Genomic DNA, 57,671 nt, shown 5'->3' with positions numbered 1-57,671 from the left:
TTTTCATAGTATGATTTTGAGAGTCCTTCTAATTTACCATCTTTATAATTCTCTTCAGTTAATAAATTTCCATTTTCATAGTATGATTTTGAGAGTCCTTCATTTTTATCATCTTTAAAATTAATTTCTATTCTTATGTTTCCATTTTCATAATATTCTTTAGAGAGTCCTTCTAATTTACCATCTTTATAATTCTCTTCAGTTAATAAATTTCCATTTTCATAATATGATTTTGAGAGTCCTTCCTCTTTACCATCTTTAAAATTACCTTCCCTTTCTAAATTTCCATTCTCATAATATCCTTTAAAGAGTCCTTCCTTTTTACCATCTTTAAAATTACCTTCAATTTTTAAATTTCCATTTTCATAGTATGATTTTGAGAGTCCTTCTAATTTACCATCTTTAGATAAAATTTCACTTTCTAAATTTCCATTAGGATAGTATCCTTTTACAATACCATTTTCTTTACCATCTTTATAAGGAATATCTTCTTTTAAAGCTCCATTGTCATAATATGATTTTATTATTCCAGTAAATGCTTTTGTTTCTCCTTTAACATAAATTATTCCTTCTCTCTTCTCTATATCTTCATACTTTACTTCTCTAGGCTTACCACAACTAGCAAATAACAGCACAAAAATAAGTATAAATAAAACTTTAATCTTTTTCATAAAATTTCTCTCCCTTTAAATTAAATGATTTTTTATAAATTAATATTTTTTTGTAACCTATTTTTATGTAGCTGATACATTTAGTAATATCTTTAAATAGCTATTTTTTTTCTTTTCTTTTTTTTAATAAAATTTTATATAATTCTGAATATCTTTTGTAGTCAGATTCTGAAATATTAAACTCACTTAATATTTCTAATTTATTTTTCATATCTTTTTCTTTTTTTATGAAATATAAATTTTATTTTTTATTTAGAAATATCTTCTACTATAAATTCTTCTTTATCTCCTAGTTTTAAACATAATACTAATTTTGTTGGGTAATTTATATCTTTAATTTTCCAACCTTGTCCAATTCTACCTCCTCCAAAAAGTTGAAGTTCCCCTTCATCAAAATAAACATTATCTGATGGATATATTGATATAGTTTTCAATTCATTAGGTGCTAAAATTTCATTTAATTGAGGTTTTCCAGCATCAATATATTTTCCTTTTAAAAAGCAACCTGAATCACCTATCTTACTTTTATCCCATACTATTTCTATTGTATCTTTTTCAGATTTATTCTTAATAGTAAGCATTACATTATTAGTCCATGAATAAGTTGAAAATGCAACTATTTCTTTTATATCCTTGCTACAACCAATAAATAATAATGTAAAAATAACCATAAATAAAACTTTAATTTTTTTCATAAACTCCTCCCTAATTTTTCCTCTATTCAGAATATAAATTATTTTTTCTTATATCCCATTTTTATTAGAAGTTAATTTGATTTCTTTTTCTGATAAAGGATATTTTTTATTTATATTCCTTATATAATTTGAAACTTTCTAAAAATGAGAATAAACTTTTAGTATCTTCTTTGATTACATATCTTTTGTTTAAAAACTTTAATTTATTCTATATTTTATAAAAAATGAAAGTCTTTCTAATTTTAACACATTATACCCCCCCCCCCGAACATTTTGTCAACTATTTTTTTGATTTAAGTGATTTTTTCAATAAAAAAACTGCACCTCCAATCTTGTATCCAGGATTATGGGTGCAGTACATTATTAGAATTTTTTATTCTTAAAAACCTAATTTACTATCAACAAATTATCAACAAAAAAAGTATAGGAATACAAAAAAGCCCTCAACTTTTTTCAAGTTCGGGCTTTTTTGTAGAAATTAAACTATAAAGTATATATCAATACTTTTTAGTATTATAAAAATAAAAACCCCAGTAATAACTAGAGTTTCTATTAAAATTATTATTATATTTTTTAAGCTTTTTAAAGATAGAGATTTGCCCCTTTATATTATTGTTCATTCTTTATTAAACAAATTATAAAACAAACTTTTAAATTCTCCATTTTTTATTTGAATAATCTCGATTTCTTCATTAAAAGATAAAATTGAGCTTTTTGAGTTATTAATAATGAGAAAATTTATATATTTTATAAACAAATTTTCTTTTATTTCATCTAGTATAAAAATGTTTGTTTCTAATTTTTTATTATATTTATAAGATGTACAATGCAAGGAGTTAGAGGAAAAAGCAAAAAATTTGAATCAAGTATGCAAACAGGATTATCAGTTGTACAAAATAAAGGTGAAGATATTTTAAAGATTATACAATCACTTTTTAAAATCTTAGGAATTTCTAACCTTATAAATTCTTTGTAACTTTTTACTTTTCTAATTTTTTCAATAATTTTTAAGCTGTTTTTTTGAAGCCTAAAATATTGTATTGCAATATATTTTATCAGTTCATACTTAGTATTTTCATCTATCTGACTTTTTGAAGATATAATATTTATAAAATTACTGACAGTATTTTCATAATCTGCAAGAATATTTTCTAAAAATGTCTTCTCTATTTTTTTACACTTTTTGTACTCTTTTTCTACCAACTCTAATAAAATATCTATAAAATTTGTGGATATTTTATTTAAACCATCATAATTTAAAATTGAAAGCCTACCACAAATTTCTTATTGGAAAGTTGTTAATTTAAATGGAAGTTTTTCATTTTTTAAATTTTCTAATCTATTTTTTAGTTTGTTTATTTCATCTACTATCTCTTTTATTATGGAATTAAAAGAACTAATAGAGTTTTTTAATATATCTAAATTTTCATTTTTTTTAGAAAAAGTTTTATTCAATTTTTCAATTTTTAAATTAAGATTATTAAAAGTATTAGTATAAATATTTAAATAAAGTTTTTTTACTTCTAGCATAGCAGAATTAACTGATTGTTTCCCATATTCATTTAAAAAGGTTGTATACTAAATGGTGTTGATAGAAAAAATTTCTATTAATGCCATTTTTTAATAAAAAAAAAATTGAGACAATGAAATTTTCCTGTTAAAATTAAATCGCTCAAAATAACCATAAAGGAAGTGATTTCATTGTCTCCATCTGATTTTATCAAAAATATCTTAAATATTCAAGATAATAATATTTCTTTTCCAGAAGAAAACTATTTTCAAATTATTAAAAAAAACGATTTCTTTATTAAAGTTTTTAAAGGATTTCTTAAATCTAATCACTGTGCTTGTCCACATTGTAACTCTAAAAATATTGTTAAAAATGGTTCAAGAATTCGTAAAGTTAGGTATATTCCTTACCAGAATTACAATATTGAACTTGAGCTTACTATACAAAGGTATATTTGTAAGGATTGTAAAAAAACTTTTTCACCTTCCACTAATGTTGTTAGTAATAATTCTAGTATATCTAATAATCTTAAATATACTATCGCGCTTGAACTTCAAAAAAATATTTCTCTTACATCTATTGCTAAGAGATATAATATTTCCGTCTCTTCTGTGCAAAGAATTATGGATACCTGCTATTCTAATTTTAAAGTTAATAGAGAACATTTACCAGAAACTATTTGTATTGATGAATTTAAATCTGTTAAAAATATTGATGGCGCTATGTCTTTTGTTTTTGCTGACTTTCAAAGTAAGAGCATTATCGATATAGTGGAAGATAGAAGACTTCCTTCTCTTACAGAATATTTTTCTAGATTTTCTTTAAAATCTAAAAATAATGTGAAATATATTTGTATGGATATGTATGCTCCATATATTAGCTTAGTTAAATCTATCTTTCCTAATGGAGAAATAGTTTTAGATAAATTTCATATTGTTAACCTTATTAACAGAGCATTTAATCAAACTAGAATATATATTATGAACTCTATTCAAGATCCTTCTTTAAAAAGAAAATTAAAGAGATTTTGGAAGTTATTATTAAAATATTACCCTGACCTTTGCGAAATAAAATACTACTGTCAAAGTTTTAAGTACAAATTAAGTAGTAAAGATAAAGTAGATTATATTCTTGATAAAATACCTGAATTAGAAATTAATTTTAATATATATCAAGATATTATCCAAGCAATTAAACATAATAATTTTAAAAAATTTGAAGGAATAGTAGAAAAATATCTTGGAAGTAAAGAAAAAATTTCTGAGAAAATGAGAGTTGCTTTAAAAACTCTTAAAAAATATATGGAATATATTAAAAATATGTTTGAAACTAATATTACTAATGGAGTAATAGAAGGTTTAAATAATAAAATTAAATCAATAAAAAGAACTGCATTTGGATATTCAAAATTTAGCAATTTTAAAAAGCGTATATTAATTCAAGAAGGAATTGTTTCAATTAATGCCTAATTTTTTTATGCAATAATGAATTTTAGTAACAATAAAAAAAGAGAATTTTCAAGTTTTTATTCTCAAAAATTCTCTTAATTATGCTAAGTCATAGTCTAAACTTTTTCATCAACACTATTTGACAAATAGCCTTTAAAAAATCATAAATATTTCCATTATATATAATTTTTATGAAATCTTTAGAACAAAAGTCACTATGAAGATTTATAGCAGTTCCAGGAGAAACATTTTTAAGTTCTTTTCTAAAAAAATTTTCTCGTTCTTCTCTTATTCCAACATTACAGGAGTTAAAAATTTCTTTATATTGAGAATAAGATAAGGATTTAAAATAAGATGTTAACTTATTTTTATAACAATTTACATTTGAATTAAAAGATATTTTTAGTAATTCTAAAATTGTTGAATATTCATCTAAAGTTATATAAATATAATTTTCATAGCATATATTTTCTATAAAATTTTTATCTTCCATTTTTAATTTAGAAAAAGATATAATATTTTCTTTCATTAAAAAATATATTTCAGCCTCTTCTTTTTTATTATTAAAATTAAAAGAAAAATTTCTTAAATACATTTGAGGAATAAAATGCTGATTTTTGGTTAGTTTTGGAGAATAAGCTTTTATCATAATAAACTCCTTTAAATTTATAGTATATAAAATGTAATAATTCTATATTATTATAGGATTAAAATAGATAAAAAATAATATTTTTTATGAATTTATATTTTAAGTTAAATAAAAAGTAGTAAAGATTATTATTGACAGTACTTTAGTTAAAGATATAGAATAAAATATGGGGAGGGAGAATATTATTATGAAAACATTTGAGCGTTTAACAAAAAATAGACAAGATTTTTTAGAAGCATTAGTAAGAGTTGTTAATAAAAGCTTTGAAGAACAAAAAGAATTTAAAGATTGGGGAAATGAGGATATTAGACCAGTGCAAAGAATTTTTATTAATGCTCCATGGGGGATGGGAAAAACTTTATTTGCTGATGCAATAAAAGAGTATCTTTCTGAAAAGTATAAAGAAATAAATACATTATATGTCAATTCTTGGAGAATGGATTTTTATGATGAACCTATGAAAGCACTTATCGCAGAAATGAGTGAAGGTAATATTATAAAACCTGAAAGTACTGAAAAAGCTAAAAAATTTTTAAAAAATTGTGGAAAAATATTTTTTGGTAAAATATTAAAAAATTTTCTATTAAAAAGATTCAATTTAAATGATAAAGATATAGAAGAAATGAAATCTTTTTTTAATGGATTAAATACTTCAGAACTTGAAGATTATAAAAATTATAAAAAATTATTAGAAGAATTTAAAGATACACTTTCAAAGGAAAAAAGCCCTAAAATAATTATTATAGATGAATTAGATAGATGTAGACCTGATTATGCTATCCAATTATTAGAAATAATAAAACATATTTTTGATGTTAAAAATATCATTTTTTTATTTTTAATTAATAGAGAGCAACTTGAAAGTATAGTGTCTACAATTTATATGAATTCTAATTTAAGTAATAAATATTTTGAAAAATTTTATGATGTAGAGTTAAATTTACCAAAAGCCAATTATGAGGAATTAAATGAGCCTGAATTTGAAATAGTTAATTATTTTGAAGAATATAGGGTGGATGGAAATAATTTTTCAGAAAACAGGGATCTAATAATACAAAAAATCTTTTTAGATATAGCATTTGTAATAAATAGATCTTTTTCAAAAATTTCTATAAGAAATATAAAAAAATTATTAAAGAAATTCAATATCTTAAAGAATAGTTTAATTGAGGAAGAAAAAAAACAGTATATTCTAATATTATCACTTATTGAATATTTTTTTAATATCGAATTAGATTTAAAACTACCCAAAGGAAAAATAATAGAAGAATATTTAGAGAAAGTAGATTCTCTTTTAGATATAATTAAAAAAAAAATTATTATTGGAATAAAAAATAATAGTATCATAGGTGAAAAACATGTTGAAAATATTGATATAAATAATATTATGAATGTTCAAAATAACTATCTATATAAAAATATAATTGATGCCAAAATGATGGAAAATAATTATATAGAAAAAATTTCAGAAAAAGACATATCTTTTAATAATTTGAAAATAAGAACTTATAAAATTGAAAAGGATGATAAAAAGAATATTGAAATATTTTTATCAATTAATATTAAAGAAGCAACTATTTCATCATGGCTTGAAAAAAAGTATAACTTTATAGAATGAAATATACTAAATTTTACTAATATTCTAGTTAATAGTGAGGGGGATTAATGATAATGGAAGTATTTGAAAGCTTTATTAAAGGATTATATCTACTTTTTTCAGAAACAAGTATCTTGATTTTTATTATTCTTTCAATAGTTATTTTAATAAAAGAAAGGATAATAATTGATAATTTTAAGTTTATAACTTTTATTCTTTCCCTAACTTTTCCTTTTATTCTTTTATTTTTAGTAAAACTTTTCTCAACTAATTTTTCTTTGGATGATTGGTTAGGGTTTCTGGGAAGTTATTTAGGAATAATTGGAACTTTTGGAGCATTGTATTGGAAATCTAATTTAGAAAAAAATGAAAAAAATAAGCAAATAGACAGTTACATTTCCTATATTATTAAAAAAAACAAAGAAAATTTTGATAAAAATTTTAAAAATCTAAATAAATATTTATATGAGATTTCTTCAATTTATACAGATAATGATAATAAGATAAAAAAATATTCTTTTGATTTACCAAATTTTCATAAGAATTTTATTGAAAATAATTTTGAATATATATTAACTTTGCCAAGAGGAAATGATTTTATTACACTGTATAACATATTAACTAAAATTAACTCCTTAACTTCTAATTTTATAGAATATTTAGAAAGAGAAAGAGAAGCACTTACAAAATATGATAACCATAATAATACATACTCTTTCTATAAAGAATATGAATTTGCTTTAGATAATCCTTATAGTGATGATGTTAAAGAGTATATGGTAAATAATTTTCATAGAAGTGCTGAAGATGAAATTGATTATTATTCTTTTTATTTTCAAGGTTTTATAATATTTAAATTACAAATGACTTCTTTGATAATAGAAAATTACAATAATGACAAAATTCTTGAAAATATATTAAAACAAATAGAAATCATTCCACAAATGAAAAATTATAATGAACAAGAATTTGATTTTTTCAAGCCTTTTCAAAATTTAACTTCAGAATATGTAAAAACTTTAACTGAAATAAATGAAGAAAATAAAATGTTAAAAGCGCTAACTTTTGATTTACTATTTAGAAAATATCAGCTAAATTTAATATTATTATTTTCTAATTTAGTAGGGAAGGTAGCACAATACTTTATTTGTTCCCCTTTTTATAGAGAAGTTATGAAAACAAATCAAGAATTAAAATATTGTGATTTTTGGATAAAAGAATTTATTGAAACATTTATGGAATACTGTAAAATTTTAAATAAATTTAATGAATAATTTTATAAAATATTTAAGAAGGAATTAAAGATGGAAAAGAAAAAATCTGATAATAAAACGATAGAAAACGAAATACTAAAAAATATAAAAATAGCAGTAGAAAAAATCGAAAAAAAGTTTTATAGTATAATTTCTATTAATGGTGAAGAAAGAATTAGAGAAAGAGTATTTTGTTATGAATTGTATCATCAGTTAAGATTGATTGAATTTAATTATAAATTTGATATTCATGGTGAATTAGTTAAAGCAGGATTTTATAATATTAATATAATCCCAGATTTTTTATTTCATAAACAAGGTTCTGATGACAATTATTGTATTATGGAAGTAAAAGGGGAACTTGATAGTAATGGAATTTATAAGGATTTTAAGACACTTAGCAAATTTTTAGGTAAACAGAAAGAAATTAAAGCTTATAAATTAGCTATATTTTTACTTTTTAATCAATCATTAGAAGCTTTTATAAATTTTTTAAAGAGAAATGGAAAAGTTACAAATTTAGATAAATATTCAGAAAAAATCATTATTCTATGTAAGAAGGATAAAAACTCTGAAATAGAAACATGTACTTTAGGAGAGATAAAAAATCAACTATAAACTTTATTTTTTAATTTATTTAAAATAACTATCAACAAATTATCAACAAAAAAAGTATAAGAATACAAAAAAGCCCTCAACTTTTTTCAAGTTCGGGCTTTTTTGTAGAAATTAAACTATAATTAAGGAAACGATACAAGATAATAATATCATTACTTATTTCTTTTGTCAAGTTTTTTTTAAAATATTTTTTTATCAAATTTTATTCTTAAAAAATATTTTGATTATATTAGAAAAAATTAACTATGTTTTTATTAAGAAAAATTTTAATTTCATAAATATTCTTTTTTAAAACCATTTTTTCTTCTTAAAATAAATAAGCATACCAACAACAAGTATCCCCATAAGAACTAATGTTAAAAAATACCCATAATGCCATTCTAATTCTGGCATATATTTAAAGTTCATTCCATATAATCCAACAATAAAACTTAATGGCATGAAAATGGTAGAAATAATTGCCAGTATTTTCATAACTTCATTCATTGTATTACTAATCATAGAATGATACAGTTGAATAAGTTCTGTAGCTCTATTGTTAAGCATATCTATAGTATCAAAAACTATTATTCCATGGTCATTTAAGTCCCCTAAATAATATTTCATATCCTCATGGAAATAAACAAGCATACTTCTTGTTTGAAGTTTTGATATTAATTCTCTAACTGGAGAAATAAATCTCTTTAAAACTAAAATATTTTGCTTTAAAGCAAGTATATTCTCAAGATCGTCTTTATCTGCACTTTCAATAAGTTGATTTTCTATAAGATCAACTTCATTTTCAACTTCATCAAGTATCAAAAAATAATTATCAACAATGATATCTATTAAAATATAAGCAAGATAACTAACATCTTTTGAAGCAAGTTTTGTCGTAGGATTTTCAAGCCTATTTCTTGCCGATTCAAACATATCGTAAGGTGTTTCTTGAAAAGTTATAAGTACATTATCTTTTATTATCAATGAAAGTTGCTCATACTGAATTTCCTTTGTAATAACTTCTAGCTGTAGCATCTTTAAAATAATAAGAATATAAGAATCCCTGTCATCAATTTTAACCCGTTGCTCCGGATTAACAATATCTTCTAAAGAAAGGGAATCTATTTGAAATATCTGTCCTATTTTTTTTACAATTTCTATATCATTAATTCCATCAATATTTATCCAAATATTCCCTTCAAATTCTAAATCAATATAAATTTCTTCTTCTGAAGAGAAAATGTCTTTTTTATAAAAACTTTTAGAGTAATAAATTACAGTAATTGTTATATTATTATTGGTATTTTCTCCTGTATAAATAACACTTCCAGGAAGAAGCCCTAATTTTCTATTTGAGTTTGGCAAAATACACCTCCCAATATTTTTTTATAATTATAACATACTTAAAAAAATATAAAAAATTTTTCTTGAAATAAGGGGAACAAATTTTATACTTTTCTATGAGTTAAAAAAGTCTCTGACGTCCGTATTAGTTCGAAGAGCCTGTGTTCATTGAGCTCGTAGAACTCATACGGCTGTCAAAAGACTAATTTTGGTTATTTAATTTATACTTTCTTTATAAATGAAAAATGGAATTTTAAAAAAATTTATGCTATAATAAGATATCAATAGAGGAAGGAAGTGGTTTTATGAAATTATCAATTTATGGAAGAAAAATTACTTTAACAGAGGCTATTAAAAAATATGCTCAAGAAAAAATCTCAAGAGTAGAAAAATTTAATGATTCTATCATTAAGATAGACGCTACTTTAACTGCATCAAAGTTAAAAACTGGGAATACCCATATTACAGAAATTTTAGCTTACTTAAGTGGAACTACAATAAAAGTAAGCTCAAAAGAAACAGATTTATATGCTTCTATAGATAAAGCTATCGATATCTTAGAAACTCAATTAAAAAAACATAAAGAAAAACATAGTAGAGCTAAACTTCAAGATAATAGTATGAAAAAAACTTATAGTTTTGATTATATAGCAGATGAAGAAGAAAAAAATTCTGATGAAAAAAAATTAGTAAAAGTTTTTTTACCTATTAAACCAATGGAAATATCAGAAGCTTTATTACAATTGGAAGCTCTTAATAAAGTCTTTTTTGCTTTTACAAATGTTGAAACTGGAAAAATGACAGTTGTTTATAAAAGAAAAGATGGAGACTATGGAGTTATTGAAGAATAGCGAACAACATAGTAAGCAAAAGCTATTTCTCTAATATTTTAATTAATAAAGTCCCTTGATAAATATGTTAGTTGCATGAGTTTAACTACAACTCTAAACTGGCATAAATATCAGGGACTATTTTTATTAGCTTTTAAATTTATATTCTAATATAAAGAAAGTCTCTTGATAGCTATATGAGCTCTTACTAGCTCAATAAACACAGGCTCTTCAAACTAATACGAACATCAGAGACTAATTTTGACTTTTAACTTTCCTATAAAAGAAAAAAAGGAGAAAAATCTCCTTTTTTTTACTCACCATCGTATTGTACTAAATTATTTTTTGTTATTATTTGTGTTAGTCTTTTTGAATATAGCCCTTTAACTTCAGAGTAATTTCCTAAATGTTGTATTAAACCTAAAGTAGTTTCCCCTTTATTTATAGCTTTTCTTAAATTAGAATAACTAGTATGTCTTGATAAAGTCATTATATAATCCATTAAAGAGTCCTCTAAACTTTCATATTTTTTATAAAAAGAATTTGGACCTGTTTGGACTGTTTTTTCTGGATCTCTCAAAGTAGTTCTTATAGCGAATAAGTTATTTCCTTCTTTAGCAATTTTAGCACTACCCCAACCACTTTCTAAGGAACTTTGTCCTAGTATAAAAGCTGTGGGTGGAACTATCATTTTATGCGCTAATTCATCTAAATCTTTCGATTTCACGTTATACTTAGAAAACATTTCTTCTACATATTCTTGTTCTTTTTGACTAAGAGTAACTTTTTTAGAAAGTTCCTTTACATATTCTTTATCTTTCGTTATCTTATCTCTAACTTTTTCAATTGCTGGAATAAGAGTATCAATAAAAATTTGTTTTTTTGATTTTCCTTTTATTTTTTCAAAATCCTTAGCCTGTGTAACCATTCCAGTACTAGCATCTTGATCCAAAACTATAGTTTCTTCAGCATATGAAAAAAATGATAAGCATAGAAAAATACAAGCAATAATATACTTTTTCATATATCCTCCTTCTATAACTTCGAGTATTATATCATATTTAAGATAAAAATACAAATTTTTATTTTTTTGATACATTTATTACATTTTTTAAACTTTTATTTCTGTTTAAAAACTATTTATTATATTAGAAACTTCTAAATTTTCACTATTTGAACTTAAATCTTTTTCAATAACTTTTCCATCTTCTGTCTTTATAAAGATTACTGAACTTATTCCTTTATAAACAATTCTAGCTTTCTTATTTGTATCTAAAACCTTATAAGGTTCTCCATCTACACTATATTTTACTGCTGATGTATAATTATTTTCTATTATAGCTTCGTGTTTCTTCCCTGTTATGTATAGAAATGTGGAAATTACAACAAAGATTATAATAATTATAAATATTTTTAATATATTTTTCATATTAAGCAACCTCCAATTTAAAATCCTATTGTTTTTTCCCTTTCTTTTTCTTTTTCTCTTTTTCTTCTCCATTCATACATAATTAAAACTAAAGCTATTATTCCATAAGATATGAAAACTCTAAAATATTCCCCTATTTGAGCAGAATCCATTAAAGTTTTTCCAGCTCTTGGTGCAACAACAAACATTGTGTGGAACAATATTACTCCTCCTATTGCATTCGGTATTGTAGCTCTTGCAACAGAAGCTCCCCCTATAAGTAGAGCTGCAACAGAAAACATTCCTATTTGTTCGTGTGAGTTGTATGTATTAATTGTACCTAAATTTTGAAGATATATCACTTGTCCAAAACCTGCAAGTACAGTTGATATCATAATTGCATAAATTCTAACTTTATTTATTTCAATACCTGCTGCTTTAGATACTTCCATATCTTGTCCTACTGCTCTCATATCTTGCCCTAATTTTGTTTTTCTAAACCAAATTATAAAGAAGCATAATAACACTATTAAAATTATAGTTAAAGTTGGTATTTGGAATCCAAAAATTTCAAAAGAGAAAGTCTTATCTAAACTTCCAGCTATATCTGTTAAATCAACAGTATTTTTTATTCCTCTTCCAGATGTTAAAAGCATAGTTTTATCTTGAACCGGAATTAAAGTACCCATTGAATAAAGAACAACTAATTGATAAACTCCGTTTATAAAATATCCTAGTATCATAGAAGTTATCATTTCTCTTCCTTTAGCTCTGTTTAATACCACACCTCCGACATAACCTAAAAGCATTGAAAAAGGTATTGATAAAATCATTGCTAAAAATATTCCTTGCAATCCTGCAATATGCCAATCAGTGACAAGTATTAGAGCTAATTGACCTCCCATTGCTCCCAAAACTATACCAAAATTTAATCCCATTCCTGCAACTATTGGAATTAAAAGAGACATTATCAAAAACAGATTTCTTGAAATTCTTAAAATCATTTCATGCAACAAATAACTAGCACTCAAACCAGAAAGCGGAAACATAATAAGTACCATTGCTAAAATTAAAATAGGCACACTATTATTTAAAAGAAAATTTTTCAATTTATTATCCACGAGCTCCGCCTCCTTTTCTTGTTAAAGCATATAGTATCATTCCATTAGATACTATTATTCTTATAGTTTCAGACATATCTGTTTTAATTATAGCATTTACAACTGTTGGAGTCATTGTAAGTATTCCTTGGAATAAAAACGTTCCTATCACAACATGCCATACAGTTACCTTATTTACAGAAGCTCCTCCTATTAATATTGCAGCTATTGCTGGGAAAGCCATATTAAATGGAGCTAAGTACAATTGAATGAAACCAAAACTTTGTTGATAAACAACAATTCCTATTGCTGCAAGTACAGTTGATATTATAACTGATTTCTTTCTACCTCTATCTGCATCAATTCCTGTTGCTTGAGCAAATTTTTCATTTTTTCCAACAGCACTCATTGAAAGTCCTGCTCTAGTTCTAAAAAATATCCACATTATAAAAGTTAAAATTATAAAAAATATTATTTCTCCTACTGGTATAAAATTAGAAATTGAACCAAAAATATTATTTAAAACATCTTTCCAATAACTTTCAACACTGATTGTTGTTCTAAGACCAGAACCACCATAAGCCCAAATCATATCTGCTTTTGTAAATGGTAAAACTAGCCACATAATACACATAAAGGCAACCGAAGAGAATCCTATATAAGTAGCTATCATCATTTCTCCACCTTTTACCTTATTTAATACAGTACCATAAGCCCAACCAAATATACAAGCAAATACTATACCAATCAAAATTGCAACAGTAAATCCTAAAAATCCTGTAAGTTCCAATTGTAAACTTATTAAAGAACCTAAAAGTCCAGCTTCAACACCTAAAGGCATACCAAAGTTCAAGCCTGCTCCAGACTCTATCATAGGCATTAAAGATAAAACTAATATTGCATTCATTCCAAATCTTACCATAGTATCTGACAATGCTGCCTTTATTGAGATTCCAACGAAAGGAGCAATTATATAAGTAGAAAGAAGAAATATTAAGATTATCAATCTTGGTAATCCAAATTTTTTAACTAAATTACTCATTCGTTTCCTCCTTTATTCCAGACATTAATTTACCAAATTCTAAAATACTAGCATTTGGAGATAAAATTCCTGCAATTTTACCTTCGTTCACTATGGCAATTCTATCACAAATACTTCTTAATTCCTCTATTTCAGATGAAGTAACAACTATAGTAGTTCCTCTTTCTTTGTTATATTCTTTCAAAGTATCCAAAACTAATTTTTTTGCTCCTACATCTATACCTCTTGTTGGTTCAGAGACAAATAAAAGGTCTGGCTCCATTGTGAAAGCTTTAGCCATACAAACTTTTTGTTGATTTCCCCCACTAAGTTCTACTACATTTTGTTTTTCGCTCATACATCTTATTTCAAGACTTTCTATGTATTTTTTTGCATTTTCAGTTACTTTTTTATCGTCAACTAAATCTAAAACTCCCAAAAATTTCTTAAAAAATTGATGTTTTATTTCCATAGCAGGGAAAGCTATATTTTTTTCAATACTTTCTTCAAGAAGTAATCCTACTCCTTTTCTATCTTCAGAAACAAAGAAAATTCCGTCTTTTAAAGGTACTAATGGATTATTTAATGCTAAATCCTTATCTTTATATGTCACTTTTCCTTTAGCTCTAAAAAGTCCCATTATTCCATTAGCAACAGCTATCTTACCTTGTCCCGCCATTCCTCCAAGTCCTAAGATTTCACCTTGTTTTATTTCTAAGTTTAAACCTTTTACCATTTCTCCTGGCATATCTACCCAAAGATCATCTATTTCCATTAAGTTTTTTGCATTTGATTCTATCTGAGAACTTTCAGTTGAAGAAAACTCAACTTTTCTTCCTATCATCCATTCAGTTATTTGGTTAACATTTGTATCTTTTGTTGAAATTGTATTTATAAGTTGTCCGTCCCTTAAAACAGTCACTTTATCTGATACAGACATTATTTCATTTAGTCTATGTGTTATGAAAATTATTGCTATTCCTTTTTCTGCAAGATTTTTCATTGTTGACAATAATATTTCTGCTTCATCTTCTGTAAGAACTGCTGTAGGCTCATCTAAAACTAAAAGTTTAGTATGTTCTCTTTCTATCTCACGGGCAATTTCTGTAAACTGTTTATAGGCAACAGCCATTTCATTGATTTCCTCTTTACCAGTCATACCAACACCTAATTTTGATATGGCTCCTTGAGCTCTTTCCATATTTTTATTTTTATCTATTTTATTGATAGATTCTCCAAATAAATATTCCATAATATTCTTTTTTGTAGATTCTCTATTTAAAACTATATTTTCACTAACTCTAAATCCAGGTATTAAAGAAAATTCTTGGTGTACCATACCTATTCCAGCATTTAGTGCATCAAATGGAGATGAAAAATTAACTTCTTTACCATCAAAAGATATTTTACCCTTATATCCTCCAGTTTCTTTTATAACATCCATTCCGAATATTATTTTCATTAATGTTGATTTTCCTGCACCATTTTCTCCAACTAAACCAAGTATCTCTCCGGGTTTTAACTCCAAATTGATATCTTTTAAAACTACATTTTCTCCAAAAGACTTAGAGAGATTTTCAATTTTCAGTAAGCTATCCGTCATTATAATCCCCCTTTAAACAAATAAAGTCTCTAACGTCCGTATTAGTTCGAAGAGCCTGTGTTTATTGAGCTCGCAGAACTCATACGGCTGTCAAGAGACTAATTTTTACTATTTAATTTTATACTTTCCTATAGAAAAATAAAGGAGGGAGATTATCCCTCCTTATTACTTATCACACTATACTATTTTAAATATTTTTCTGGTATTTTTTGAGAACTCATTCCTAAGTATCCTTTTCCAAAAACATATGTATCTTGGTATACAAAGAATGCATTCGAAACTTCTACTCCACTATTATCTTTCATTATACTTCCATTCCATTTTGATCCTGGAGTATAAGCATCAATAGCAGCTAATACATCTTCTAATGTAAATTCTGTTTGGTTATTTTGAACAGCTTTAACAGCTAAATTAGTTAATCCTTCAACAGTTGAGAATCCATATGAATAAGCCCATGTTCCCATTCTTCCTGAACCACCAGCAGCAACAACAGCTTTTTCTACTTTTTCAAGTATTTTTGGCCAGTTACCTTTTTCATCATCACTAAATTGAACTCCTAGAGCTCCAGGATATCCCATTGTTGGAGATGGTAAGTCAGCTTCTACAAAGTATCCTCCATGAGCAGCTATTTGTTTTAATAAAGGTTCTGTTTGAGCATCATTTGTTGCAAAGAATGCTGTATCTTTTCCATATTTTGCTATCCAGTTTGGAACTTGTTCTAATATAAATTGTTGTGCTCCTGGTACTCCAACATCACTTAATGGATCTGGAGCTGACATTTCTATATATTCCATTCCTAAATCTTTTGCTGTTTGTTCCATTATAGCTCTTCTTCTAGAAATAATTTCATAACTTAAATGTCTTGGGAAAGAAATGTGCATAAATTTCTTTGCTCCTAAGTCATGAGCTGCTTTTACGATTAAGTATCCTCTTGAAACTGAATCAGGATTTACAACAACATTTGCAACTTTACTCATTTGAACTGGATCTTCATGAGTATTATTTGCTATTAACAAAATATCAGGTCTTTTTTCTCTAATTGCTTTAAATGCTGAATAAGTTCCTGGTACTGATTCGGCAATAACAATAGCTTTCATTTTAGGATCATCAGCTAGTGATGTAATTAAAGATATTGTTGTTTCTTGTTCTTGCATAAAGTTATCTGGAAGAGTTATTACTGTAACTTTTCCCCCATCTTGTACATTTCCATATTCTTTAGCTGCCGCTTCAGCACCACGTGAATTATCTTCTGATTGAGATACAGAAGGAGTAACTATCCCTATATGGAAATCTTGATTTGCCTCTCCTGCAACTGCTTGTTGTGCTGCATCATCAGTTGGAGCTTTTTTACCACAAGCCACAAATAACATTGTGAAAACAGCTAAAAATACGAATAAAATTTTTTTCATCTTCATACTAACCCTCCATTTTTTCGAAATTATTTCTAATTTCTTTTCTTTGTTCTATTTTAAAATTTTTTGTTATTATATATCTAATCGAAACATAAGTCAATAGTTTTTTTTTACTTTTATAACATCAGAAAATACCGACAGTATAAAAATGAGAGTTTATCTTTTTAGACATTCTTTTCTAAAAAAATATACAGTATTAATTCTAAACATTTATAAGATAAATAAAGTCTCTTGACAGCCGTATGAGTTCTACGAGCTCAATAAACATAGGCTCTTCGAACTAATACGGACGTCAGAGACTAATTTTGCTATTTATTTTTATACTTTTCTATAAAAGAACAAAACAAAAAGTGAGTATTTTATTTTAGACTGTCAAAAAATCTTGAACATAAGATTATAGATCCCTCATACTCACTTATTTATTTTTTATTATACATTATATTTTTATTTAAAATATTTTTCTGGTATTTTTTGAGAACTCATTCCTAAATATCCTTTTCCAAGTATATATGTATCTTGATATACAAAGAAAGAATTTGAAACTTCTACTCCATGAGTATCTCTCATTAAACTTCCATTCCATTTTGACCCATTTGTAGAACTATCTAAAGCTTCTAATATATCTGTTAAAGTAAATTCTTTTTGATTATTTTCAACTGCTTTTATCGCTAATTCTGTCAATGCTTCAGCTGTTGAAAAACTGTATGAATAAGCCCATGTTCCCATTCTTCCAGCTCCACCATTAGCAGTTATTTCTTTCTCTACTTTTTCAAGTATTTTTGTCCAATTTCCTTTTTCTTCGTCAGCAAATTGAATTCCAAAGGCTCCAGGATATCCCATTGTTGGAGATGGTAAATCTGCTTCTATAAAATATCCTCCATTTTTTGCAATTTGTCTTAGTAAAGGCTCTGTTTGAGCATCATTTGTTGCAAAGAATGCTGTATCTTTTCCATATTTTGCTATCCAGTTTGGAACTTGTTCTAATATAAATTGTTGTGCCCCTGGTACTCCAACATCACTTACTGGATCCGGAGCTGACATTTCTATATATTCCATTCCTAAATCTTTTGCTGTTTGTTCCATAACATCTCTTCTTTTTGCAATAACTTCATAACTTAGATGTCTTGGGAAAGAAATATGCATAAATTTCTTTGCTCCTAAATCATGAGCTGCTTTTACGATTAAGTATCCTCTAGCAATAGAGTCTGGATTTATTACAACATCAGCAACTTTACTAACTTGAACCGGATCTTCATGTGAGCTACTTGAAAATAATAATATATCGGGTCTTTTTTCTCTAATTGTTTTAAAAGCTGAATATGTTCCTGGTACTGATTCATTTATGACAATAGCTTTCATTTTAGGATCATCGGCTAACGATGTTATTAAAGATATTGTTGTTTCTTGTTCTTGCATAAAATTATCAGGTATAGTTACAACGTTAATTCTCCCACCATCTTGTACATTTCCATATTTTTTAGCAATTGCTTCTGCTCCACGAAAACTATCTTCTGCTTGTGAAACCGAAACAGTAACAACTCCTACATGAAAATCTTCAACTGCTTTGCTTAGTTCAGTTTGTTGTGTGTTAGCATCTTCAGTTGGAGCTTCTTTTTTACCACAAGCTATGAATAGCAATGTAAAAATAGCTAAAATACTAAATAAAATTTTATTAAATCTCATAAATCCCTCCAGTTAAAATAATTGCTAAATTATAACTGAAATATATTTTTTAGTCAAGGACAACAGATGATAATAAAGTTAAAAATATAAACTTATATGGATATCAAAAAATTATTTATATTAAAATAAATATAGATAGAAATAATAAATTTACTATGTTATAATGTAAATTATTAAAAAATTATGGAGTAAAGATGGATAAAAAAATAAATACTGATAATAAAATTTTAAATGAACAAACAATTTATAAACAAAGAAATGAAATAAAAAAAGAAAATGAAATCTCAGATAAAATAAAGAATATTAAAAACAAAAAAAATTCTATTATTATTCTTTATATTTTCTTAATTTTAATTGGTGTTGCTAACTTTTATAGTTCAGTGTCAAGATTTGATGCTACAACGGTTTCTAATAAAATGATTAAACAAGGTATAATACTTTTAGTAGCCTTTTTTACTTGTTATTTAACATCAAAAATATCATATAAAAACTTTTTAAATAAAAGAATAAGAAGTTCAATAACAATGTTTGGGATTATACTATTTTTAGTTGTTGCTTTTGCACCAATTCCTAGCATATTCCCAACTATAAATGGTGGAAAAGGTTGGATACATATAGGTTCTTTTAGTTTTCAAATTACAGAATTATTTAAAGTTCCTTTCATAGGACTCATTGCTTGGGCTCTATCTCGTGGAAAAAATGGAGGAAAGAAAGTTCCTTATTTAAAAAATTTTTTAGCAGTCTCAGTTTATACTGGTATTTTCTTTGTATTACTCTTGTTTTTAAAAGATTTAGGAACAGGCTTACACTACGTAATGATTGTTGCCTTTTTGATTTTCACTTCTGATATTACGGATAAATTCCTTATGGCTATAATTGCTAGTGGAGGTGGATTAGGTCTATTTATTCTAACAGCTGTATACAATTTTGGCTCTGGATACAAGCAACATCGTGTAAAAATTTATTTAGATGGAATCTTTAAAGATGTATATGATAGAATGGAAGCTTTTCAAATATACCAATCTCTTATAGCTTTTGGAACTTCTGGTTTTCTTGGAAAAGGATATGGAAATGGTGTTCAAAAGTATAACTATATCCCAGAAGTTGAAACAGACTTTGCTATCGCTACGTTTGCAGAAGAAATGGGATTTTTAGGTGTTATTTCACTTTTACTTTTGTTTTTTGTTATGTTTTTCTTAATTATGAATATATCTGATAGTACAGAAGATTACTTTGCTAAATATTTCGTAACAGGTATAGCAGGGTATATTATAACTCAAGTTATAATAAATATTGGAGTTGCAATAGGTTTAATTCCTGTATTCGGAGTTCCACTTCCATTTATAAGTTCTGGTGGTTCTTCACTTATAGCTTTATCAGTTGCAATAGGAATTGTTATAAATATTAGTAATTCAAGTGCAAAAAATCTTGAAACTTTGACAAAATAAAAGACTGATGTTATAATTTTTTGAATTTAATTATGAAAGGAAGTGTTTCCTTGTGGAAATGAAAGATATTATAGAAAAAGTAAATTTCTATGCTAGACTTAGTAAAAAAAGAAAACTAAGTGAAGAAGAAATTAAGGATAGGGAAGTTTACAGAAAATTATATCTTGAGCAATTTAAAAATCAAGTTAAAAATCATTTAGAAAGTATAGAAATCGTTGACGAAAAAGATTTTAAAAACTAAGGGGTGTTAGTATGAAAGTAACAGTAAAAGAAATTTTTAGAAAAGGAGAATCGTTCTTAAATCAAGAAGTAGAAGTTTTTGGTTGGGTAAGAAAAATAAGAGACCAAAAGAAATTTGGTTTCATTGAACTTAATGACGGTTCATTTTTTAAAGGAGTTCAAGTCGTTTTTGAAGAAGATTTAAAGAATTTTGAAGAAATCTCAAGACTTTCTATTTCTTCTACAATAAAAGTAAAAGGAATTTTAGTTGAATCAAAAGGTAGTGGACAAGCACACGAAATCTTAGCTAAAGATATTGAAGTATTTCAAAAAGCTGATTTAGATTACCCACTTCAAAATAAAAGACATACATTTGAATATTTAAGAACTATAGCTCATTTAAGACCAAGAACTAACGCTTTTTCTGCTGTATTTAGGGTTAGATCTGTATTGGCTTATGCATTACATAAATTTTTCCAAGAAAATAACTTTGTTTATGTTCATACTCCAATAGTAACAGGTTCAGATGCTGAAGGTGCTGGAGAAATGTTTAGGATAACAACTCTTGATCTTAATGATGTTCCAAAAAAAGAAAATGGGGAAGTTGATTTTAGTAAGGACTTCTTTGGAAAATCTACTAATTTAACAGTTAGTGGACAATTAAATGTTGAAACTTTCTGTGCTGCTTTTAGAAATGTTTATACATTCGGACCAACTTTCAGAGCTGAATATTCTAATACAGCAAGACACGCTTCTGAATTTTGGATGATAGAACCTGAAATTGCTTTTGCAGATCTTTCTGCAAATATGGAACTTGCTGAAGATATGATAAAATATATTATAAAATATGTTATGGATAATTGCCCTGAAGAAATGGAATTTTTTAATGCTTTTGTTGAAAAAGGATTATTTGATAAATTAAACAATGTACTAAATAACGAATTTGCAAAAGTAACATATACAGAGGCTATTGAAATTTTAGAAAACTGCAGTAAAAAATTCGAATTTCCTGTTAAATGGGGAATCGATTTACAAAGTGAGCATGAAAGATTCTTAGCTGAAGAGTACTTCAAAAAACCAGTATTTGTAACTGACTATCCAAAAGATATAAAAGCGTTCTACATGAAACTTAATGAAGATGGAAAAACAGTTAGAGCTATGGATTTACTAGCTCCAGGAATTGGTGAAATTATAGGTGGTTCTCAAAGAGAAGATAACTTAGAAATCTTAACAAACAGAATGGATGAACTAAACCTTGATAAAGAAAGTTATGAGTTTTACTTAGATTTAAGAAGATATGGTAGTTTCCCACACTCTGGTTATGGATTAGGTTTTGAAAGAATGATGATGTATATAACTGGTATGCAAAACATTAGAGACGTTTTACCTTTCCCAAGAACTCCAAACAATGCAGAGTTTTAAGGAAAAATTATGAAATTAAAAATAAAAGAAGTTATAGTTGTTGAAGGAAGAGACGATATTTCAGCTGTAAAACAAGCAGTCGATGCTGAAGTATTTCATGTAAATGGACATGCAGTTAGAAAAAATAAAAGCATAGATAGACTAAAACTTGCTTATGAAAATAAAGGACTTATAATTTTAACAGATCCAGATTATGCTGGAGAAGAAATTAGAAAATTTTTAAATAAAAATTTTCCTAATTCTAAAAATGCTTATATTTCCAGAAAAAATGGTACAAAAAATGGAGATATAGGTGTTGAAAATGCTAGTCCTGAAGTTATAATTGAAGCTTTAAAAAAAGCAAAATGTAATATTGAAAGTTCAGAAAATATTTTTACAACCGATTTACTTTTTGAATACGAACTTATTGGTAATGAAAAATCTTCCGATTTAAGAGCTGAATTAGGTAATGAATTAGGAATCGGTTACTCTAACGGAAAACAGTTTATTTCAAAGTTAAATAGATATGGAGTAAGTCTGGAAGATTTTAAAAAAGCATATCAAAAAATAAAGAATAAATAAAGTCTCTTGATAGCTGCATGAGTTCTACAATCTCAATAAATATAGGCTCTTCAAACTAATACGGAGATCAGAGATTAAATTTGTACTGCACCCGAAATCTTATATCCAAGATTTTAGGTGCAGTTTATTTTATGTCTTTTTTTATTGTCTCTTGATAGCCGTATGAGTTCCACGAACTCAATAAATACAGGCTCTACAAACTAATAGTCTGTCATAGGGTAATTTTACCTATTTAATTTTATACTTTCCTATAAATAAATCTTTACATTATTCTTTATTCTTAAAAAAACATATTTAAATCTTTTAAAACTCTTTATTTATAAAATAAATATTATTTCTTATTTCGTTTTATATATTATATTAAACTTTTTAAATTTTCCATTTTTAGTACAAACTTCTCTCTTTTACAACTCTTGACACTTCTTTATATTTTTTGTATAATCACTATGCTAGATGTATCTATTTAGTAAATTTTGTTTATTTGTTAATTGATTAAATTTAAATTTTATTATTAAAGAGGTAAAGAATGGAAGAATTATTGAAAGAACTTGTGGAAAATAACAGAAAATATGCAGCAAACGGTAAAGTTGCTAATTATATTCCTGAATTGGATAAGGCTGATAAAAATGCTTTAGGAATTTTTGTTACAACTCTTGATGGTCAAGAATATTGTGCTGGAGATTATAACACAAAATTTACTATTCAAAGTATTTCAAAGATTATTTCCTTGATGTTAGCTATCCTTGATAATGGGGAAGAATATGTATTTTCTAAAGTTGGAATGGAACCTAGTGGAGATCCATTTAACTCAATAAGAAAATTGGAAACATCAAGCAGAAAAAAACCTTACAATCCAATGATAAATGCTGGAGCTATTGCAGTAGCTTCTATGATAAAAGGGAAAAATGAAAGAGATAGATTTTCTAGACTTTTAGATTTCACTAAAATGATTACAGAAGATAATAACCTAGATGTAAATTATAAAATCTATTGCGGAGAAGCTGAAACAGGATTTAGAAACTTTTCAATGGCTTACTTCTTAAAAGGAGAAGGAATTATTGAAGGTAATGTTGAAGAAGCACTTTCAGTTTATTTTAAACAATGTTCTATTGAAGGAACAGCTCAAACAATTTCAAAGTTAGCAAAATTTTTAGCCAATGATGGTGTTCTTTCTAATGGAGAAAGAATTATAACTACTAGAATGGCAAAAATAGTAAAGACACTTATGGTAACTTGTGGAATGTATGATAACTCTGGAGAATTTGCTGTAAAAGTTGGTATTCCTTCGAAGAGTGGTGTAGGTGGTGGAATTTGTTCAGTTGTTCCTGGTAAAATGGGAATAGGAGTTTACGGTCCGGCACTTGATATAAAAGGAAACTCTCTTGCTGGAGGACATTTACTAGCGGAACTATCTGAAAAATTATCTTTAAATATTTTTTAAAATAATAAATTAAATTTTTATATAAAAAGGGGGTGTAGTGGTAGTTATTTTTAACTACTACGATATTTATGGATTTTATCAACTCAATCATCGGTACTATTAACACTGTACTTTGGTCTTATGTGCTAATAGCATTACTAATTTTATCAGGTTTAATGTACACTCTTAGATCTGGATTTGCACAAGGTAGACTAATAGGAGATATGGTTGCTTTAATTACTGGTAAATTATCTTCTCTTAGAGATGGTGAAAAGAAAGTTGCTGGACAAGTTACAGGATTCCAAGCATTCTGTATAGCAGTTGCTTCTCACGTTGGAACAGGAAACCTTGCTGGGGTTGCTATAGCTGTTGTAATTGGAGGTCCAGGAGCATTATTTTGGATGTGGATCATTGCTCTTTTAGGAGGAGCTACAAGTTTGATTGAAAATACTCTTGCTCAAACTTATAAAGTTAGACAAGCAGATGGAGGATTCAGAGGAGGTCCTTCTTACTATATGGAAAAAGCTCTAGGTCAAAAAACTCTAGGATATATTTTCTCAGTTATAGTTATAGTTACATTTGCTTTTATCTTCAATACAGTTCAAGCTAATACAATAGCTCAAGCTTTTGAAACTACTTTTAGCTTAAGTACAACTGTTTCTGGAATAATCTTAGCTATACTTACTGCTTTAATTATATTTGGTGGATTAAATAGAATTGCTAATGTTGTGTCATTTATGGTTCCAATAATGGCTATAGGATATGTAGTTGTTGCATTCTTTGTTTTAATAGTTAATATAGGAAGTATTCCTGCTCTATTTGCTACTATTATAGAAGCTGCTTTCGGTTTAAAACAAGCTGTTGGTGGTGCTATAGGTGTTGCAATGATACAAGGTATTAAAAGAGGATTATATTCAAACGAAGCTGGTATGGGAAGTGCTCCTAACGCTGCTGCAACTTCAAATGTTTCTCACCCTGTTAAACAAGGTTTATTACAAGCATTTGGTGTATTCGTAGATACTATATTAATTTGTAGTGCTACTGGTTTTATCGTTTTACTATATCCTGAATATAATACTATTGGAGAAAAAGGTATAAAACTTACTCAACTTGCTCTTTCTCATTCTGTTGGTGCATGGGGAGCTCACTTTATAACTTTATGTATCTTCTTGTTTGCATTCAGTTCAGTAATAGGAAATTACTACTATGGTGAAGCTAACTTAGAATTCTTAACTAAAAATAAGACATTTATGTTAGTATTTAGAGTTTTAACAATTTTATGTGTTTTCTGGGGATCAATAGAAAGCTTATCTTTCGTTTGGGACTTAGCAGACATGTTTATGGGAATTATGGCTCTTATGAATATTATAGTTATAGCTATTCTTTCTCCAAAAGCTCTTGCTATAATTAAAGATTACATGAAACAAAGAAAAGAAGGTAAAAACCCAGTATTTAGAGCTAAAGATATACCTGGTTTAACTAATACTGAATGTTGGGATGACTAATCACTAAAATTTGTTTTCCATATTTCTTTTTTGGGGCTATTGAAAAATAGCTCCTTTTTTATTTACAAGGAAAGTATAAAATTAAATAACTAAAATTAGTCTCTGACCTCCGTATTAGTTCGAAGAACCTGTGTTCATTGAGCCCGTAGAACTCCAAGTGACTTTATTTTTGGTTTATGTTAAAATAGAAGAAAATTTTTAGGAAGTGAAAAAGTGGAAAATATTTTACTAGAGGCATTAAAAACAAGTAGTATAGATTTTAATATAGATTCAGATGAAAAATATCAATATGAATTGATAAGTAATGGCGAAGAAAAAATTGTTACAAGGCTTAGAAAATATTTTGAAGACTGTGACGAATTTATAATTTCTGTTGCATTTATTACTATGGGAGGGCTTTCTCTTTTTTTAGAAGAGTTTAAAAACTTAGAGAATAAAGGAATTAAAGGAAAAATTTTAACGGGAGATTATTTGACATTTACTGAGCCAAAAGCATTGAAGAAATTATTGTCATATAAAAATATAGATTTAAGAATAGCAACTAATAAAAAACACCACACTAAAGCATATTTTTTTAGAAAAGGGAATATTTGGACTTTAATTATAGGAAGTAGCAACTTAACACAGGGAGCATTGACAGTAAATTTTGAATGGAATATTAAAGTCAATTCTCTTATAAATGGAAAAATTATTAAATCCATTTTAGAAGCTTTCAACAGAGAATTTGATAATTTAAGAAGCTTAACAGATGAAGATTTAAAAAATTATCAAGAAAAATATGAGCAATTTAAAAAATTAATCGAAATAAATAATCAAACTTTAGATTTAAATGAAATAAAACCTAATTCTATGCAAGTTCAAGCTCTGAAAAATTTAGAAGAAACAAGAAAAGAAAATGATAGAGCTTTACTTATTAGTGCAACAGGAACTGGAAAAACTTATCTATCTGCCTTTGATGTTAAACAAGCGAATGCAAAAAAAATTCTTTTTGTAGCCCATAGAAAAGTTATTTTAGAAAGAGCAAAAATTAGCTATCAAAAAATCTTAAAGAATAAAAAGATGGAAATTTTTGATAGTAATTTTCAGATAAATGATAAAGATGAAGTAATTTTTGCTATGGTACAAACTTTAAACAAAGAAAAAAATTTAAATATTTTTCCAAAATATTATTTTGATTACATTATTGTAGATGAAGTTCATCATGGAGGAGCCAAAACATATCAAAGTATTTTTGAATATTTTAACCCTAAATTTTTATTAGGAATAACAGCAACTCCTGAAAGAACTGATGATTTCAATATTTATCAACTTTTTAATTACAATGTTGCTTATGAAATCCGTTTAGAAGATGCTATGAAAGAAGAATTGTTATGCCCTTTTCATTATTTTGGAATTTCTGATATTCTAATTGATGGAAAAAGCGTAGATGAAAAAACTTCAATTAAAAATCTTACTTCTGATGAAAGAGTAGAACATATTTTAGATAAAAGTAGGTATTATTCATATAGTGGAGAAAAATTACATTGTTTAATTTTTGTCTCAAAAGTTGAGGAAGCAAAAATATTAGTTGAAAAATTCTTAGAAAAAAATATAAAAGCTGTTGCCTTAAGCTCTGAAAATTCTGATAATGAAAGAGAAGAAGCAATCAAAAAATTAGAGCAAGGAGAAATAGACTATATTGTTTCTGTAGATATATTTAATGAGGGAGTCGATATTCCTTGTGTTAATCAAGTGATACTTTTAAGACCTACAACTTCTGCAATAGTATATATTCAACAGTTAGGTAGGGGACTTAGAAAATATAAAAATAAAGATTACACAGTTGTTTTAGATTTTATTGGTAACTACGAAAAAAACTTTTTGATTCCAATAGCAATTTCTCAAAATAATAGTTATGACAAAGATTTTATGAAAAGATTTTTAATGAATGCAACAGATTTTTTAGCTGGTGAAAGCTCTATAAGTTTTGATGAAATTTCAAAAGAACGAATTTTTGAAAATATTAATAAGACTAATTTCTCTAGCAGAAAACTTATAGAGGAAGATTTTAAATTACTTGAAAACCAGTTAGGAAGAACTCCTTATTTATACGATTTTTATGAAAAAAATATGTTATCTCCAACTGTGATTTTAAAATACAAGAAAGACTATGATGAGATATTAAAAAATATAGCTCCTAAATATAGAATAGGAACATTAAATAATATTGAAAAGAAGTTTTTAATATTCTTATCCACTTTCTTTACTCCTGCAAAAAGAATACATGAAATGTTAATTTTAAAAGAAATAATAACGAAACAAAAATTAAACATAATAGAAATTGAAAAATTATTAAAAGATAGATATTCTTTCAGTAAACAAGAAAATAATATAAAAAATGCTTTTGAACATTTATCTAAAGAAATATTTAAAACATTATCTACCACAAAATCTTTTGAGCCTGTACTTTATAAAAAAGATGATGAATATTACTTAGATGATAATTTTAAAAATTCTTATGAAAATAATTCTTATTTTAAAGTTTTAATAGATGATTTAATAAAATACAATTTAGCTTTTGCAGAAAAAAATTATTCAAACTTTGTAAAAGAATCTATAAAACTTTTTGGAGAATATTCAAAACAAGAAGCATTTTGGTATTTAAATCTAAATTTTAATAACGGTTTTCAAGTAAGTGGTTATACTCCTTTTGAGAACGAAAGAAAACTTCTAATTTTTATAACTATGGATAATCTAGCCGAAAAAGCTGACTATTCAAATGAGTTTTATGATAGCCAAACTTTTAGTTGGTTTTCAAAATCTAGTCGTTATTTAAGAAAGGGTAATACCATTACTATTGAAGGAAAAATTGCTGAACATTTCTATGAAATAAATGTCTTTGTAAAGAAAATTAATGGAGAAAATTTTTATTATTTGGGAGATGTCGAAAAAGTTTTATCTGTAAAAGAAATAAGAGATAGCCAAGGAAAATCTATGATTAAATATATTTTCAAATTAAAAAAAGATGTTAAAAAAGAACTCTTAGATTATCTGAAAGGATAAAATATTTTATATTTTTTATTCTATAGGAAAGTATAAAAACAAATAGCAAAAATAGTCTCTGATGTCCGTATTAGTTCGAAGAGCCTGTCTTTATTGAGCTTGTAGAACTCATCCGGCTATCAAGAGACTTTTTTTATAGAGAGATATAAAGTATATGTGTTCGTGAAATTAAAGCCTTTGTATTGTATTATTTATTCATAACAAGGCGGCCAATGTTATAAATAATAATTTAAATTGAATGGAGGTTTTATTATGAACACAACTGAAAAAAAAGAATTAATGGGAAAATTTGGAGTTAAGTTAGAAAAGGCTATCAAGAGAGAAACAGCTATAAAAAAAGAACTTGAAAATGATAAGGCTTTGTTAAAATACTTACAATCTCAAAAAACTTCTGGAGTAGCTTTTGAAAATGAAGTTTACGAAAATTATGACTCTTGGATAGCTACTGTTGAAAAACAAATAAAAAAAGGGGATAGTTCTTTAAATAACTTAGAGTTTAAAAAAGTTGAACTTGAAGCCGTTAAAGCATATTCAAGTCAAAATTCTTAAAATTTATACTTTTCTATAGGGGCTATTATATCTTAGAGGTATAATAGCCTCTTTTCATTCTATAGGAAAGTATAAAATCAAATAATGAAATTTAGTCTCTGACGTCCGTATTAGTTCGAAGAGCCTGTGTTCATTGAGCTCGTAGAACTCATACGGCTGTCAAGAGAGTTTATTTATTCTATAAATTAAATAGTTAAAGTTATCCGTATGAGTTTGAAGAAACTGTTCTTATTGAGCTTGTAGAACTCATACGGATATAAAGAAAATTTATTTATTAAATGTTTTTTAAGGAGGTCTATTTTATGGAAATTACAAGTTTACTTCTTAAAGATTTAAAAAATGGTAAATTTCAACTTTTTTCTGAGTATATTTACAAGACTAACGATTATTTTATAAGAGTTCCCAGTGGTTTCATAACTAATTATGCCAATATCCCTAGATTATTAAGAATTTTTATTCTTCCTTATGGGAAACATAGCTCTGCTTCCGTTGTACACGACTGGCTTTATTCTTGCGAATGCAACATAATTATAAGTCGTTTAGAAGCTGATAGAATATTTCTTGAAATTATGGAAGAATGTGGTGTTTTTTTAATTATAAGAATTACAATGTTCTATGCTGTTAGACTATTTGGAGAAAAAAGGTTTAAAATGATGTAAAAATAAAAACCCTTGACAGTCGTATAAGTTGTATGAGCTCAATGAATATAAGCTCTTTACTGATACTGATGTCAGGGGTTATTTTTTAATTTTCTTTTTTTAAATCATCTATTATAAAAGTAAAAGCAATTATTGTAAAAATTAATTGATATATTTTTTCAAAATAGAATATTGGTTCAAATAATCCATATAAATTTGAAAAAATAAATACAGCTATACCAAATAATTTTATATACTTCTTCAATCTATCATTTTCTTTAAAATAATTTTTTAGCATTCTTATAAATAGAGTTACCAGAAATAACAAATAAACTATTAAAGTTAATATTCCTTGTGTTACTGCTGTTTCTATAAAATTATTATGATAGTGATCTAGATTTTCATTAGCTGATTGTAACTTCCCATTTTTATAATAATAAAATCCTTTTCCTAAAATAGGATAGTTTTTAGCTTCAGCTATTCCATCTTTAAAAATTATATATCTAGCATCTGTCCTAATTTTATCGATTGTACTTATTGAACTACTTATTCTATCAATATTTTTTATATTATGAGCATATTTAAATGAAAGCGATAAAAATAAAACAAGTATAATTGATATAATAATTCCTCTTTTCCAATTTATTAATATTAAAGAAAATATTATTACTATTGGTAATGCTAAAAACGTATTTCTTGATTGAGTTCCAAATATAAGAATAAGTGGAATAAGGCTATAAATAATCCCAAGTAGCTTTATGTATATTGGCTTATATAAAATAATACAAAAGATTCCTAAAATAAAATATATTCCCAGCTCTGCTGCATATTTTGTTGTATATGAGTCTCCTGATATTCTATAAGAACCTATTTCATTTAAATGATTATACATATCTAAAATACCCTTTACTAAAGGTTGAATAGAAAGCAATAAAAATATAGGAAGAATATATTTTATATATTTTTCTTGTATCCTATAATTCAAGAGTACCAAAAAGAAAGCTACACTAAAAATAGTCATATGTGTAAAAGTATAAAACTTATCTGAATTTTTATCTGGAGTTATATAATATGAAATTCCAACCAAACTCAAATAAGCTATACCTATAATAAGTTCTTTTTTATATTCTAAATATTTTTTTATCCCATTTTTATACGAATAAATAATAACTATTCCCATTATCAATAAAGCAACCACATCTTTACTATCTCCACCTCTACGAGATAAAAGGAGTAAATAAACTAACATTAAAAAAGCAACCAATTGCTCATAAAAGCTATTTTTTTCTTTTAACATTCTATTACCTTCCTAAAATTCTTTTTGAAATTTTCTCTTGTATATCTAGTTAATGTTTCTTCTATTTTATCTTTTTTATATTCTTTATCACCAATAATCTCTAATTTATTTAATAATTCTTTAACATTAGAAATCTCAAATAATTCTCCAGCCTCTCCATTTAATAAAATTTGGCTTGGTCCTGTTGGACAATTAGATGAAATAATCTTTGCTCCACAATATAAAGCTTCAACTAAGACTAAACCAAAGCCCTCTACTTTTGATGATAAAATAAAAGCTTCTGCATTTTTCATAAAAGGAAATGGATTATCAAGCATTCCTAGAAAAAAAACTTTATCTTTTAATTTTTTTTCAACAGATAAGTCTTCTAAAATTTTTCTATCTGGTCCATCTCCAACTATTACAAGTTTTTCTTCTCCTTTATATAAAGAAAATGCTTCTATTAAAGTTTTCACATCCTTTTGTTCTTCATTTAATCTGCAAACTGTTAAAAAATATTTTTGTTTAAAATCAAAATTTATCTTTAAATCTTCATTTAATTTTTTATCTATCTCTTGATAATCTACAAAATTATCGATTTTATAGATATTTTTTAAATCTTTTCTTGTTTCTAATAATTCTTTTTGCATATCGTCTGCTATTACAATTATTTTATTATAAGCAGATAATTTTTTATCTATATGTTTTCTCACTTTCAAGGTCTCATAACTCAAATGCAACCAAATAATTTTTTCTTTATTTTTTATTTTTTTTATATAGAAAAAAAAATCTCCATCTAAAAAATCTATAATTATATCTACTTTGTCAGAAAACTTTTTAAAATTTATTTTTTTTAGAATAGATTCCCTTGTTTTAGAAAATAAACCTTTAACTTTTTTTTCTAATAAAAAGTTATATTTTACTTTATTTTTTATCAAGTTATAAAAATATGAATTACTTTTCATTTTTGTTAAAATATGAATTTCATAATCATTAGTTTCATAGAGTGTATTAACAATGTCAACAAGTAATTTTTCTGCTCCTCCCATTTCTAATGAATCAATACAAAAGCCTATTTTTTTCATACTATTTTATCCTTTCAACCAATTTTTCTATTAGATATGAATATTTAAAATTTAGAACATAATTTAAAGTTTTTTCATATTTTTCTTTTAATTTTATTTCACCAGATATCACTTTTCTTATTTCTTCTTGTAACTCTTTTTTAGAACCAATTTCTACAATTTTTCCTATTTCGTTATTACTTGTAATATCTTTAGCTGCGCAAGTGTTAGATGTAATTACATAATTTCCAAAAGCCATTGCTTCAACCATTACAATTCCAAAACTTTCCCATTTTGATGGTAGTACAAACACTTTAGCCCTATTATAATAACTATATAGTTCTTCTCTATCTTTGATTTCCCCTGTAAATATTATTTTATCAATCAGTTGAGGATTTTCTCTAAAAAAGTTTTCTTTATAATTTATAATTTTTTTATCAATTGAACCTACAAGATATACCTTCCAATTTTTTAAATCGATCTCTTTTAAAGTTTCTAATAGTAACTCTGTATTTTTAGGTTCTGTCCCCAATCTTCCAACTGTTAATATAATATTCTCTTTTTCTTCTAAAGTTTTTACTTTTATTTTATCAATTATTTCATTATCATAACCATTAGGCAAATAAATGGTTTTACCTTTTGTATCGATCCCAGCGTAACTATCTTTCATAAATTCATAAGCCTCAAGGCTCTCATAACTAATTAAATCAGTCAAAGGGATTAATTTTTTTCTTTTATTATATTCTGCACTTTCTCTTCTTTTTCTGAAAAACTCTCTAAAAGATTCAGGTTTAGAATTAACTATATTCCATTCTTTTTGATAAACTGCTAAATTAAAGTCTGCTTTAACGTATACAAAGCCATTAGGATTTAATTTTTTATAAAAATAAGCATACCAATAGCTACATCTTGAAACATGAAACAACATTAAAACATCTATATTTTTAGCATTTTTAATAAGATATTTAAAAATATTGTATCTTTTTACCAACTTAGTCCAGTATGCAAAATTTGAAAGAAAAGAAAATTTCCTTTTTACTTTTATAAACTCTACTCCTCTTTCATTATCAGGTAAATCATTTTTTAGATTAACAGTTAAAATTTTACTATTATAGCCTAACTTTTCAGACATATAAATAGGGATCATTCCATTGTCTTTTCCAAGCCATGTATACTCAAATTCTTCTGATATATGTAAAAATGTTTTTTTCATTTTTTTACCTCTAATTAAAATTTATTATAAATCTCTTGACCAATTTTTATTTATTTTTACTTGCTTTGCTGGAATTCCAGATACAATTGTATTTGATTTAACATCTCTGGTAACTATACTTCCAGCTGCAACAATAGAATCATCTCCTATATTTACTCCCTTTAAAACAATCGTCCTCATACCTAACCATACATGATTTCCAATAGATATCTCTTTTCCTTCATTTGTTTTAAACTTTGTATCTACATCATAAATTTTATATACATCAGTATTCATTATTATAATATCAGAAGAAAACATACAATCTTTACCTATCTCTATTTTATATGGTTCAAAAGATGTGATTCTTGCTTCTTCTATTGAAATTTTATCACCTATTTTAATTACTGAATTTACATTTTTCATATCAATTGTTAAATTTTTTAAAGAACAGTTACTTCCTATAAATATTTTATTATTATTTCCTTCTATTTTTATATAACTATCTCTAAGTAATGTGCTTTTATCTATGTAAAGGACATTATTAAAGCCCTCAACTATTATTTGACAATTTTTAAGTATAGATTTCTTTTTAAAAAAAAGTATATTATTGTTATTCTTTATAAAAAATGAAGTTTTTTTAAAAAAACTATCTTTATTAGCACTAAAGATATTGTTGTCACCTAAAATTATCATTTTAGTTTTATTAAGTTTAGCTAAGATTTTTATTTTATTTTTTATTTTTTTATACTTATTTTTTATTAGATTAAAGCCTAATAATAAATGTAAACAAAATTTAAGCATTTAAAGATGCATCCTCCTCAATTTTATATTGCATCACTTCTTCTCTAGTCCAGTATATATTTTCTTTTATCTGTTTTGCTGGACTTCCAGATACAATAGTGTTAGACTTGACATCTTTAGTTACTATACTTCCCCCAGCAACAATTGAATTATCTTCTATAGTTACACCTTTTAAAATAATAACTCTCATACCTAACCATACATGATTTCCAATATTAACACTATTTCCCTCATTAATCCTTTGATTTGTATTTTTATCATATATTTTATGAGAATCAGTATTTCTTATCTCAATATCATAAGATAACATACAATCATCTCCTATTTCAATTTTATATGGTTCTAGAGAAACAATTTGTGCTTTTGCAATTGAAGTTTGATTTCCAATTCTAATTTCTGCTCCTTCATTATCTAAAATGATTGATGTTTTATTAACTACACAATCATCTCCTATATAAAGAATATTATTATTTCCTTTTATAAAAATATTACAATCTCTAAGTATAGAATTCTTACCAACATATATAATGTTATTATTCCCAGAAATTTTTATCTTATTTTTCCTTAATTTCCCAAATATTTCTAATTTATTTTTTATTTTTTTATACTTGGTTTTTATAAAATTAAGTCCTGTAAAATATTTAAAATGAATACTATACATTTATATTTTCCAACCTTTTTCTCTTAATTTTTTCTTTTTTTCTTTTATTTTTCCAATAAATTTAAGTTTCTTTATTTTTTTCATAAAAATAGCAAAATAATAAAATATATTCTTTTTATATGGATACTCCATTTCTTGATATGAATCCATTTTCATCGTTAGCATATCATAATGAGCTCTATAATTTCCAAAACTCATTTTTTTTGCTTGAGTATCTAAAATTTTTACTTCATTCTTTGAAGTCATAAAGTTGCTGGGATTACAGTCCCCATGATAATAACCTTTGCTATGAATTTTTTTTGTAGCTTCAACCATTTTATTAAGCTCTCTACTATCATTAATATTAATTTTTTCTTGAATCAAAGCAGAATAACAAATCATTCCATTTTTTCTTTTTACTATTGCTAAAAGTGGTTTTGCATACTCGAGCAAGTTATCATTGATAATTGCTTTATAGACATTTATCAAAGTTGTTAAAGCTTCTCCCTTTTTAAATAGTGTAAATATTTTTCTTTGAGGAATTATATATTCGTTTCTAGGCTCTTTAAATATATAGCTAGTATTATCTATCTGAATTTCAGAAACATAATTTCTTTTAGTATTCTTTAAAATATTAAGTTCTTTATATTTTTTATCTATAATATTTTTACCAATTTCTATAAAAATTTTATCATAAGCAAATAGTGAATATTCCTTATATTTCTCTTCTAATAGCATAATCTTCCCTTTAATTTAATTCTTTTATTGTAACATCATCTCTATTTTTACTATCTTCATATCCATTTTTACAATAGAAATCTTTTTTTGAAAAAATTTCTTCTTTTCTCTTGTAATAATATTCCTCATTAGAAGAATGTACTTTTGTTGGATCTGAGTAATGCCAAAGATGTAACTGAATATTTTTAGTCACTAATTCTTTTCCGTTTATTCCAGCAACAGTTAATCTATTTCCAAAATCATCATCTTCTTGCCCCCAACCAATATAGTTTTCATCATAACCATTTACTTTTATATAGCTATCTTTCATCAATGCATAAGACATCCCAACAAGTCTTATTCCTCTTTTCGCTAATTTAAAAGTTTTTAATAATCTTCTTTTCCTGTCTTCTTTTAATATTTTTTTAATGGTTTCTATATACTTACTTGGAATTTTTTGAACGATTTCATTGTAAGTAGCTATCTTATTGATATCGGATAAAATAATACTTTTTTCTGCTTCTGTTATATGATGTGCTCTTCCCATTAAAAATATATCATTTTTTATATTTTTAGCTATTGTTTCAATATATTCCTCACCAAAAATTAAATCTTGATCACAAAAAATTAATAAATCTCCAATAGAATTTCTAACTCCATTATTTAAAGCTCTTGTTTTTCTAAAACCTTTATCTTCTTGATAAATATGTTTTACTTTAAATTGTGCTTTAGGAATTAAATCCCCTATAAAATCTAAGACTTTTTGTGATGAACCATCATCTGTTATTATAAGCTCATCAGGTTGTTTTTTTTGCTTTAACAAGCATAAAAACAAAGCTCTTAAATGTTCTAGCCTATTATATATAGGAACTATTACTGATATTTTCATATTTTCTCCATCTCTTTCTTCAAATTATCTAAATTTATCTCATTTATATCTATTTCTTCACCATCTTTAACTATTTTTTCTACAAATATAACTCTTGCATTTTCTGAATTAGGCCCCCAAAGTATAGAATTTTTATCTTCTTTTCCTAGTTCTTTTCTATAAATACAAATAATTTTTTTATCAAAAGCTCTTGCTAAATGAACAATTGAAGTATCTGGACTTACAACTAAATTTGCTCCTTTTATAAGTTCTGCTACTTCCAACATACCTTTTGTTTCAATTACTTTTACTCTATTTTCTTTATCAATATCTATTTTTTTTAATTCTTTTATTTTTTCTTCATTTCCAATTAAAATCAAATATTCATAATCATTTTCTAATATTATTTTAGATATTTTATGAATATTTTCACTAGAAAAACTCCTATGTTTACTAGCTGCATAAGGATTAAATAGACAGTAATTCTTATTTTCTAAGCCTAATTTTTGCAATAAATAATCACTAGAAAAAATATCATAAGATGAATCTATATTTTCTATTCCTAAAAATTTTAATATTTTTATATATAACTTAGAAATATGTTGATTAAAATCTCTAACATTTAATGAAATGTCAAATAGATTCCAGTTTCCTTTTTCTATTCCAATATTTATTCTAGATTTACACAAATTTATAAGCATCATTTGATTAACTCTTAACATTTCTGAAAAATCAATCAATAAATCGTACTCCTCTTTTTTTATTTTTAAAGCTAGCTCTTTAATTTTTTTTCTATCTTTATGATATTCATAAATCTTATCAACATTAGGATTATCTTTTATTATATCTATTGCAGAACCTCTAGCTACAACTCCAATTTTTATATTTGGATACACTTTTTTTATTTCACGAAACATTAAAGAATTTACTATCATATCTCCAATTTTCCCATCATATCTTAAAAAAAGTATAGATTTTATATTATTAAGCTCTAAAAAATTATTTCCTTCTATTATTTTAGATTTTTCTTTTCTATCCCAAATAGCTTTACCTATTTTTAATCTTTTGTCCCTCATATAATCTTGAAAAATTCTATTTATTTTTCTTATCATTAATTTTACTCCTTAATCAAGACTAATTTTATCGATAATCTGAGATTCATACATCTTCTTTAATTCTTCATTTTTTATCTCTTTATCTACAACTCCACTAACTTCGTTAACTGCTTTATTTTCTATATCGATTTTTCTATCTGCTTTTCTTAGATACCACTCATATTCAATATCCATATGACCTATATCTACAGCTTGGTATCCTTCTTTTGCTAAATCGTAAGCCAGTATTGTTGCAGTTGGTCCTAATGCTATTAATATCAATTGTTTCCTATCTTCTTTTTTTATTCTTTCTAAAATTTTACTATATATTCTATAAGCATTTTTAGGTGGACATAATATTCTATTTACTTTTTTTGCTAAAGATAATAACTCATTTCCTAAACCAAATCTTGTATTTTCACCTTCAACAATTAAAACTTCTCTATCCTGAAATAATTGTTTTAATTTTTCAACAATAAGTTCACAATCACTTTTATCGGTATAAGGCAAATAAAATCTACTTATCATTTGATCATAGTAGATCTTTGTTTTTGACAAATGTTTATTCAAATTTTTCTTATTGGTATAGTAGTATTTACTCCAAAAATATGCTTCACCTCTAATTAAATCATCAACTTTAATTAAAGGTCCTGGTATCCCAACTATATGATTTTTTAAATTTGATAACAATATTTCTGCTAATCTTTTACGCATTTCAAGATTATCTTCCTGATAATTTATTCCATTCTTTTTCTTTTTGTAGATTAATGAAAGTTCTCCATCACCATATCTACTAATTGAATAGCCTCCCAATAATTTATCCATAGTTTCTATTCTTGATTTTATAATATATCTTAATTCTTCTGAATGTGAAAGTGAATACTTGTTTATTCTCCAATAAATATTCTTTTTAAAGTTTTTTAAAATTTTTAATCCCATTAAAAATCTCCTTTAATATTTTATTTATTATTATACCAAATTATAACTTTATTTGCATAAAAAAATGTACCTTAATATCTTATAAAAGTACATTTTCTTATTCTATAGTAAAGTATAAAATTAAATAGCAAAATTAGTCTCTGATGTCCGTATTAGTTCGAAGAGCTGTCTTTATTGAGTTCGCAGAACTCATACAGCTGTTAAGAGACTTTTTTTATAACAGTTCTATACTATCTAGTATTTGCTAAAAAAATTTTAATATTTTCTTCTAAAGTATCTAAAACTTTATATCTATTAGTATATTGTGATCTTTTCTTGCTAGGAATATCTTCTATTTTTTTTCTAACTAGCTCTTTTGGTAATAGCCAAAAAATACTATCCACTTTCTTCGAACCTAAACTTTCCCAAAATTCATCATAATCTGCACTAATTTTCCTACTACTTTTATATTTATATCTTAATGATGAATAGATATGTCCATCATTTCCTACAGCAATTTTTTCAAGTTCTGGAAAAAGAGAGTATAGAACTTCTATTGTCATCTTCTTAGGAAATTCACCATAAAAATTTTTAGTTATTTTTTTTATTTCCTCTGTATTTCCATCTTTTTGCATTCCCTGAAGCCCACCAATAATCAATTTATTTTCATTAAATGAAAAAGTTAATTTAGATATTTGAACTCCCTCTCTATTGTTGCAAATTATATTAAATTCTCCTTCTTTTTCAAAATCTGTGTATATTTTAAAATAAAAAAATAATTTTTCTTCGTTTTTTCCCTCTATCTCACAAATTTTACAACTTCCATTTTTGTACAACTCATTTAAAAAATCTTCTTTAAAAAAATTATTTATAAAATTATAGGAAGATGTAATAATATTTACTTTTTCCTGTTGTTTTATTGAATTTGTAATGTATGGCCTATGTATTTTTGAACAAAGAACAGGATATTTATATATGTTTTCATTTAAAAATTTATCATTCATAATAAAGTTAGCTAATTTTTTAGTATATTTGTAATATACTAAATTTCTAAAAACATATTTTATTTTCTTTTTTAAAGTATTTATCTCTCCTTTATTACTTCCATTTTTCATAACTGAGAGATAAAATTGTAATTCTTTTTTCAAATTAATGACCTCCTCATGTTATTCTCTTTAATTTTAACACAAAAAAATTAACTTTTAAATTATTATTTTATTTTCATCTATTTCTTAAAATTTTAAATTCCAACTGTAATTTATGATATAATACTATGTCTATTATAAAATTTTAAATCGAATGAGGTAAAAACAATGATTACAACTTTATGTTATTTAGAAAAAAATAATAAATATCTTATGTTACATAGAACAAAAAAAGAAAATGATATAAACAAAAACAAATGGCTAGGAGTAGGAGGAAAATTAGAAAAAAATGAAACTCCTGAACAATGTTTACTTAGAGAAGTAAAAGAAGAAACAGGTTTAGACTTGATAGATTATAATCATAGGGGTATAGTAATTTTTAACTATAATCAAGATGAGCCTTTATATATGTATCTTTACACTTCCAAAAATTTCATTGGAGAAATCCAAGAATGTTCTGAGGGAGATTTAAAGTGGATAGAGAAATCTCAAATATTTAATCTTAATCTTTGGGAAGGAGATAAAATATTCTTGGATTTATTAAATAAAGATAGATCATTTTTTTATTTAACTCTTGATTATGAAAATGATAACCTAATTTCATCTAAACTGGAATTTAAAGAAAATGATTTTATTAACTTTGAAGTTTTTATCCCAGAAAATTATGTAAAAGACATTGTCAAAGCTTTATCAAGATATGATTTATTGAAAGAAGGAAATTACTCTGATGTCTATGCTCTTATTGATGTTGAAGGACACTGGACTACTCTTGATGGTGCTAAACCATTTAATGGGGAAGTAGGAAAAGAAAGTGTTGAAAAAGAAAAACTAATGAAATTCAGAGTAAAAAAAGATTTTACTGACTTAGCATACTATATTATAAAGAAAAATCACCCTTATGAAGTACCTGTAATTAATATGTTTTAGATAAATTTTAAAAATATATCTTTTTTATTCTGTAGGAAAGTATAAAATCAAATAATGAAAATTAGTCTCTGACGTCCGTATTAGTTCGAAGAGCCTGTGTTCATTGAGCTCGTAGAACTCATACGGCTGTCAAAAAACTTATATATGACGATAATTATCACTATAATTATCATATATAATATATATTTTATTTTTTTTATTTTTTTTTATATACTATATCAAATAATTTTTAAAGGAGTTTGCTTGATGTTATTATTCGTGTTATTTTTAGTCATAATTATTATAATTTCTAACTTACAAAAAAATAATCAACAATTAGCCTTAGAAGTTTTAAGAAAATTTGACTTAAATGTAACAGCATAATAATATTTTCAAGATAAATAAAACTTTTTTAAATATAAAATTAATAATATTTAATTAATAAGGCGATTAATAAATTAATCGCCTTTTTTATATAAAAAAGTATAAAATTAAATAGCAAAAAATAGTCTCTGACGTTCATATTAGTTTAAAAATTTATGTTTATTGAATTTCTAAAACTTATATAACTATCAGATGTAATATCTATAATTTAATCTAAAAATTTAACTATATTAAGGAGAGTGTAATTATGTCAAGAAGTGGTAATTTAACTGATGGAGCTGCAAGAGCCCCTCATCGTTCGTTATTAAAAGGCTTAGGATTTGTAGCTGAAGAAATGAATAGACCTATAATAGGAATTGCTAATTCATTTAATGAAGTTATTCCAGGGCATGTTCATCTACAAACACTTGTACAAGCTGTAAAAGATGGTATTAGGAATGCTGGTGGAGTTCCTATGGAATTTAACACAATAGGAATTTGTGATGGTCTTGCTATGAATCACACTGGTATGAAATATTCTTTAGTAACTAGACAATTAATATCAGACTCTGTTGAAGCCGTTGCAATGGCAACTCCGTTTGATGCTATGGTATTTATTCCTAACTGTGATAAAGTTGTTCCAGGTATGCTTATGGCTGCTGCAAGACTTAATATCCCATCTATCTTTATAAGTGGTGGAGCTATGCTTGCCGGTGTTTATAAAGGTAAAAAAGTTGGATTAAGTAATGTTTTTGAAGCTGTTGGACAATATGAAGCAGGAATTATAACTAGAAAAGAATTGAATAGTGTGGAAGATTTAGCTTGTCCTACTTGTGGTTCTTGTGCTGGTATGTATACAGCCAATACTATGAACTGCTTAACTGAAGCTCTTGGTATGGGACTTCCTGGAAATGGAACTGTACCTGCTGTTTTCTCAGAAAGATTAAGACTTGCTAAAAAAGCTGGTATGCAAATACTTGAAATTTTAAAAGCTGAGTTAAGACCAAGTGATATTTTAACTAAAGAAGCTTTTGAAAATGCTGTTGCTGTGGATATGGCTCTAGGGGGGTCATCAAATACAGCTCTACATTTACCAGCTATTGCTCACGAAGCAGGAATTAATTTAACATTAGATGACTTCAATGATATTGCAAAGAAAACTCCTCAACTTTGTAAATTATCTCCATCTGGAGAATATTTCATAGAAGATTTATATAGAGCTGGTGGAGTTACTGGAGTTATGAAAAGACTTTATGAAAACGGTAGACTTCATGGTGAACAAAAGACTGTTGCACTAAGAACACAAGAAGAACTTGTTAAAGATGCTTATATAAACGATGATGATGTTATAAAACCTTGGGATAAACCAGCTTATTCAACAGGAGGAATTGCTGTTTTAAAAGGAAATCTTGCAGAAGATGGTTGTGTTGTTAAAGAAGGAGCTGTTGACAAAGAAATGTTAGTTCACTCTGGTCCAGCAAAAGTATTTAATTGTGAAGAAGATAGTATTAAAGCAATCAGAGAAGGAAAAATTGTTGCCGGAGATGTTGTTGTAATCAGATATGAAGGGCCTAAGGGTGGACCTGGTATGAGAGAAATGCTTGCTCCAACAGCAACTATTGCTGGAATGGGTCTTGGAAAAGATGTTGCTCTTATCACAGATGGTAGATTTTCTGGAGCAACTAGGGGTGCTTCAATAGGGCATGTGTCTCCTGAAGCTGCTGCCGGTGGAACTATTGCTATAGTTCAAGATGGAGATATCATTGAGATAGATATCCCTAATAGAAAATTAAATGTAAAACTTTCTGATGAAGAAATCTCTAGAAGAAAAGCTAATTTAAAACCTTATGAATCTGGAGCAAAAGGATATTTAAAAAGATATGCAGCTCATGTTTCATCTGCTGCCGCTGGAGCAATTTACGAAGAATAAAATTTTAACTACTATTGACTTATTAATATTGAGAGGAGGAAAGAAATTTTTAAATAAAAATTTCTAAAAATAAAAAATGCACAAGTTATATAATTTTATAGAAGCAAGAGAAAGATTATCAACGGTTACCGTTCCTACGAAACTAATTCAAAGTCCAGTATTTTCAACAGAATCTGGAAATCAAATATACATAAAGCCTGAAAATTTACAAAAAACTGGTTCTTTTAAGATAAGAGGAGCATATAATAAAATTTCTAAGTTATCTGAAGAAGAAAAAAGTAAAGGAGTTATAGCTTCATCTGCAGGAAATCATGCTCAAGGAGTTGCCTATGCTGCCAAAAAATTAGGTATAAAAGCTGTTATAGTTATGCCAAAGCATACTCCACTAATAAAAGTTGAAGCAACTAGACAATATGGAGCAGAAGTTATATTGCATGGGGAAGTTTATGACGATGCCTTTAAATATGCAAAAGAACTTCAAGAAAAAGAAGGTTATGTTTTTGTACATCCTTTTGATGATGAAGATGTCTTAGAAGGTCAAGGAACTATTGCTCTTGAAATTTTAGACGAATTACCAGATACTGATATTATTCTTGTACCTCTTGGTGGTGGAGGATTAGTCTCAGGAATAGCTTGTGCTGCGAAGTTAAAAAATCCATCAATCAAAGTTATAGGTGTTGAGCCAGAAGGTGCTGCAAGTGCATTGGCAGCTATTAAAAAAGGAGAAGTTATTGAACTTGCAGAAGCAAATACAATAGCCGATGGTACAGCTGTTAAAAAAATAGGAAATATAAATTTTGAATATATAAAAAAATATGTTGATGAAATCGTTACAGTTTCTGATTATGAATTAATGGAAGCATTTCTACTATTAGTTGAAAAACATAAAATTATAGCTGAAAACTCTGGAATTTTATCCGTTGCAGCTGTTAAGAAATTAGATGTTACTAATAAAAAGATTGTTTCTGTTCTAAGTGGAGGGAACATAGATGTTTTAACTATCTCTTCTATGATAAATAAAGGTCTTGTTATGAGAGGAAGAATCTTTACTTTCTCTGTTCAACTAAACGATAAACCTGGAGAACTTTTAAAAGTTTCTGAACTTTTAGCAAAACAAAATGCTAATGTTATCAAACTTGAACATAACCAATTTAAAAACTTAACAAGATTTAAAGATGTTGAATTACAAGTTACTGTTGAAACAAATGGAGAAGAACATATTAAGAAAATTACTGAAGAATTTAAAAGCAACGGCTATGAAATTGTGAGATTAAATTCTGAATATTAAAAAAAATGAAGGAGTTTGTTATGGCTGATAAAATGATAAAAGGTGCTAGAATTTTATTAGAATGTCTAGCAAAGCTTGGAATAAAAGATATATTTGGCTATCCAGGTGGAGCAGTTATTCCTATATATGATGAACTATATAGCTTTAAAGATATTAACCATTATTTTGCAAGGCATGAACAAGGAGCAGTTCATGAGGCTGACGGATATGCCCGTTCATCTGGAAAAATAGGAGTATGTCTAGCTACTTCTGGACCAGGAGCTACAAATTTAGTCACAGGAATTATGACAGCCCATATGGACTCTATTCCCTTACTTGCTATAACAGGACAAGTTAGTAGTACTCTTCTTGGAAAAGATGCATTTCAGGAGTCAGATATAGTTGGTATTACAGTTCCTATAACTAAAACAAATTATTTAGTTCAAGACATTAAGGATTTACCTAGAATACTAAAAGAAGCATACTACATTGCTACAACAGGTAGACCTGGACCAGTTCTTGTAGATATTCCTAGAGATATACAACTACAAGAGATTCCTTATGAGGATTTTAAAAAATTATATGATAAGGCTTTTCATCTTGAAGGATATAATCCTGTCTACGAAGGTCATAAAGGACAAATAAAAACAGCTACTAAAATGATAAAAGAAGCAAAAAGACCTTTAATTATTGCTGGAGCTGGAATTATAAAAGCTAATGCAACAGAGGAATTAAAAGAGTTTATTGAAAAAACAAATATTCCAGTTGCTATGACACTTTTAGGTTTAGGCTCTTTACCTGGTAGTCATGATTTATCTTTAGGTATGATAGGAATGCATGGAACAACTTATGCTAACTACAGTGCAGCTGAAGCTGATTTAATAATTGCAGCTGGAATGAGATTTGATGATAGAGTTACTGGAAATCCTGAAAAGTTTATTCCAAATGCAAAAATTATACACATAGATATAGATCCAGCTGAAATAGGAAAAAATAAATTAATAGATGTTCCAATAGTTGGAGATCTTAAAAATGTTTTAAATGACTTATTAGTCCAAGTCCCAAAATTAAATCATACAGAATGGATAAATCAAATTAAAGAGTGGAAAAAAGAATACTCTTTAATTTTTAAGAAAAAGAATGAAGATATTCTTCTAGCTCAAGAAGTTCTATCTGAAATTGATAAAATTACAAAAGGAAATGCTATAATTTCAACTGATGTTGGTCAACATCAAATGTGGTCAGCTCAATATTTAACTTATGAAAATCCACATTCAATAATTACATCTGGTGGAGCTGGGACAATGGGCTTTGGTCTACCAGCTGCTATCGGTGCTCAAGTAGCTAACCCAGATAAAAAAGTTATCTCTATTATTGGAGATGGTGGTTTCCAAATGACTTTCCAAGAGTTAATGTTAATGAAACAATATAATTTACCAGTAAAAGTATTCATTTTTAATAATTCTTATCTTGGTATGGTTAGACAGTGGCAAGAATTATTCCATAGCAGAAGATATTCGTCAGTAGATTTGAGTTATAACCCAGATTTTATAAAAATTGGAGAAGCTTATGGAATAAAATCTGTTCAACTTAAAAATAGCAAAGATTTAAAAAAGAATTTAAAGAAAATTTTAGAATCTAATGAACCAGTTTTAGTTGAATGCATTATTGAAAAAGAAGAGAATGTTTATCCAATGATACCTGCTGGAAAAGATGTCACTCAAATAGTTGGAAAAAGAGGTGTTTTAGAAAATGAATAAAGAACATCATATTTTAATAATTACTAAAAATACCAATGGAATTGTTGCAAGAATAATGTCTCTTTTCAACAGAAGAGGATATTTTGTTAAAAAGATGTCTGCTGGTGTTACAAATAAAGAGGGGTATGCAAGACTTACTCTTACAGTTGATGGGGATAAAGAATCTCTGGATCAAATTCAAAAACAAGTTTATAAGATTATAGATGTTGTTAAAGTTAAGATATTCCCTGAAAAAGATGTTATAAAGAGAGAACTTATGCTTTTAAAAGTAAAAGCTGATGAAAAAACAAGATCTCAAATTGTACAAATTGCTAATATATATCGTGGGAACATCCTTGATGTTTCTCCAAAGTCAGTTGTTATAGAACTGACAGGAGATATAGAAAAGTTAAGAGGTTTTGTTAATATGATGGAAAATTATGGCGTTTTAGAAATGGCAAAGACAGGTATCCTTGCTATGAGCCGTGGAGAAAAAATGTAAGGATTATTGAGGTGAGGTTATGAAACATATAAAAATTTTTGATACTACATTAAGAGATGGTGAACAAACACCTAGAGTTAATCTTAATGCCAAAGAAAAATTGAGAATTGCAAAACAATTAGAATCCTTAGGAGTTGACATTATAGAAGCAGGTTTTGCTGCTGCCTCACCTGGAGATTTTAGTGCTATTCAATTAATAGCAGAAAATATTAAAAATTCAACTGTTACCAGTTTAGCAAGGGCAGTTAAAAGTGATATTGAAGTTGCAGCTGAAGCTATTAAAAAAGCTGCTAAACCTAGAATACATACATTTATAGCTACTTCTCCTGTACATAGAGAATTTAAGTTAAAGATGTCTAAAGAAGAAATTTTAAAATCAGTTGATGAAATGGTCAGATATGCAAAATCTTTTGTAGAAGATATAGAGTTTTCAGCAGAAGATGCAATGAGAACAGAAAAAGAATATCTTGTGGAAGTATATGAAACCGCGATAAAAGCAGGAGCTACAACTATAAATATTCCAGATACTGTTGGATATAGAACTCCTAATGAAATGTTTGAAACTATTAAATATTTAAAAGATAATATTAAAGGTATTGAAAATATTGATATTTCTGTACATTGTCACAATGACTTAGGACTTGCAGTTGCAAACTCAATAGCAGCTATTGAGGCCGGAGCAACTCAAATAGAATGTACTATCAATGGAATAGGAGAAAGAGCTGGAAATACTTCTCTTGAAGAAGTTGTTATGATTTTGAAAACTAGAAAAGACTTATTTGAGGAATATACAACAAATATAGATACAAAACAAATCTATCCAGCAAGTAAATTAGTTAGTCTATTAACAGGGGTTACAACTCAACCAAATAAGGCTATTGTTGGAGCTAATGCCTTTTCTCATGAATCTGGTATACATCAACATGGAGTACTGGCTAATCCAGAAACTTATGAAATTATGAAACCTGAAACAGTGGGTAGAAATGTTGATAGCCTTGTACTTGGAAAATTGTCAGGAAAACACGCTTTTATTGATAAATTAAATAATCTTGGTTTAAGTGGTTTTGATGATAAAAAGATAGAACAACTTTTTGCAGAATTTAAAAATTTAGCTGATAGAAAAAAATATGTCTTAGATGATGATATTATTTCCTTAGTAAGTGGAGATGCAGCAGAAATTGTAAAAGGTAGACTTTCTCTTGAACAATTTGAAATAAGCAGAAAAGATTCTAAAACTAAGGCAGAAATAAATATTCTACTAGATGGAGAAAAAGAAGTTTCAGCTTCTTATGGTAGTGGACCAGTTGATGCCTCTTATAAGGCAATCAATAGAATTTTAAATGATAATTTTGTTTTAGAAGAATATAAACTTGAATCAATAACAGGTGACACTGATGCACAGGCACAGGTTGTTGTTATAATTGAAAAGAATGGGAAAAGATACATTGGTAGAGCACAAAGTACAGATATAGTTGAAGCTAGTATAAAAGCCTATATAAATGCACTTAATAGACTTTATCAAGATTAAGGAGACTTGTATGAAAACTTTATTTGACAAAGTATGGGAAAAGCATGTTATTACAGGAAATGAAGGTGAGGCACAACTTCTATATATAGATTTACATTTAATCCATGAAGTTACTTCTCCACAAGCTTTTTCTGGACTGAGAATTGCAGAGCGTAAAGTTAGAAGACCTGACTTAACTTTTGGAACTATGGATCATAATACTCCTACTATTATGGAAGATAGATATAACATTGTTGATGAGACTTCAAAAGCACAACTTGATGCTTTAAAAAAGAATTGTGAAGAATTTGGAATTGAACTTGCTGACATGTTCAATGAAAGAAATGGAATAGTACATATGGTAGGACCAGAGCTAGGACTTACTCTTCCAGGAAAAACTGTTGTATGCGGAGATAGCCATACTGCAACTCATGGAGCTTTTGGAGCAATAGCTTTTGGAATAGGTACAAGTGAAGTGGAACATGTTTTAGCAACTCAAACATTATGGCAAAAGAAACCTAAGACTATGGGAATTGAAATTACAGGAAAATTACAAAAAGGTGTTTATGCTAAAGACATAATCTTACATTTAATAAAGACTTATGGAATCGGTTTGGGAAATGGTTATGCTTTCGAATTTTTTGGAGATACTATAAAAAATTTATCTATGGAAGAAAGAATGACTATTTGTAATATGGCTATTGAAGCTGGAGGTAAATCTGGAATTATTGCTCCTGATGAAATCACTTTTGAATATATTAAAAATAGAGAATTTTCTCCTAAGGATAAAGACTTAGAAAAGAAAATAAATGAATGGAAAGAGTTATATACTGATGATGTATCTGCTTTTGATAAATATATTAAATTAGATGTTTCAAATCTTGTTCCACAAGTTACTTGGGGAACAAACCCTGAAATGGGAATAAATATAACTGATAACTTCCCAGAAGTAAAAGACTTAAACTATGAAAAAGCATATAAATATATGGACTTAACTCCTGGAGATTCCCCTAAAAATATAAATTTGAAACATGTTTTCATTGGTTCTTGTACTAATGGGAGATTGAGTGACTTAGAGGTTGTAGCTAAAATTATTAAAGGAAAAAAAGTTCATCCTAATATAAAAGCTGTTATAGTTCCAGGTTCTCAAATGGTCAAAAAACAAGCAGAAGAAAAAGGTTTTGCTAAAATATTCTTAGAGGCTGGTTTTGAATGGAGAGAAGCAGGTTGTTCAACTTGTTTAGGGATGAACCCTGATTTAATCCCAAGTGAAGAACATTGTGCCTCAACATCTAATAGAAATTTTGAAGGTAGACAGGGAAAAGGTGCAAGAACTCATCTTGTGAGTCCTGCTATGGCGGCGGCGGCTGCAATCTATGGACATTTTATTGATGTTAGAGAATTAAAGGAGGTGCAAGAATAATGAAAGCTTTTACAAAATTTCAAGGAACTATTGTCCCTATAATGAATGATAATATTGACACCGACCAATTAATTCCTAAACAATATTTAAAAAGTACTGAGAAAACTGGCTTTGGAAAATATCTTTTCGATGAGTGGAGATACAATGAAGATGGAAGTGATAATTTAAACTTTAATCTTAACAAAGCTGAATATAAAAAAGGAACTATTTTAATCACAGGGGATAATTTTGGTTGTGGTTCTTCAAGAGAACATGCTGCTTGGGCATTACAAGACTATGGTTTTCATGTTATTGTAGCAGGAGGATATTCTGGAATCTTCTATATGAACTGGCTAAATAACGGGCACCTTCCAATAACTTTACCAAAAGAAGATAGAGATGAACTTTCTAAACTTTCTGGTGATGTTATCGTCACTGTTGACTTAGAAAATAATAAACTTAGTGCCAATGGAAAAGATTATTTCTTTAACCTTGAAGAAACTTGGAAAGAAAGATTATTAAAAGGTTTAGACTCTATTGGTTTAACTCTTCAATATGAAAATAAAATTAAAGAATTTGAAAATAAAAACTATTAATATTTATAGAAAAATTAGTGAGTTACATTCCAGATTTTAGGAAAAAAATTAAACAGAATGAGCCGAGCAAATCTCGGTATGTTTGAAGCTGACTTGTCAGCAAGTTTACCGAATTTGCAGCGAATTCTTAATTTTTATCCGTGAAGAAATCTGGCTAGTAACGAACTGTTTTTCATAAATTTTATATTTTGGAGGTAATATGGAATATAAAATTGCAGTTCTTAAAGGAGATGGAATAGGACCAGAAATTGTTGATGTAGCAACAAAAGTTTTAGAAAAAATTGGAGAAAAATTTAATCATAAATTTATCTTTACAAGAGGATATTTAGGTGGAGAATCTATTGATAAATATGGAGTACCTTTATCTGATGAAACTATAAAAATATGTAAAGATAGTGATGCTGTTCTTTTAGGAGCAGTTGGCGGAACTAAATGGGATAAGATTGAGCCTGAACTAAGACCAGAAAAAGGACTTTTAAAAATAAGAAAAGAATTAGAAGTTTTTACAAATCTAAGACCAGCTATTCTTTTTAATGAATTAAAAAATGCTAGTCCATTAAAAGAAGAAATAATTGGAGATGGCTTAGATATAATGGTTGTTAGAGAATTAACAGGTGGACTATATTTTGGACCTAAAAAATATAGTGATGAAGAGGCCTCAGATACTCTTGTATACAAAAGAAGTGAGATTGAGAGAATAACTAAAAAGGCTTTTGAAATAGCTAAATTAAGAAATAAAAAGATAACAAGTGTAGATAAACAAAATGTTTTAGATAGCTCAAAGCTTTGGAGAAAAATTGTAAATGAAATTTCTGAAAATTATCCAGAAGTTCAAGTTGAACATATGTACGTAGATAATGCAGCTATGCAACTTGTTATAAATCCAAGACAATTTGATGTAATTTTAACAGAAAATACTTTTGGGGATATTCTGTCAGATGAAGCTTCTATGCTTACAGGTTCTATTGGAATGCTGGCTTCTGCTAGTTTAGGAGATGGAAAAGTTGGTATCTATGAACCTTGTCACGGTTCTGCACCTGATATTGCTGGAAAAAATATTGCTAACCCAATAGCAACAATATTATCAGTTGTTATGATGTTAAGATATTCTTTTAACTTAAATAAAGAGGCTGATGTTATAGAAGAAGCTATAAAAAATGTTTTAAAAGATGGATATAGAACTTCTGATATTTATACTGACGGATATAAGAAAGTTGGAACTATTGAAATGGGAAATGAAATAATCAATAAAATATAAGGATAGATATGGAAAAAATTTTATCTTATAAAAATGTTTCTTTTAAAAGAGATGGTAGAGAGATTTTAAAAAACATAAATTGGGAAATAAAAAAAGGAGAAAACTGGGCTTTAATTGGATTAAATGGTTCAGGAAAATCAACACTTTTATCTATGATACCTGCATATACTTTTGCAACAAAAGGAGAAGTTTCTGTTTTTGATAAAAAATTTGGGACTTGTATTTGGGCAGAGATTAAAGAAAAAGTTGGTTTTGTTAGTTCTACTTTAAATAATTTTTCAGATAGGCTAAACACTCAATCTTTAATGGATATTGTTTTATCAGGAAAATATAACTCAATAGGTATTTATCAAGAGATAACTCAAAAAGATAGAGAAAAAGCAAATAGTATTATAAAAGATTTTAAACTATCTCATTTAAAATTAAATAAATTTAACACTTTATCACAAGGTGAACAAAGAAAAACTTTACTTGCAAGAGCCTTTATGAATGAACCATCTCTTTTGATTTTAGATGAGCCTTGTTCTGGCTTAGATATAAGAGCAAGAGAAATGTTATTAAAAAGTCTAGAAAAAAATTCTAAAAATATAAATGCTATACCATTTATTTATGTAACACATCAAATAGAAGAAATTATAGCTTCTATTAGTCATGTAGCTATACTTGATAATGGGAAAATTGTAGCTCAAGGAAATAAATATGAAGTTTTAACTGATGAAAATTTATCAAAGCTTTATGAAATAGATGTAAAAATTGAATGGTCTAATAATAGACCCTGGTTAATTGTGAAATGATATAAAAAAAGCCTCTTGATAGCCGTATGAGTTCTACGAGCTCAATAAACACAGGCTCTTCGAACTAATACAGATATCAGAGACTAATTTTATATTTTTATATAAATTGTATTTTAAACATAAAATTTAGGAGGAATTTAAAATGGCAGGAAACATTTTAGGAACAACTGTATATTATGATGCAGATTGTAATTTACAAAAATTAGTAGGAAAGAAAATCACAGTTTTAGGTTATGGTTCACAAGGACATGCTCATGCACTTAACTTAAAAGAAAATGGAATGGATGTTACTATTGGACTTAGAAAAGATTCTAAGACTTGGAAAGTTGCAGAAGAAGCAGGTTTTGTTGTAAAAGAAACTGGAGAAGCAGTTAAAAATGCAGATGTAGTTATGGTTTTAATACCAGATGAAATTCAAGGAGATACTTATACTAACAGTATAGCTCCAAACTTAAAGAAAGGTGCTTACCTTGGATTTGGACATGGATTTAACATTCATTTCAAAAAAATTCAACCAAACGAAGACATAAATGTATTTATGGTTGCACCTAAAGGGCCTGGACATCTAGTTAGAAGAACTTTCCAAGAAGGAAGTGGAGTACCTTGCTTAATAGCTGTATATCAAGATCCTAGTGGAGATACAAAAGATATTGCTCTTGCTTGGGCTTCTGGTATAGGTGGAGGAAGATCAGGAATACTTGAAACTACATTTAAACAAGAAACTGAAACAGATTTATTTGGAGAACAAGCTGTTTTATGTGGTGGAATTACAGAACTTATCAAAAATGGATTTGAAGTTTTAACAGAAGCTGGATATGATCCTGTAAACGCTTATTTTGAATGTCTACACGAAATGAAGTTAATCGTTGACCTAATCTATGAAGGAGGATTTGGAAAAATGAGACACTCTATCTCTAACACAGCTGAATATGGAGATTTCTTAGCAGGACCAAAAGTTATAACATCTGTTTCTAAAGATGCTATGAGAAATATTTTAGCAGATATTCAATCTGGAAAATTTGCTGATGAATTTTTAGCAGATTCTAAAGCAGGTCAACCATTCTTAAAAGCTCATAGAAAAGCTGCAAGTGAACATAAAATTGAAGAAGTAGGACAAGAATTAAGAAAATTAATGTCTTGGATTAAATAGCAATTGAAACAAAATCTCTTGACAGCCGTATGAGTTCTACGAGCTCAATGAACACAGGCTCTTCGAACTAATACGGACATCAGGAACTAATTTTTGTTATTTATCCTTATAAATAAGAAAAGCTGTTGCAAAATTAAAATGCAACAGCTTCTTTTTTATCTATTTTTCTTTCTTTTTTTGAAACTTAGCCATTATTATTGGAGATAACAATGAGAAAAGAGTTAAAAGTAATAAAACTTTTGAAACTGTACTTTGGAATAATATTGAATAACTTTGATGATTCAATATTAAAGATCTTCTAAGTCCAGATTCACCAATTGGTCCTAAGATTAAAGCTAGAACTATTGATGCTGAGTTCAATTCAAATTTTTGAACAAAGTATCCAATTATACCAAAGACAAACATTACCCAAACATCTGTTAATTGGTTATTAATAGCATAAGAACCAATTACACTCAATGAAAAAATCAAAGGTATTAAGTAGCTATCTGATACTCTTGATACTTTTGCAAATAATTTTGAACCAAATAATCCTAATATTAACATAAATATATTAACAATTACAAAACCAGCAAAGAATGTATAAGTTATTTTTCCATGTACTGTAAACAAATCTGGCCCAGGTTGAAGTCCTTGTATCATAAGACCTCCTAGTAATACAGCAGTAACACTTTCTCCTGGTATTCCAAGTGTAAATGTTGGAATTAATGATCCTCCTGTAACTGCATTATTTGCAGCCTCTGCTCCTGCTATACCTTCAATACTTCCATGTCCAAATAATTCTTTCTTTTTAGAAAATCTTTTTGCTTCATTATAACCTAAAAATGCAGCTATACTTGCTCCTGCTCCCGGTAATATTCCTATAATACTTCCTATAACAGTAGATCTTAATGAAGTTGGTAATATTTCTAAAATTTGGCTTTTTGATAAAAGAACTTTATTATCAAATTCAACCATATTCCCAGCTTCTTTTATCTTCTTTTCAGCAAGCATTAAAACTTGTGACATTGAGAATAGTCCAATAAGTGCTGCTGTAAAAGGTATCCCTGAAAGTAAAGCTGGTATTCCAAATGTAAAACGAGGATTTCCAAGCATTGGATCCATTCCCACTGTTGATAGCATTAATCCTAAAGCTCCTGAAATCAGACCTTTTACTATTGATTTTGTACTTGCTCCTGCTATTATAGTTAGCCCAAAAATAGATAGCCAAAAATATTCTGCCGGTCCAAAAAGTAAAGCAAGTTTTGCTAGTCTTGGAGCGAATAAATAAAGTGGAATAGCACTTAATATTCCTCCTATAAATGAAGCTGTAATTGCAGTTCCTAAAGCTGTACCTGCTTTTCCTTGTTTTGTTAATTCATATCCATCAATAGCTGTTGCTGCTGCTGCTGGTGTTCCTGGTGTACGAATTAGTATTGCAGAAATTGAACCACCAAATATTGCTCCACAATATACTCCCGCTAAAGTTATTAAACCTGTAGAAGGATCCATTCCAAATGTGATTGGTATTAATAGAGCAACCCCCATTGCTGCAGAAAGCCCTGGTAAAGCTCCTATTGTTATTCCGATAGCCACACTAATAACTCCAGCAAGTAAATTTATTGGAGTCATTGCCGCCATGTATCCATATAAAACATCTGACATAATTTATTCCTCCTAACCTATATTAAAAATCCTCTTGGGACTGGTACTTTTAAGAATGATACAAACACTAGATATAAGAATATTGGGAATAAAATACTCACAACAATACTCCATTTAACATTACTTTTTAAAGCTACCATAGTCACAAATAGATAAATTGCAGTAGATACAAAGAATCCAATTATATCAATTAATATAACATAAACCACTGATATTGCAATAACAAAAAAGAATTGTTTAAATAAATTACCTTTGAATTTATCCTCTTCTTCAACATTTTTAGGTTTAATAATAAATGTATTTATAGCTAATAAAATTGTTAAAAATAACATTAAAGATAATACAAATTCTGGATATCTTGCCGCTTTAGGAGGTAATTGTTTTATTAAAAAGAAATAAAATGCCTCCAAAACAAATAAACCGATTGTTAGAAATCTATCATATTTTCTCATATTTTTTACCTTTCTACTTAAATATAATTATAAAAATAACGTCTCTCGACAGCCGTATAGTTTACGAGCTCAACGAATACAGGCTCTTCAACTAATGCGGACATAAGAGACTAATTCTCACTATTTATTTTATACTTTTATATAAAAAATAAGGTTGTCACAACTACTCTAACAATTTATAACATCTGGTTGGTCAATTAATCAATCTGATAATATAAACTTGTTAAAGCTATATTGCAACAACCTTTTCATTTAATATTTCAAACATTAAAGTCTAATTTTAGTAAAATAAATAAATCATAAACAAGTTATTTTACTACTATTTATTATTAGTTTATTCCTAATGTTGGAACAGTTTCAATAATATATTTTTCTTGATCTTTAATATATTGTCCTAATTCTTCAGGTGACATATATAATAAAGGTAAGTTAGCATTTTTTGATTTTTCAACATTATCTGCTGATTCTAATGCTTGTTTAAATACATCATGTAATTTTTGGATAATTTCTTTTGGTGTTCCTTTTGGTGCAACTATAGCACGAGCTGACCCAAATAATACTGGATATCCACTTTCAGTTAAAGTTGGAACATCTTCAAATCCTTCTAATCTTTTATCAGTAAATGAAGCTAATATTTTTAATTCTCCTGATTTTACTAAACTTGCAACTTCACTAATTTTAGCAACTGTTGCATTAACATGGTCTCCACGAAGAGCAGAAATCATATCTGTACTTCCACCAAATGGCACATGAGTTACTTGTATTCCAGCTTCTTTAGCAAAGTGAGCAGCTCCTATGTGGTTAGAAGCTCCTGTTCCGTTGTTAGAAATTGTTAATTCTTCTGGATGAGCTTTTGCATATTCAACAAAATCAGCAACAGTATTAAATTTGCTATCAGCTCTTACAACTAATACACCTGGATCATAAACATGGTTCATAATAGGTTCTACATCATCAATGTTGTATTTTGTTTTTCTTTCATGTGGTAAACTTACAAAAGTTGGTAAATTGATAAATCCAATTGTATATCCATCTGGATTTGCTTTAGCAAGTTCTGTATACCCTATTTCTCCGTCAGCACCTGGTTTGTTAACTATAACAAATGTTTGAGGGAAATTCTTTTGAGCTTCTGCCATTAAAATACGAGCTCCAACATCTGTTCCTCCTCCTGCTTTATAAGCTATAATAACATTAACTGGCTTTTCTGGGTAAGCTTCTGGATTTGCTTCTTTCTTTTCTCCTCCACAAGCTACTAATAATAAAGATAATAGTACTGTGAATACTAATAAAATTCTTTTTTTCATTATACTTCCTCCTATTTTAATTCAATCATCTAAGATTTTACTATATAATCAAATTTTTTTCAATCAAATTATTAATAAAATTAATAGTTACATTAAAAAAATGAATATAGTGTTTGATTAAACTACATTCATTTTTCTCTTTTATTCCTTCAACTCGTTAAGTTCTGCTTCACTTTCTTCCCATTCTTGATATTTTTCTAAAATTTTCATATCAATATTGTCTAAGTCTTCTTGTAACGACATTAATTCATCTACATTATTTTTTTCTCCAGCAAGTAGATACTTCTTGTTTATGTCTTCTTTTTGCTCTTCCAATTTCCCTATTTCTTCTTCAAACTTTATAAGCTTTTTTTCTAAAGAAGCTATTCTATTTTTATTTTTTTTCTGTTCCTCATAAGATTTTACTGCTTCTTCATTTTTTACTTTTACATTTTCTTTTTCTTTTTTGTAAGTTTCATAGTCTCCATTAAAAGTTTCCACACCATCAGTTTTTAATTCATAAATTTTATTTACAACAGTGTCTAAGAAATTTCTATCGTGAGAGACTACCAAAACTGTTCCAGGATAATTTTCTAAAGAATTCATTAATATTTCTCTTGAATATATATCCAAGTGATTTGTTGGCTCATCTAGTATTAAAAAATTCGGTTTTTCAAGCATCAACTTCATAAAAGCAACTCTTGCTTTTTCTCCACCACTTAATGAACTTATTTTTTTATAAATATCATCTTCTCTAAATAAAAAGGCTCCACAAATATTTCTTGCTTCTTCCTCTGACAAAGTAAAATAATACATAAGTTCCTCTATTATGTTGTTATTTAATCCCAAACCTTGATGATTTTGGTCATAGTAGCCAATAGAAACTCTTTCTCCGATTTTAAATTCTCCGATACTAGCTTTTTCTAAACCATTTATAATTTTTAAAAGAGTTGATTTTCCCGTACCATTTTTCCCTATTAACCCTATTCTTTCTCCACGATAAATTTTTAAATTTAAATCTTTAAATAGCAACTTATTTTCAAAAGTTTTTGATAAATTTTTAATATCCAAAACTAAATCAACACTCTGAGCTTTTATATCAAATTCAAGTTTTATTTTCTTGGTTGTAACAACAGGATTTTCCATTTTCTCCATTCTATTTAATATTTTTTCTCTTCCTCTAGCTTGTTTCGATTTTACTCCTGCCTTATACCTTCTTATAAATTCTTCCATTTTTTTAATTTTTTCTTGTTCTTTTTCGTAAGCTTTTACTTCTCCACTCAAATAAGCCTCTTTTTGAATTAAAAAATCTGTATAATTTCCTTTATAGTCTTTTAACCTTTTCCCTTCAATTTCAAAAATTCTATTGACTACATTATCTAAAAAATATACATCGTGAGATATCAAAAGTATAGCTTTATTATAATCTTTCAATATTTTTTCAAGCCATTCAATAGAAGTCAAATCTAAGTGGTTAGTCGGCTCATCTAGTATTAACAAGTCTGGTTCTTCTAACAAAATTTTAGCTAGTGCAA

General features: G+C 27.0%; 52 protein-coding genes (2 of these 52 running past the window's edge). 26 read left to right on the top strand and 26 right to left on the bottom strand.

The features are described 5' to 3' along the window. Nucleotides 1–671 carry the 5' portion of a toxin-antitoxin system YwqK family antitoxin gene (locus BQ2505_RS04455; RefSeq protein ID WP_074016570.1) on the bottom strand. 268 nt of this gene lie to the left of the window's left edge, so only the first 671 of its 939 coding nucleotides appear in the window; the start codon lies at nt 669–671; its stop codon lies off the left edge, out of view. A 248-nt stretch (nt 672–919) separates the two neighbouring features. Next, nucleotides 920–1,366: a hypothetical protein gene (locus BQ2505_RS04450; RefSeq protein ID WP_074016569.1), complete on the bottom strand. Its 447-nt coding sequence runs from the start codon at nt 1,364–1,366 to the stop codon at nt 920–922. Between the two features lie 826 nt (nt 1,367–2,192). Here BQ2505_RS04450 and BQ2505_RS08930 point away from each other — a divergent pair. Continuing rightward, nucleotides 2,193–2,342, top strand: coding sequence for a hypothetical protein (locus BQ2505_RS08930; protein ID WP_235817370.1), 150 nt, complete (start codon nt 2,193–2,195; stop codon nt 2,340–2,342). Between the two features lie 308 nt (nt 2,343–2,650). On the opposite strand, the gene BQ2505_RS08925 is transcribed toward BQ2505_RS08930, so the two are convergent. Continuing rightward, the gene (locus BQ2505_RS08925) at nt 2,651–2,896 is read right to left on the bottom strand and encodes a hypothetical protein (RefSeq protein WP_235817369.1); all 246 of its coding nucleotides are present in this window, start codon (nt 2,894–2,896) and stop codon (nt 2,651–2,653) included. Nucleotides 2,897–3,058: 162 nt separating this feature from the next. On the opposite strand from BQ2505_RS08925, the gene BQ2505_RS04440 reads away from it, so the two are divergent. Further along, on the top strand, nt 3,059–4,345 hold the full coding sequence (locus tag BQ2505_RS04440; protein ID WP_083232296.1) for an ISL3 family transposase: 1,287 nt from the start codon (nt 3,059–3,061) through the stop codon (nt 4,343–4,345). An 88-nt stretch (nt 4,346–4,433) separates the two neighbouring features. On the opposite strand, the gene BQ2505_RS04435 is transcribed toward BQ2505_RS04440, so the two are convergent. Beyond that, nucleotides 4,434–4,973, bottom strand: coding sequence for a DUF4238 domain-containing protein (locus BQ2505_RS04435; RefSeq protein WP_143403553.1), 540 nt, complete (start codon nt 4,971–4,973; stop codon nt 4,434–4,436). 187 nt (nt 4,974–5,160) lie between these two features. Between BQ2505_RS04435 and BQ2505_RS04430 the strand changes: the two genes are divergently transcribed. The 3 genes from BQ2505_RS04430 to BQ2505_RS04415 are packed head-to-tail and all read left to right on the top strand — an operon-like array spanning nt 5,161 to nt 8,441. Continuing rightward, on the top strand, nt 5,161–6,591 hold the full coding sequence (locus BQ2505_RS04430; protein WP_074016568.1) for a KAP family P-loop NTPase fold protein: 1,431 nt from the start codon (nt 5,161–5,163) through the stop codon (nt 6,589–6,591). A 47-nt stretch (nt 6,592–6,638) separates the two neighbouring features. Then, nucleotides 6,639–7,844, top strand: coding sequence for a hypothetical protein (locus tag BQ2505_RS08920; protein WP_235817368.1), 1,206 nt, complete (start codon nt 6,639–6,641; stop codon nt 7,842–7,844). A gap of 30 nt (nt 7,845–7,874) precedes the next feature. Further along, nucleotides 7,875–8,441 (top strand): hypothetical protein, encoded by a 567-nt coding sequence (locus BQ2505_RS04415; RefSeq protein ID WP_074016566.1) that lies wholly within the window; start codon nt 7,875–7,877, stop codon nt 8,439–8,441. Nucleotides 8,442–8,729: 288 nt separating this feature from the next. Here the strand turns inward: BQ2505_RS04415 and corA are convergent, their stop codons facing one another. Next, on the bottom strand, nt 8,730–9,785 hold the full coding sequence (gene corA / locus BQ2505_RS04410) for a magnesium/cobalt transporter CorA (RefSeq protein ID WP_074016565.1): 1,056 nt from the start codon (nt 9,783–9,785) through the stop codon (nt 8,730–8,732). A 284-nt stretch (nt 9,786–10,069) separates the two neighbouring features. Here corA and hpf point away from each other — a divergent pair, with 284 nt between their 5' ends. Continuing rightward, entirely contained in the window at nt 10,070–10,615 is a 546-nt protein-coding gene (gene hpf, locus BQ2505_RS04405; protein WP_074016564.1) for a ribosome hibernation-promoting factor, HPF/YfiA family, read from the top strand. A 292-nt stretch (nt 10,616–10,907) separates the two neighbouring features. On the opposite strand, the gene BQ2505_RS04400 is transcribed toward hpf, so the two are convergent. The 7 genes from BQ2505_RS04400 to BQ2505_RS04370 all read right to left on the bottom strand — a co-directional run bounded on the left by BQ2505_RS04400 (nt 10,908) and on the right by BQ2505_RS04370 (nt 18,821). Continuing rightward, nucleotides 10,908–11,618 carry a glucosaminidase domain-containing protein gene (locus BQ2505_RS04400; RefSeq protein ID WP_074016563.1) on the bottom strand — a complete coding sequence of 237 codons (711 nt, stop codon included), beginning with the start codon at nt 11,616–11,618 and terminating at the stop codon, nt 10,908–10,910. Between the two features lie 105 nt (nt 11,619–11,723). Continuing rightward, nucleotides 11,724–12,023, bottom strand: coding sequence for a hypothetical protein (locus BQ2505_RS04395; RefSeq protein WP_074016562.1), 300 nt, complete (start codon nt 12,021–12,023; stop codon nt 11,724–11,726). Between the two features lie 17 nt (nt 12,024–12,040). Further along, entirely contained in the window at nt 12,041–13,063 is a 1,023-nt protein-coding gene (locus tag BQ2505_RS04390) for an ABC transporter permease (protein ID WP_143403559.1), read from the bottom strand. Between the two features lie 52 nt (nt 13,064–13,115). Further along, a complete protein-coding gene (locus BQ2505_RS04385; RefSeq protein WP_074016560.1) occupies nt 13,116–14,144 on the bottom strand; it encodes an ABC transporter permease subunit in 1,029 nt (342 codons plus the stop codon). After that, nucleotides 14,137–15,726 carry a sugar ABC transporter ATP-binding protein gene (locus BQ2505_RS04380; protein ID WP_074016559.1) on the bottom strand — a complete coding sequence of 530 codons (1,590 nt, stop codon included), beginning with the start codon at nt 15,724–15,726 and terminating at the stop codon, nt 14,137–14,139. Before BQ2505_RS04380 ends, BQ2505_RS04385 begins: the two co-directional genes overlap by 8 nt. Before the next feature lie 182 nt (nt 15,727–15,908). Then, complete coding sequence (locus BQ2505_RS04375) at nt 15,909–17,141, bottom strand: DUF3798 domain-containing protein (RefSeq protein WP_074016558.1); 1,233 nt, start codon at nt 17,139–17,141, stop codon at nt 15,909–15,911. A gap of 441 nt (nt 17,142–17,582) precedes the next feature. After that, a complete protein-coding gene (locus tag BQ2505_RS04370) occupies nt 17,583–18,821 on the bottom strand; it encodes a DUF3798 domain-containing protein (protein WP_074016557.1) in 1,239 nt (412 codons plus the stop codon). Nucleotides 18,822–19,015: 194 nt separating this feature from the next. On the opposite strand from BQ2505_RS04370, the gene BQ2505_RS04365 reads away from it, so the two are divergent. The 9 genes from BQ2505_RS04365 to BQ2505_RS04325 all read left to right on the top strand — a co-directional run bounded on the left by BQ2505_RS04365 (nt 19,016) and on the right by BQ2505_RS04325 (nt 29,646). Next, entirely contained in the window at nt 19,016–20,269 is a 1,254-nt protein-coding gene (locus tag BQ2505_RS04365; protein ID WP_074016556.1) for an FtsW/RodA/SpoVE family cell cycle protein, read from the top strand. Between the two features lie 52 nt (nt 20,270–20,321). After that, a complete protein-coding gene (locus tag BQ2505_RS04360) occupies nt 20,322–20,510 on the top strand; it encodes a DUF896 domain-containing protein (protein ID WP_074016555.1) in 189 nt (62 codons plus the stop codon). 11 nt (nt 20,511–20,521) lie between these two features. After that, complete coding sequence (gene asnS, locus BQ2505_RS04355) at nt 20,522–21,910, top strand: asparagine--tRNA ligase (RefSeq protein ID WP_074016554.1); 1,389 nt, start codon at nt 20,522–20,524, stop codon at nt 21,908–21,910. A gap of 9 nt (nt 21,911–21,919) precedes the next feature. After that, complete coding sequence (gene rnmV, locus BQ2505_RS04350; RefSeq protein ID WP_074016553.1) at nt 21,920–22,471, top strand: ribonuclease M5; 552 nt, start codon at nt 21,920–21,922, stop codon at nt 22,469–22,471. A 526-nt stretch (nt 22,472–22,997) separates the two neighbouring features. Then, complete coding sequence (gene glsA / locus BQ2505_RS04345; protein ID WP_074016552.1) at nt 22,998–23,912, top strand: glutaminase A; 915 nt, start codon at nt 22,998–23,000, stop codon at nt 23,910–23,912. Between the two features lie 68 nt (nt 23,913–23,980). After that, nucleotides 23,981–25,396 carry an alanine/glycine:cation symporter family protein gene (locus BQ2505_RS04340; RefSeq protein WP_074016551.1) on the top strand — a complete coding sequence of 472 codons (1,416 nt, stop codon included), beginning with the start codon at nt 23,981–23,983 and terminating at the stop codon, nt 25,394–25,396. Between the two features lie 213 nt (nt 25,397–25,609). Then, nucleotides 25,610–28,438 carry a DEAD/DEAH box helicase gene (locus BQ2505_RS04335; RefSeq protein WP_074016550.1) on the top strand — a complete coding sequence of 943 codons (2,829 nt, stop codon included), beginning with the start codon at nt 25,610–25,612 and terminating at the stop codon, nt 28,436–28,438. Nucleotides 28,439–28,690: 252 nt separating this feature from the next. Continuing rightward, nucleotides 28,691–28,987 (top strand): hypothetical protein, encoded by a 297-nt coding sequence (locus tag BQ2505_RS04330; RefSeq protein WP_074016549.1) that lies wholly within the window; start codon nt 28,691–28,693, stop codon nt 28,985–28,987. Nucleotides 28,988–29,289: 302 nt separating this feature from the next. Further along, nucleotides 29,290–29,646 carry a DUF1353 domain-containing protein gene (locus tag BQ2505_RS04325; RefSeq protein ID WP_074016548.1) on the top strand — a complete coding sequence of 119 codons (357 nt, stop codon included), beginning with the start codon at nt 29,290–29,292 and terminating at the stop codon, nt 29,644–29,646. An 85-nt stretch (nt 29,647–29,731) separates the two neighbouring features. On the opposite strand, the gene BQ2505_RS04320 is transcribed toward BQ2505_RS04325, so the two are convergent. From BQ2505_RS04320 to BQ2505_RS04275, 10 genes are all read right to left on the bottom strand, one after another. Further along, nucleotides 29,732–30,922: an O-antigen ligase family protein gene (locus tag BQ2505_RS04320; protein ID WP_074016547.1), complete on the bottom strand. Its 1,191-nt coding sequence runs from the start codon at nt 30,920–30,922 to the stop codon at nt 29,732–29,734. After that, nucleotides 30,916–31,986, bottom strand: coding sequence for a glycosyltransferase (locus tag BQ2505_RS04315; protein ID WP_074016546.1), 1,071 nt, complete (start codon nt 31,984–31,986; stop codon nt 30,916–30,918). Before BQ2505_RS04315 ends, BQ2505_RS04320 begins: the two co-directional genes overlap by 7 nt. A 1-nt stretch (nt 31,987) precedes the next feature. Further along, nucleotides 31,988–33,178, bottom strand: a complete 1,191-nt coding sequence (locus BQ2505_RS04310) for a glycosyltransferase family 4 protein (RefSeq protein WP_074016545.1) — start codon at nt 33,176–33,178, stop codon at nt 31,988–31,990. Between the two features lie 24 nt (nt 33,179–33,202). Next, on the bottom strand, nt 33,203–33,961 hold the full coding sequence (locus tag BQ2505_RS04305) for an acyltransferase (RefSeq protein ID WP_074016544.1): 759 nt from the start codon (nt 33,959–33,961) through the stop codon (nt 33,203–33,205). Next, nucleotides 33,954–34,622 (bottom strand): acyltransferase, encoded by a 669-nt coding sequence (locus BQ2505_RS04300; RefSeq protein ID WP_074016543.1) that lies wholly within the window; start codon nt 34,620–34,622, stop codon nt 33,954–33,956. Before BQ2505_RS04300 ends, BQ2505_RS04305 begins: the two co-directional genes overlap by 8 nt. Next, nucleotides 34,623–35,339: a lipopolysaccharide core heptose(II) kinase RfaY gene (locus BQ2505_RS04295; RefSeq protein ID WP_074016542.1), complete on the bottom strand. Its 717-nt coding sequence runs from the start codon at nt 35,337–35,339 to the stop codon at nt 34,623–34,625. Nucleotides 35,340–35,349: 10 nt separating this feature from the next. Next, complete coding sequence (locus BQ2505_RS04290; RefSeq protein ID WP_074016541.1) at nt 35,350–36,207, bottom strand: glycosyltransferase; 858 nt, start codon at nt 36,205–36,207, stop codon at nt 35,350–35,352. Then, nucleotides 36,204–37,298, bottom strand: coding sequence for a glycosyltransferase family 9 protein (locus tag BQ2505_RS04285; RefSeq protein ID WP_074016540.1), 1,095 nt, complete (start codon nt 37,296–37,298; stop codon nt 36,204–36,206). Before BQ2505_RS04285 ends, BQ2505_RS04290 begins: the two co-directional genes overlap by 4 nt. 12 nt (nt 37,299–37,310) lie before the next feature. Next, entirely contained in the window at nt 37,311–38,219 is a 909-nt protein-coding gene (locus BQ2505_RS04280; protein WP_074016539.1) for a GT-D fold domain-containing glycosyltransferase, read from the bottom strand. 230 nt (nt 38,220–38,449) lie between these two features. Beyond that, on the bottom strand, nt 38,450–39,346 hold the full coding sequence (locus BQ2505_RS04275; RefSeq protein WP_074016538.1) for a VirK/YbjX family protein: 897 nt from the start codon (nt 39,344–39,346) through the stop codon (nt 38,450–38,452). A 165-nt stretch (nt 39,347–39,511) separates the two neighbouring features. Here BQ2505_RS04275 and BQ2505_RS04270 point away from each other — a divergent pair, with 165 nt between their 5' ends. The 11 genes from BQ2505_RS04270 to ilvC all read left to right on the top strand — a co-directional run bounded on the left by BQ2505_RS04270 (nt 39,512) and on the right by ilvC (nt 52,757). Then, the gene (locus BQ2505_RS04270; protein WP_074016537.1) at nt 39,512–40,270 is read left to right on the top strand and encodes an NUDIX hydrolase; all 759 of its coding nucleotides are present in this window, start codon (nt 39,512–39,514) and stop codon (nt 40,268–40,270) included. Nucleotides 40,271–40,880: 610 nt separating this feature from the next. Continuing rightward, on the top strand, nt 40,881–42,542 hold the full coding sequence (gene ilvD, locus BQ2505_RS04265) for a dihydroxy-acid dehydratase (protein ID WP_074016536.1): 1,662 nt from the start codon (nt 40,881–40,883) through the stop codon (nt 42,540–42,542). Between the two features lie 76 nt (nt 42,543–42,618). Next, nucleotides 42,619–43,830 carry a threonine ammonia-lyase gene (ilvA, locus tag BQ2505_RS04260; protein ID WP_074016535.1) on the top strand — a complete coding sequence of 404 codons (1,212 nt, stop codon included), beginning with the start codon at nt 42,619–42,621 and terminating at the stop codon, nt 43,828–43,830. 20 nt (nt 43,831–43,850) lie between these two features. Continuing rightward, nucleotides 43,851–45,569 carry a biosynthetic-type acetolactate synthase large subunit gene (gene ilvB / locus BQ2505_RS04255; RefSeq protein ID WP_074016534.1) on the top strand — a complete coding sequence of 573 codons (1,719 nt, stop codon included), beginning with the start codon at nt 43,851–43,853 and terminating at the stop codon, nt 45,567–45,569. Continuing rightward, nucleotides 45,562–46,050 (top strand): acetolactate synthase small subunit, encoded by a 489-nt coding sequence (gene ilvN / locus BQ2505_RS04250; protein WP_074016533.1) that lies wholly within the window; start codon nt 45,562–45,564, stop codon nt 46,048–46,050. The genes ilvB and ilvN overlap by 8 nt, the downstream gene beginning before the upstream one ends. Nucleotides 46,051–46,069: 19 nt before the next feature. Continuing rightward, on the top strand, nt 46,070–47,578 hold the full coding sequence (locus BQ2505_RS04245) for a 2-isopropylmalate synthase (protein ID WP_074016532.1): 1,509 nt from the start codon (nt 46,070–46,072) through the stop codon (nt 47,576–47,578). 10 nt (nt 47,579–47,588) lie between these two features. Beyond that, the gene (leuC, locus tag BQ2505_RS04240; protein ID WP_074016531.1) at nt 47,589–48,980 is read left to right on the top strand and encodes a 3-isopropylmalate dehydratase large subunit; all 1,392 of its coding nucleotides are present in this window, start codon (nt 47,589–47,591) and stop codon (nt 48,978–48,980) included. Then, nucleotides 48,980–49,555, top strand: coding sequence for a 3-isopropylmalate dehydratase small subunit (leuD, locus tag BQ2505_RS04235; protein ID WP_074016530.1), 576 nt, complete (start codon nt 48,980–48,982; stop codon nt 49,553–49,555). The genes leuC and leuD overlap by 1 nt, the downstream gene beginning before the upstream one ends. A gap of 199 nt (nt 49,556–49,754) precedes the next feature. Further along, nucleotides 49,755–50,813 carry a 3-isopropylmalate dehydrogenase gene (gene leuB, locus BQ2505_RS04230; protein WP_074016529.1) on the top strand — a complete coding sequence of 353 codons (1,059 nt, stop codon included), beginning with the start codon at nt 49,755–49,757 and terminating at the stop codon, nt 50,811–50,813. An 8-nt stretch (nt 50,814–50,821) separates the two neighbouring features. Next, nucleotides 50,822–51,607, top strand: coding sequence for an ABC transporter ATP-binding protein (locus BQ2505_RS04225; RefSeq protein WP_074016528.1), 786 nt, complete (start codon nt 50,822–50,824; stop codon nt 51,605–51,607). A gap of 142 nt (nt 51,608–51,749) precedes the next feature. Next, nucleotides 51,750–52,757 carry a ketol-acid reductoisomerase gene (gene ilvC, locus BQ2505_RS04220; protein ID WP_074016527.1) on the top strand — a complete coding sequence of 336 codons (1,008 nt, stop codon included), beginning with the start codon at nt 51,750–51,752 and terminating at the stop codon, nt 52,755–52,757. A 159-nt stretch (nt 52,758–52,916) separates the two neighbouring features. On the opposite strand, the gene BQ2505_RS04215 is transcribed toward ilvC, so the two are convergent. The 4 genes from BQ2505_RS04215 to BQ2505_RS04200 all read right to left on the bottom strand — a co-directional run. Continuing rightward, nucleotides 52,917–54,401, bottom strand: coding sequence for a tripartite tricarboxylate transporter permease (locus BQ2505_RS04215; RefSeq protein ID WP_074016526.1), 1,485 nt, complete (start codon nt 54,399–54,401; stop codon nt 52,917–52,919). 17 nt (nt 54,402–54,418) lie between these two features. After that, the gene (locus BQ2505_RS04210) at nt 54,419–54,853 is read right to left on the bottom strand and encodes a tripartite tricarboxylate transporter TctB family protein (protein WP_074016525.1); all 435 of its coding nucleotides are present in this window, start codon (nt 54,851–54,853) and stop codon (nt 54,419–54,421) included. Nucleotides 54,854–55,182: 329 nt separating this feature from the next. Continuing rightward, nucleotides 55,183–56,157: a Bug family tripartite tricarboxylate transporter substrate binding protein gene (locus tag BQ2505_RS04205; RefSeq protein WP_074016524.1), complete on the bottom strand. Its 975-nt coding sequence runs from the start codon at nt 56,155–56,157 to the stop codon at nt 55,183–55,185. Between the two features lie 141 nt (nt 56,158–56,298). After that, nucleotides 56,299–57,671 carry the 3' portion of an ABC-F family ATP-binding cassette domain-containing protein gene (locus BQ2505_RS04200; RefSeq protein WP_074016523.1) on the bottom strand. 529 nt of this gene lie beyond the right edge of the window, so the window shows 1,373 of its 1,902 coding nt (coding positions 530–1,902); the start codon falls outside the window, past its right edge; the stop codon is at nt 56,299–56,301.

The organism is Fusobacterium massiliense (assembly GCF_900095705.1).
Taxonomy (GTDB): domain Bacteria; phylum Fusobacteriota; class Fusobacteriia; order Fusobacteriales; family Fusobacteriaceae; genus Fusobacterium; species Fusobacterium massiliense.
Note: the sequence above shows the minus strand (reverse complement) of the source record. Positions and strands in the feature narration are given on the sequence as shown.

Coding starts and splice junctions, on each gene's coding strand:
- BQ2505_RS04300 (WP_074016543.1), bottom strand. CDS start 34,622: ATGTATAGTATTCATTTTAAATATTTTACAGGACTTAATTTTATAAAA.
- BQ2505_RS04365 (WP_074016556.1), top strand. CDS start 19,016: ATGGATAAAAAAATAAATACTGATAATAAAATTTTAAATGAACAAACA.
- hpf (WP_074016564.1), top strand. CDS start 10,070: ATGAAATTATCAATTTATGGAAGAAAAATTACTTTAACAGAGGCTATT.
- BQ2505_RS04280 (WP_074016539.1), bottom strand. CDS start 38,219: ATGGGATTAAAAATTTTAAAAAACTTTAAAAAGAATATTTATTGGAGA.
- BQ2505_RS04305 (WP_074016544.1), bottom strand. CDS start 33,961: ATGCTTAAATTTTGTTTACATTTATTATTAGGCTTTAATCTAATAAAA.
- leuB (WP_074016529.1), top strand. CDS start 49,755: ATGGAATATAAAATTGCAGTTCTTAAAGGAGATGGAATAGGACCAGAA.
- BQ2505_RS04225 (WP_074016528.1), top strand. CDS start 50,822: ATGGAAAAAATTTTATCTTATAAAAATGTTTCTTTTAAAAGAGATGGT.
- leuC (WP_074016531.1), top strand. CDS start 47,589: ATGAAAACTTTATTTGACAAAGTATGGGAAAAGCATGTTATTACAGGA.
- glsA (WP_074016552.1), top strand. CDS start 22,998: ATGGAAGAATTATTGAAAGAACTTGTGGAAAATAACAGAAAATATGCA.
- BQ2505_RS04390 (WP_143403559.1), bottom strand. CDS start 13,063: ATGGTACTTATTATGTTTCCGCTTTCTGGTTTGAGTGCTAGTTATTTG.
- BQ2505_RS04340 (WP_074016551.1), top strand. CDS start 23,981: ATGGATTTTATCAACTCAATCATCGGTACTATTAACACTGTACTTTGG.
- ilvC (WP_074016527.1), top strand. CDS start 51,750: ATGGCAGGAAACATTTTAGGAACAACTGTATATTATGATGCAGATTGT.
- BQ2505_RS04380 (WP_074016559.1), bottom strand. CDS start 15,726: ATGACGGATAGCTTACTGAAAATTGAAAATCTCTCTAAGTCTTTTGGA.
- BQ2505_RS04310 (WP_074016545.1), bottom strand. CDS start 33,178: ATGAAAAAAACATTTTTACATATATCAGAAGAATTTGAGTATACATGG.
- BQ2505_RS04295 (WP_074016542.1), bottom strand. CDS start 35,339: ATGCTATTAGAAGAGAAATATAAGGAATATTCACTATTTGCTTATGAT.
- BQ2505_RS08925 (WP_235817369.1), bottom strand. CDS start 2,896: ATGCTAGAAGTAAAAAAACTTTATTTAAATATTTATACTAATACTTTT.
- ilvB (WP_074016534.1), top strand. CDS start 43,851: ATGGCTGATAAAATGATAAAAGGTGCTAGAATTTTATTAGAATGTCTA.
- BQ2505_RS04430 (WP_074016568.1), top strand. CDS start 5,161: ATGAAAACATTTGAGCGTTTAACAAAAAATAGACAAGATTTTTTAGAA.
- BQ2505_RS04205 (WP_074016524.1), bottom strand. CDS start 56,157: ATGAAAAAAAGAATTTTATTAGTATTCACAGTACTATTATCTTTATTA.
- ilvA (WP_074016535.1), top strand. CDS start 42,619: ATGCACAAGTTATATAATTTTATAGAAGCAAGAGAAAGATTATCAACG.
- BQ2505_RS04270 (WP_074016537.1), top strand. CDS start 39,512: ATGATTACAACTTTATGTTATTTAGAAAAAAATAATAAATATCTTATG.
- asnS (WP_074016554.1), top strand. CDS start 20,522: ATGAAAGTAACAGTAAAAGAAATTTTTAGAAAAGGAGAATCGTTCTTA.
- BQ2505_RS04320 (WP_074016547.1), bottom strand. CDS start 30,922: ATGTTAAAAGAAAAAAATAGCTTTTATGAGCAATTGGTTGCTTTTTTA.
- BQ2505_RS04215 (WP_074016526.1), bottom strand. CDS start 54,401: ATGTCAGATGTTTTATATGGATACATGGCGGCAATGACTCCAATAAAT.
- ilvD (WP_074016536.1), top strand. CDS start 40,881: ATGTCAAGAAGTGGTAATTTAACTGATGGAGCTGCAAGAGCCCCTCAT.
- BQ2505_RS04370 (WP_074016557.1), bottom strand. CDS start 18,821: ATGAGATTTAATAAAATTTTATTTAGTATTTTAGCTATTTTTACATTG.
- leuD (WP_074016530.1), top strand. CDS start 48,980: ATGAAAGCTTTTACAAAATTTCAAGGAACTATTGTCCCTATAATGAAT.
- BQ2505_RS04325 (WP_074016548.1), top strand. CDS start 29,290: ATGGAAATTACAAGTTTACTTCTTAAAGATTTAAAAAATGGTAAATTT.
- BQ2505_RS04435 (WP_143403553.1), bottom strand. CDS start 4,973: ATGATAAAAGCTTATTCTCCAAAACTAACCAAAAATCAGCATTTTATT.
- BQ2505_RS04415 (WP_074016566.1), top strand. CDS start 7,875: ATGGAAAAGAAAAAATCTGATAATAAAACGATAGAAAACGAAATACTA.
- BQ2505_RS04315 (WP_074016546.1), bottom strand. CDS start 31,986: ATGAAAAAAATAGGCTTTTGTATTGATTCATTAGAAATGGGAGGAGCA.
- ilvN (WP_074016533.1), top strand. CDS start 45,562: ATGAATAAAGAACATCATATTTTAATAATTACTAAAAATACCAATGGA.
- BQ2505_RS04450 (WP_074016569.1), bottom strand. CDS start 1,366: ATGAAAAAAATTAAAGTTTTATTTATGGTTATTTTTACATTATTATTT.
- rnmV (WP_074016553.1), top strand. CDS start 21,920: ATGAAATTAAAAATAAAAGAAGTTATAGTTGTTGAAGGAAGAGACGAT.
- BQ2505_RS08930 (WP_235817370.1), top strand. CDS start 2,193: ATGCAAGGAGTTAGAGGAAAAAGCAAAAAATTTGAATCAAGTATGCAA.
- BQ2505_RS08920 (WP_235817368.1), top strand. CDS start 6,639: ATGATAATGGAAGTATTTGAAAGCTTTATTAAAGGATTATATCTACTT.
- BQ2505_RS04210 (WP_074016525.1), bottom strand. CDS start 54,853: ATGAGAAAATATGATAGATTTCTAACAATCGGTTTATTTGTTTTGGAG.
- BQ2505_RS04375 (WP_074016558.1), bottom strand. CDS start 17,141: ATGAAGATGAAAAAAATTTTATTCGTATTTTTAGCTGTTTTCACAATG.
- BQ2505_RS04385 (WP_074016560.1), bottom strand. CDS start 14,144: ATGAGTAATTTAGTTAAAAAATTTGGATTACCAAGATTGATAATCTTA.
- BQ2505_RS04285 (WP_074016540.1), bottom strand. CDS start 37,298: ATGATAAGAAAAATAAATAGAATTTTTCAAGATTATATGAGGGACAAA.
- BQ2505_RS04290 (WP_074016541.1), bottom strand. CDS start 36,207: ATGAAAATATCAGTAATAGTTCCTATATATAATAGGCTAGAACATTTA.
- BQ2505_RS04245 (WP_074016532.1), top strand. CDS start 46,070: ATGAAACATATAAAAATTTTTGATACTACATTAAGAGATGGTGAACAA.
- BQ2505_RS04330 (WP_074016549.1), top strand. CDS start 28,691: ATGAACACAACTGAAAAAAAAGAATTAATGGGAAAATTTGGAGTTAAG.
- BQ2505_RS04400 (WP_074016563.1), bottom strand. CDS start 11,618: ATGAAAAAGTATATTATTGCTTGTATTTTTCTATGCTTATCATTTTTT.
- BQ2505_RS04395 (WP_074016562.1), bottom strand. CDS start 12,023: ATGAAAAATATATTAAAAATATTTATAATTATTATAATCTTTGTTGTA.